This window comes from Zhongshania sp. R06B22 (assembly GCF_040892595.1).
Classification (GTDB): domain Bacteria; phylum Pseudomonadota; class Gammaproteobacteria; order Pseudomonadales; family Spongiibacteraceae; genus Spongiibacter; species Spongiibacter arctica.
Window position 1 is genome coordinate 57,672 of the sequence record NZ_JBFRYB010000001.1, and the last position, 57,671, is coordinate 115,342.

The following is a 57,671-nucleotide window of genomic DNA, read 5'->3' on the forward strand; positions in this document are numbered from 1 at the left end:
GAGAAGCCACCATTTCTAAGCTGGTTATTTGGCGGTGCAGGGCCGGGTCCGGGCGAAGATAAAAATGCCACACCCAGTAATGCGGCAAAAGAAATAGGTAAAAAAGCCGTAAAGTGTGACGCTTGCGTGGACAGACCCGCAGGGCCAGCTTGCGTTCAATACTGCCCCACCGGCGCAGCCCAACGTATGGGCCCCGCAGACTTTATTAATGTATTAAACCTTCGCTGATGCGAGAGCTGACAAACCACCAAAAAGTATTTCCGAAAAGAATACTTTATGAGAAAAATAAATGTACGTGAATATTCTTAACTATGCTCGGCGACGCTATTTTTGGTGGGCAGCGATTTTGCTGTTGGCCAGTAGCGGCCTGTATTTGAGCCAAGCCCAGACGCTGCCACCAAATGGCGGCAGCTGGCAGGGCTATGTGTTGGGCGGCATTGGTATGCTGCTTATTATATGGCTTTCCTGTTTGGGCATACGTAAGCGAAGCTACAATAGTAAAAATGCCAATCTCCAATCTTGGGTTTCAGCACACATCTATTTAGGTATCAGTTTAGTTGGCGTCGCAACATTACACTGCGCATTTCAATTTGGTTTAAATGTACACACTCTGGCCTATGTGCTTATGTGCGCGGTTATAGGTAGCGGATTGATCGGCCTCTACGCCTATCTGCGCTACCCCCGTCTTTTAGTAGAGAACCGTGCCAACCAAGCCTTTGAGCAGCGCCTTGAATCGCTAGCCAAAATAGATAAGGACGCAATAACACTCGCGGAGAGTTGCGACGCTGATATTCAAGCGGTGATTTCCAGTGCAATTGATCGGACCGCCATAGGTGGTAATTTGATAACGCAGTTTTTGGGCCGAGACAAATCTAGCGTTGCCATGCCAGCAACCGGCAACTCGCCCGGTCACTCTAGAATGCAGAATAACCAAGGGCAGCAGACCGCAATCAATTTTTTGGTGGCAAAGATCCCCAATACGCAAAAACCCGGAGAGGCCGAGCGCTTACAAAAGCTGCTTTATATTCTCGGCCGCCGACAAGAAATACTGCGCCGCCTGCGCCGCGAACTCAGCCTGCAACTGCGAACCAAACTTTGGCTAAGTGTACACATCCCCTTAAGTATCGCCTTACTGGTTTCTTTGTTTATCCATATTTTCACTGTCTTTTTTTACTGGTAAAGCCATGCTTATTCTCATACGAAAAACACGGCTTAAAAACGACAAGGTCATTGATCAAAGTGACAGTGAGCTAGAAACAAACCGTATTCGCGTCGGTAGCGGCAACCACTGTGACATCCAATTATTTGGCGACCATATTGCCGCCGACCACTGCGAATTAAGTATTGGCGATGACGGCCGTCTAAGAATAGTCAGCCGAGGCAATGCCGAGATAAGCATCGGCGGCAAGAAGCATAAAAATATCACCCTTGAAGTAGGTGACTGGTTTGAGATTGGTCCACATAGACTGTCCCTAAGCCCCACCCTACCCGGCTTCGATGCAGCTATAGAGGTGCGCATTGACGCGAACAGCCAAGCCTCTATACAGACCCGCTACGAACATGAACTCCGCTTTAAACTACCGAGTAGTCGTCTATGGAGCTATATACTTAGCCTGCTGATATTAGCCATTGCCTTAATTTTTCCGTTATTAAATTACTTGCAACCGGATACCGCGCAAACCTTACAGAACTTTGGCGCGCCTACAGATCAAATCTGGTCCTCTGGCCCGCTATCGAGCCCTCATCATTTATCCGGGCTGGTAGAAAACTGCAATAGTTGTCATACCAAGGGCTTTCAAAAGGTTAATAGCGCCACCTGTCTTAGCTGCCACAGCGACAGCCATAGCCACTTCCCTGCCAAGCACCCTTTCAGCGCTGACACCAATAATTGTCAAACCTGCCACAAAGAGCATAACGAACCCGAAATGCTTATTGTGCAAGATAATAATCACTGTATCGACTGCCACAAAGCGCCCGTGAGCAAGGTGGACTTGAGCGGCAAAACCATTGGCGAAGTGCCCGCGAGCATTCGCTTTACTGCCGAGCAACACCCAGAGTTTCATCCCACCTTATTGCAGGCCGAGTCAGGAATATGGGCATTCAATAAAGCAACGTCATTACAGAATATAAAAGAAGAATCTAATCTTAAATTTCCCCATGACCTGCATTTAAACAGTGAAAAAGTAACTAAGGAAATACCCGGAAGCGAACATGAGTCAGCGCTAGTATGCGGTGACTGTCACACTCCCGCAGCAGACGGCGAACACTTTTTAGCCATTACTATGGAAAGCAGTTGCGCCAGTTGCCACAGCCTGGATTTCGATGACGTCAATCCGCAGCGTGACTTACCCCATGCTGCACCCGAGGTCGTCAGCACCTTTTTACAAGAGTTTTATATTAGCCAAGCGGCCCAACAGCGCTACGCTTTGCCACAAGAATCAACACGCCGGGTTCCTGGGCGTGACACCAGCGCACGCTGCCAGAAGCAAGACCCCTTGGAATGCGGCGGCGCGTGGGCCACGGAAGAAATGGATAGACTATTTACCAAAGGCGGCTGCGTAGATTGCCACGAGGTGTATCGAGATATCAGCGCCAATGGCGACGAGCAATGGCAACTTAAAAAAGTAAAATTAAACACCGACTGGTTCCCCGCTGCGCGCTTTAGTCACGACGCTCATCACATTATGGCCGCCGACAATATGGGCAAAGAAGGCTGCGCTAGCTGTCATGAAGCGTCATCGTCAAAACTAAGCAGCGACATATTAATGCCAGAAATTGGAGTGTGCATGGATTGCCACCAGGCAGGCGCTAAAAACACCATAGAACTACAATGTATTGATTGCCATGCCTTCCACAATTCTGCATTTCCAACTATGTCAGCCCCCGAACTAGAGGCTGACAAATAATGGCGCGCAGAACCGGCACTCTAATCCTGTTCGCGGCCCTCGCCTTAGTGGCGTGCAAAGGCGATCGCCATCAGCAAGTCGCGGCACAGGGGAGCAATGCCAACACTCAATGCGATGGCAGTTGCGCCAGTGCCAGTAGTTTCTTGAGCAGCAGCGATGTGGAAATAATCGTTCGCCAAGCCGTTGCGCAAGCGCGAGCGCTCAACGTTCCCGCGACCATCGCGGTAAGCGATCGCAGCGGTAATATACTCACTGTGTTTCGCATGGCTGAGGTTCTCGCCAATGGCGATCGCAAACTGACGTTAGTCGCCAACTCAGACACCATCATCAGCGGCGGCCTCGAACGTCTAGAGCTACCTATTTCTGCAACTCAAAGTGGTGACGCTCTGGCGGCGATGGCGAAGGCCATCACCGCGGCCTATTTGTCCAGCGAAGGCAACGGCTTTAGTACCCGGGTAGCCAGTCAAATTGTGCAGGAGCATTTTAATCCCGGCGAATTCAATCAAGCCAGCGGGCCGCTATTTGGTGTGCAGTTCAGCCAGCTAGCCTGTTCTGATTTTGTATTAGACGCCAGCAACCCCGCAATACTTGTTGGCCCTAAGCGCTCACCGCTAGGGCTATCGGCCGACCCCGGCGGCATTCCATTGTATAAATTCGGCACGCCAGTCGGCGGCATCGGGGTTATCTCAGACGATTTCATTTACGGTATCGACCGCATTATTAGCGATGTGGATTTTGATAGCGACGAAGTCATCGCACTCGCTGGAAGTTTTGGTTTCGCGGTGCCGGCCGATCGGCAGGCAGACCGTATTACGGTAGATGGCAAAACTCTACGTTTTACCGATGTGGACTTCAATGTCCTTGACCCCAGTGTGCAAAACGCGCCCAGCTTAGTCCTTAATACTGACGGTAATTTTGTCAGTGTAAAAGATTACTACACTGCCGCCGACGGCTACCGTGCTGGCCAAGCTTTTGGGCAGGCGGGCTCAGGTATTCGTTCAGATAATAATCTGCGTTTCCCCAGCCGCGACGCCTTTGTGTTTGTTGATGAAAATAACGCCGAGCGCTTTCCACCTATTGCCGGTTCTCAGCTTAGCGCTGCGGAAGTGCAAGAAATTATCAGCCAAGCCCTGGCCATCGCCAATCGCGCTAGAGCACAAATTCGCCAACCACTTGGCTCCGCCGCTCGCGTTACCATTAGTGTCGTGGACACCGACGGAACAGTATTAGGCATTGCCAGAAGCCGTGACGCGCCAGTTTTTGGCGCCGATGTATCTCTACAAAAAGCGCGCACCGCGACGTTTTTCTCGTCTAGCGATGCCGCCAGTTTTATTACTGCGCTACCCAATACCCAGTATTTAACGCCAGCACTGACAGCCGCGAATACCATTGTGCTAGACGATTATGTGCAAAACATTATTGCCCTGACTGGCGACAGCACAGCCCTTAGTAATGGCATTGCCTTCGCCGACCGCTCAGGTGGCAATTTATCTCGGCCCCACTATCCAGATGGCATCGATGCCAACGGCCCCGGCCCCTTTAGCAAACCCGCCGGCGAGTGGAGCCCATTTTCAACAGGCTTACAGCTAGACTTAAGTTTTAATGGCATCGTTAGCCACCTCCTGTATTTGATGGGCGGCGCCCAAGATGTTGGCAAAAACTGCGTGGGTTTGGCGTTTGCGGGCACCACCAGTTCGGCGGCGCCGCGCCTTGCCAACGGCATTCAAATATTCCCCGGTAGTGTGCCCATCTATCGCGGCAATCAATTAATCGGCGGTATTGGTGTTTCAGGAGACGGCGTCGATCAAGACGATATGATTGCCTTCTTAGGTTTACATCAGGCAGGTGAAATTCTCGGCACAGTAAACAATGCGCCAATAGCAATAAGGGCCGATCAACTAAGCCCTGGCGGCCAGCGCTTGCGCTACATCAACTGTCCGCAAAGTCCTTTTAACAATAGTGATGAACAAAATGTTTGCGCTGGAAAATAAACAAGCGCGAGCATCGCGCGCTTCATACTGGCGGCTGTCATCCTGCCTAGGTGCCTTACTGTGGCTTGGGGCCAGCGCTCCGCTATTGGCGCAAACTGATACCGCGGAAAACCTGAGCGCCGTTGATTGCCCTAGCGATGCCAGCATCACCAAGCGTCGGGTACCAGGCATGCCGATTAAGTGCGTAGCTAAAGAAGCCCGCAAGCCCAGCATTCCTGTTCCCAGCCTTAAGGATTACAGCCCCGCGATAGCCATTCCCGATCGCTGGCGCATCGTTGAATCGCTGGGCTATGAAAACAACTGGTACGATCCCTATAATCGCAATACCTTAAAAGCCGACACGCCAATTCACGATGATTGGTTTTTCAATTTAAGTATCATTGCCGATACTGTTTTTGAATATCGCGACGTCCCCACCCCCGTCGGTCTGCAATCCAGCGCCAATGCCGGCGACTTAGATTTATACGGCGGCAGCAAACAATCGCAATTCATTGAAAATCTCGCCGTTGAATTAGTGTATTACAAAGGCGATACCGTGTTTCGCCCACCGGATTACGAATTTCGATTCACCCCAGTATTTAATTACAACGCCACCAAATTAGAAGAAATTCTCGGCGTGGATGTTAATCCTGCTCAAGGGAAAACTCGCTACCAGGATTTTGCCGGCGTACAAGCTGCGTTTGTCGATGTGCATTTACGCAATGTGTCTGACAATTACGACTTCGACAGTATCCGCTTTGGCATTCAACCCTTTAACGCGGATTTCCGTGGTTTTCTATTTCAAGAAAATCAATTAGGTCTGCGACTTTTCGGCACGCGCAATAATAATATTATTCAATACAATCTTGCGTGGTTTAGGCGTTTAGAAAAAGACACCAATAGCGGTTTAAACAATATTGGAGAAACGCCGCGCAACGATGATATTTTTGTCGCCAATCTTTATTGGCAAGACCTATTCGTCCTTGGCCACACTAGCCAATTTACAGTCTTGTATAACCGCAACCGAGAAAAGGATTTTTTCTTCGATAAAAATGGCGTTATCCAGCGTCCCGCATCGATAGGGGCAGAGCGTCCACGGCAGTACGATGTGGTCTATTTTGGTATGAATAGCGACGGCCACCTTGGTCGCCTCAATATCACTAGCGCCTTTTACTACGCCCTTGGCAAGCAAGAGAATGCCCCACTCAGCGATACCAAGACTGATATTTCAGCCTACTTCGCAGCAGCGGAGCTGTCCTTTGACCAAGACTGGATACGCTGGCGGGCTTCGTTTTTATACGCTAGCGGTGACGATGATCCCTACGACGATATAGAAACCGGCTTCGACGCCATTGTCGAAAACCCCCTGTTTGCCGGTGCCGACACCAGCTATTGGATACGCCAAGCGGTGCCGCTCATTGGCGGCGGCAAAGTGGCGCTGTCGAGTCGCAATGGCGTCTTAAATAATTTGCGCTCTTCTAAAGAGCATGGCCAATCCAATTTCACCAACCCTGGCACCGTGCTACTTGGCATTGGCGCTGATTTTGATGTGCTACCTGAACTGCGTATCAGTCTTAATGCCAATCAACTTTGGTTCGACAATACCAGCAGTGTCGAGGTTGCTCGCCAGCAGGCAGGCATCTCAAAAGAGATCGGCCAAGATTTATCTATCGCGACTATTTATCGTCCCTTTATGAGTCAAAACATTGTGCTGCGACTTTCCTATGCAGTGCTCTTACCCGGCGAAGCTTATCAACAATTATATTCAGACCACTCTCAACAATCGGTGCTTTTTAATGCAATCTTCACCTACTAAAACATCGATCATTACGCTACTGGCTTTATGCTGTTTGGCATTTTGTCAGCAGGCAGTGGCCTCAGGTGGTGAGCATGAAGTTGCACGGGTCTATCACACCGCACCATCCGCACCTGCGTTTCAAACCCTCGTGGATGTAGAGCAAAAAAGCGCCGGTTGCGTGAGCTGTCACCGCCAAAGTGACAGCCATAATATGCATAACAACCCAGCGATTAATTTAGGGTGTGTGGACTGCCATGGCGGCGACGCTAGCATTAGCTTCGCAAAAGACGCCCCTCTCGACCCGGCGCTAATGCTGCCACTACTGGAAAAAGCCCACGTCTTACCGCGCTTTCCAGACAGCTGGCACTGGCCCAACTCCGCCAACCCCGAGCGCACGTATACCTTGCTCAATAAAGAGGCCCCGGAATATATTCGCTTTGTGAATCCCGGCGACTTTCGGGTGGCGGGCGAAGCCTGCGGCGCCTGCCATCAAAAAATCATTGAAGCCTCTACCCGCAGCCTACATGGCACCGGCGCCATGTTCTGGGCAGCGGCAGCATACAATAACGGCATACTGCCCTATAAACGCTCCATTCTCGGTGAAGCCTATACCCGCGACGGCAAAGCCGCATCGATAAAGGCAGCCATAAAACCCACTCCAGAAATGGCGGAGATGGGTATTCTCGACCAAATATTCCCCCTGCCGGCGTGGGAAACTGTCAAGCCTGGTGATGTATTCCGTGTCTTTGAGCGCGGTGGTCGCAATATTGTCAATCTGTTTCCGGAAACCGGTATACCCAACGCACTTGGGCAACTGCAACGCCTAGAAGAACCCGGCAGACCTGATATCAAACAATCTAATCGCGGCCCCGGTACCGGCGGACGAATTTCTGTCCCACTTATCAATATGACCAAGACCCGCCTCAACGATCCGCTATTTTGGTTTATGGGCACCAATGACCAGCCCGGCGATTATCGCAGCTCAGGCTGCACTGGCTGCCATGTGGTCTATGCCAATGACCGCGAGCCATTACACTCAGGACCGTACGCCGCCTTTGGCAATACCGGCAAAAGCCAGAGTATTGATCCGACCATAGATAAGTCGGCCTCGGGCCACCCTATCGAGCATCGCTTCACCCGCGCGATCCCAACCAGTCAGTGTATGGTCTGCCATATGCATCAGCCCAATATGTTCGTTAATTCCTTTTTGGGTTACACCATGTGGGACTATGAATCCGACGCCCCGCATATGTGGCCCAAAGAACAGCAGTATCCCGACGCGGCCACCAAGCGCAAGATATTGGATCGCAACCCCGAGGGCGCCGCACCCAAGGGCAAATGGGCGGACGTCGATTTTCTTAAAGACGTATCCAAGCTCAATCCCGAATTAGACGACACCCAGTTCGCCGACTATCACGGTCACGGCTGGAATTTCCGCGCCGTATTTAAACGCGATCGCGACGGTAATTTGCTCGACGGTGAAAATAATATTGTCAGTGATGAAGACCCCGAAAAATTCGATAAAGCGGTGCACATGCGCTCGATTCATGCCGAAGTCGGCATGCACTGCGTAGATTGTCATTTCAACCAAGACAACCACGGCAATGGCCATATGTATGGTGAGGTTGCGGCAGCGGTAGAAATAAGCTGTGTGGATTGCCACGGCACGGCAAGCAAATATCCAGACTTACTGCCCTCTGGCCCCGCCAGCAATGCCAGCACCACGGATTTAAGCTTACTGCGTAATCCCGATGGTCGCCGCCGCTTTGAATGGGTAGATGGCAAGCTCATGCAGCGCTCCATGCTCAACCCCGATCTTGAGTGGACACTGTCTCTGGTTAAGGATTCGGTGAATTCTCAACATGCTAGCTACAACCCCAAGGCCGCTCGCGCGAAGTTAATGTCTAAAGATCCCAAGACCCAACATTGGGGCAGCGATGTCGACCCAGATACGGCGGCGCATAATTTTGAAGAGGTGGAGTGCTACGCCTGCCATACTTCCTGGACAACCAGCTGCGGCGGCTGCCATCTGCCAATACAGGCAAATGAGAAATCTGAGCGTCACCATTTTGAGGGCGGTGAATCTCGCAACTTTGCCACCTACAATCCCCAGGTTGCTCGTGATCAGATCTTTATGCTGGGTAAACGCGCGCCCTACAAAGGTGGTAAATATGCGCCGGTGCGATCCTCATCAGCCTTAGTACTGTCGTCTACTAATGCCAACCGCGAACGCATATATGTGCAGCAAGCGCCAATATCTGCCAGCGGGTTTAGCTCCCAAGCCTTTAATCCGCACTTTCCTCATACTGTGCGTAAAACCGAAACCAAAACCTGTAGCGACTGTCATTTGTCAGCAGAAAAAGACAATAACGCGATCATCGCCCAAACCTTAACCTTGGGTACTAAATTCATCGATTTCATTGGCCGCAATGTGTGGTTGGGTGAAGAGGATAATATTGAGGCTATTGCAGTAACCGAGTGGGACGAACCCCAAGCGGTCATCGGCAGCTATCTGCATCGCTATGCCTACCCAGACTTTTTTGCTGCTCACCAAGCCCAGAAACAGCAACTACAAACCTCACACGAACACAGCGCTGACCGCAGTCAGTGTCTGCAACTTCGCGGTGAGTATTTATTTGTTGCCGACGGCAAAGCAGGATTCAGAGTCTTAGATGTGGCCTCGGTTGAAAACAAGGGCATCTCGCAACGCTTAATCACCGCACCTTTTAGTGCGCTCGGTCACGATGCAAAAGTCGCCACTAAAAATGCCAGCTGTGTTGCGCTCCCCAGCATTCAGCCCATTGCCCCAGAACGTAATCAGGGCGACTTAATGCGAGTAGACAACAAGGAGCAAGCCTTTCACCCGCTTTATAATTACGCCTATATTACCGACACCGAAGAGGGTCTAATTGTCGTCGACGTCAACACTTTTGCCGACGGCAAACCCCGCAATAACTTTATAAAAGCGGCGCTGCGCTGGCACGCCGGCGGAGCGTTAAAGGGAGCGCGTCATATTACAATTGGCGGTCACTATCTTTACATCATCGCCGATGCGGGCTTGCTGGTAATAGATATAAACTCGCCCTTAGAACCAAAGCTACTGCATACCATTGCACTCAATGACGGCCGCGCCTCCGCGCTGCAATTCCGCTATTTGTTTGTGACCGATGCCGACGGCATCAAACTGGTCGACGTCACCCTACCAGAGAAAGCCCATTTATTACCCGAGTTCACCCTGCCGCTTGCTGATGCCCAAAAAATCAGTCTGGCTAGGGGTTACGCCTACGTAGCAGCAGGACAGCAAGGTCTTGCCATCATAAACATCGAGCGCCCGGAAAAAATGCGTTTACTGCAAAGCTATAATGGCGAAGGTCACTTGCAAGACAGCAGAGATGTGGTCATTGGCACCACTAACGCGTCATTATTTGCCTATGTCGCTGATGCAAAAACCGGACTGAACGTTATCCAACTAAGCTCACCAGACTTACAGCCAAAGTTTTACGGCTTTAACCCCGAACCAAAACCGCTTTGGATTGCCGGCAAGCAAACCGCCAGTCCCGCATTAAGTTTGTCGCGGGGATTGGCCCGAGATCGTGCGGTGGACGAAAGTGGCGGTCAGATCGCGGTATTTGGACGACGCGGTGCGCGGCCAATGAATTTACAAGAAATGCACAAACTGTATTTAGATAAAAATGGCGAACCTTGGTTTGTGGAAGATACACCGAGCAAATCAGGATCCGGAGCGAAGCATGAATAAAACTAAGCAGCTCAGGCTTAATCACAGCGCCCCGTGGCTAGGGCTTTGCTTACTTGCAATGCTTTGCTTTAAGCCAGGCTTGCTAAACGCGGCCGAGGTAAGCCCGAACGCCGGTGCAACTAACAGTACCGAGACTAGCACTGAGGCCATGCACTTGGGTGTAGCCAGTTGTGCAAACAGTGTATGTCACGGCCGAGCAGCGGCGGTTGAACACGGCAATGTATTACAGAATGAATATCGCACCTGGGCGAAGTACGATAGTCACTCACGCGCCTATGCCATTTTGAAAAACGCCGACTCAAAACGCATCGCCGCCAATATGGGCATTAAAGACGCGAGCACGGCGGCGGAATGTTTAGCCTGCCACGCCGACACCACGCCAGCCAACTTGCAGGGCCCTAAGTTCCATATCTCGGATGGTATTGGCTGCGAAGTCTGTCACGGTGGCGCAGAAAACTGGATAGACTCCCATTACGGCGCTAATACCAGCTCAGCTGCAGACAATGCCATCGCTAGGCATCAAGCAAATTTAAAGAATGGCTTATCGCCAACCGAAGACCCTGCCTTTGCAGCCAAGTTATGTCAATCATGCCACCTTGGTAATACCAATCAACTCGCCACTCATGAAATGATGGCCGCTGGCCATCCTCGCCTACGATTTGAATTAGACACATGGCTGGCACTAATGCCACCCCACCATAGCGACGATGCTGACTATCATCGCCGGGGAAAAAGTAGCTTGGCCACCACCCGCTGGCTAGAGGGCCGCATGCAGGCGGCGCAGGATTCACTCACGGTACTAGAACAACACAGCATGCCACAGGGGCTATTTCCGGAATTGGCGGTATTCGACTGCCACTCCTGTCACCGCCCCATGGATACCAGCGTAAAACGCCCCCTTGCGGACAGGCAATTACTACCTGCAGGTGCAATTCGTATTAATGACAATGCGCTGCGTACGATTGCCACCTTGGTTTCGCTACGAAATGAAACCTTAGGACAGGAACTAACACTTGCGATTCGGCAGCTAAACCAATCAACCGTCCTCAGCAAACAAGCACTGCAAGCAAGCAGCCGTAAACTCATGACCTTAGTAGAAAAAGCGAGACAAAGCATTGATGATTCAGCTCTCAACGACAGTGAGCAACAGGCCATCACCATCGCTCTATTGAAGCAGGGTGCAAGTGGCGAGGTTCGAGACTACGCTGATGCAGAACAACTTTTCTTAGGATTACAAGTTCTCAGTTTTGACACAAAGAATCCGAAAAGCGGCGCGAAGCGCTATGATGAAATCTTTACAGTTCTTAGCGATGAAAATAATTACACTCCACGTCGATTCAAAGCAGCAGTTCAAAAAACGCTAAAAGCTGCCACGGAGAACTAATGCATGATTAGCATTTTAGGCAAAAGTAATATCGCTCAACGCGCGACCAACGAGGATCGTTTCGTCGCCGACAGCAATTGGGGAATAGCACTGGTTGCCGATGGTATGGGTGGACCCGCAGCGGGTGAAATTGCCGCCAGTATCGTCGCCAACCAAGTGACAGACCTACTAGACCAGGGAACTCCGCTCGCGGCTGCTGTGTATAGCGCGCATCAAGAAGTATTGCGCGCAGTAGAAGACGGACGTGGAAAAATCGGCATGGGCTCTACTGTCGTAGTAGCACACTTTAGTGGCCACCATTTTGAACTGGCATGGATTGGCGACAGTCGCGCCTATTTGTGGAATGGTGAACTACGTCAAATTAGCCGCGATCATTCGCAAGTTGAAGCCATGATGAGTCGCGGTGAAATAAGCTATAGCGAAGCCACAAGCCACCCCAATAAAAATATCATTACCCGTGCTATAGGCCATGGTAAATTTAACGAGCACGATATTCCTCTTATTAAAGGCGCGCTCTTTCACGGAGAAAAATTATTACTTTGCAGTGACGGTTTATATGATGCCGTAGCTGCCTGCGACATTGCGCGAGTAATGAACTCCGCGATTTCAAGTGAGCAGCAGCTCGACCAGTTGCTGGCAATTGCCCTGGCAAATAACGGCGCAGACAACATCACCGCGGTACTGGTTGATAGTGATGTGATACCTCAAGAAAATGAGATCATACCGACACTACCGCTGGTGGCCATCGCGCGCATCGACGGTTTCACCGAACATTTCACAGCCTAATGAATATAAGCTCCACACTACATTATCGATATTTAAAGGAAGCAGAAAATGGCAAGCTTTAAACTACACGACACTGCCAGCGCCATTGACTATTTAATAACGGCGACAGAAACGTCGATTGGCCGCAGTCCAGAAAGTGACATTCGGCTGCTTAGCTCGAGTGTGTCTCGAAATCATGGCGTCCTAAAAATCAAAGACGACAATTTGAGCTTTGAAGACTTCGGCTCAAGTAACGGTACATACGTTAACACCATCAAAGTAGTGGGCGAGACGGCACTTAAAAACGGTGATGCTCTGCAGGTTGGGGACTTTGAATTAAAGGTTCTCCTAGAGACAGATGACGACGCAACCACCTTTAATAGCGACGATGACGCCACTCAAATTGGGGCCTACAGTCCACCGGAAATTGCACAGACGTCACCAGCAGCTGCGCCGGCTACGACCGCAGCGGAAGCAGACATCCCCGCAATGTGGTCGGAGAACGCCGGACTTGAGCAAGCATCTGGCACGATCTTTTTCTCTGAAGACGCCGCCTCTGAAGCGAGTAAAAACTACCGCGATGGCAATTTAAATATTGCGCCAATAGGCGATACACCTCGTTTGATTGGCTTAAACCTCAGTATTCAAGGCGTCATCTATCAACTGGATACCGGCGTCACCAGTGTCTGGAAAATCGGTCGAGATCAACAACATGTCGATCTCTGGGTCTCTGAGTCAAGCGTCTCCGGGCTGCACGCCCAGTTAATTAACGAGGGACAGCGCTGGAAAGTCGTCAACTGGATGTCTACCAACGGCACCTTTGTTAACGAACTAAAGGGCTTATCCACCTACCTTAAAAATGGCGACATTATTCGTATGGGCATTGCCGAATTTGCCTTCGAGCTCCCGGCAGAGTCGCAAAAATCAGCGCCGAAGAGCACGGTAGAAAGTCCGAAGAAGAAAGGATTTTTTGCGCGCTTGTTTGGTAAATAGAAAAGCCCCCCCCTTACGTCCTCATCACTATGTTAGGGAAGTAAGGGGAAGCTAGCTTGCGACTTCTTCAAATATTGACACTGTTAACTTCAAGCGATATCTTGACGTCGTCCAGATATCGCGAGCCATGCTATGAGCCTAGAAAACCAAAATTATCCCCATCTCCTTGCCCCCCTCGATCTAGGCTTTACTAGCCTTAAAAATCGGGTAGTCATGGGCTCCATGCACACCGGTCTAGAAGATCGCTTTTGGCAGTTCCCCAAACTCGCGGCGTATTTCGCGGAGCGGGCTAAGGGTGGCGTTGGCCTGATGATCACAGGTGGATACAGTCCAAACCGCAGCGGCTGGCTTTATCCCGGCGCCAGTACCTTTAATTCGCGCTTAGATGTTCACAATCACCGCAAGGTCACCAAGGCGGTACACCAAGCTGGTGGGAAAATCTGTCTACAAATACTTCACGCTGGTCGATATTCCTATCATCCACTGTCCAAAACCGCCTCAACTAGCAAAGCGCCAATCAACCCTTTTAAGGCCCGCGCCTTAAGCACCCGTGGCGTAGCCAGCACAGTGAAAGATTTTGCACGCACCGCGCAACTGGCCCAAAAAGCGGGTTACGACGGTGTCGAGATCATGGGTAGTGAAGGGTATTTAATTAATCAATTTTTGGCACCAGCCACCAATAAACGCAAAGATCGCTATGGCGGCAGCCCTGAAAATCGACGCCGCTTTGCTGTTGAAATCGTGAGTGCTGCGCGTAAAAAAGTCGGCCCTAATTTTATTATTATTTTCCGTTTATCAATGCTCGATTTAGTGCCCGACGGCTGCACTCGCGAAGAGATAGTAGACCTAGCCCGCGAGATTGAAGCCGCTGGCGCCACCTTGATTAACACCGGCATTGGCTGGCATGAAGCGCGCGTCCCCACTATTGTCACCTCGGTGCCTCGCGCCGCATTTAGCGAAGCCACAGCCGCCGTAAAGCGGGTGGTCAACATTCCCGTTATCGCCTCAAACCGTATTAATATGCCGGATATCGCCGAGCACATTTTAGCTAGCGGCCAGGCCGATATGGTGTCGATGGCCAGACCCATGCTGGCCGATGCAGAATGGGTAAATAAAGCTGCTAGCAATCGTAGCGACGAAATTAATACCTGCATCGCCTGCAACCAAGCTTGCTTAGATCATACTTTCCAATTAAAACGCGCCAGCTGCCTGGTAAACCCGCGCGCCTGCCACGAGACTGAACTGGTGTTTAAGCCCGCAGCTAAGGCCAAGAGAATTGCGGTCATCGGCGCTGGCCCTGCAGGGCTGTCCTGCGCCACCGCGGCGGCAGACTGCGGCCACGAAGTTTATTTATTCGATCAAGCAGACAAGATCGGCGGCCAATTTAATTTAGCCAAAACCATTCCTGGCAAAGAGGAATTTGGCGAAACCCTGCGCTACTTCGACAAAAAGATTGAACGCTCAGGAGTAAATCTCAGACTGAATCATCGCGTGGAGAAAGCCGAACTTATCAGCGGCGGCTACGACGATATCATCGTTGCTACCGGTGTTAGCCCACGCGCGCTGAGTATTCCCGGTATCGATCACCCCAAAGTGGTTTCCTACATCGACGTATTAAAAGGCAATGTCACCATCGGCAAGCGGGTCGCCCTCATCGGCGCCGGCGGCATCGGCTTTGACGTGGCAGAATATCTCGCCCACGACCACAGCACCGAGCTCCCCCAAAGCCTCGCCAGCTGGTCTGCCGAATGGGGAATAGATCAAAACAGCGCTGAACGCGGCGGCCTGGTAGCGGGCAAGCCCCAGCCCTCACAGCGAGAGATCTTCTTACTTCAGCGCAAAACCACCGCGCTTGGCAAAGACTTGGGCAAGACCTCCGGCTGGGTACACCGCGCCACCCTCAAGAACAAAGGCGTCAATATGCTCGCTGGCTGCAGCTACGACCGCATAGACGAGCAAGGACTACTCATCAGCCAAGACGGAAAGCAGCGCTTATTAGAGGTCGACCACATTGTTATCTGTGCGGGGCAGGAACCACTTAGAGAGCTTTACAATTCTGAGTCCGAGCAAGGCGCTAAACCAGCCCAGCGCTACCATCTCATCGGTGGCGCTAATATCGCCTCAGAGCTAGATGCCAAACGCGCTATACGTGAGGGCGCTGAGTTAGCAGCGAGTCTTTAAAAGGTAATTTATCGGGATGGCGTGCGCTGTAGCGAGAGTAATGACTCACTACAGCGCAGCTTTCTGCCGCGCAATATTGGGTGCTAACTCCGTGAGTTGCCCCACCGCGCTGATAATAGAGTTGCCGATTATCGATATAAATGGGCTGAGGATCTCAGCCCAATCAAAACCGTATTAAAACTATAGAAGACATGCACGAGCCTTGAGTAAGGATTAAGCAAAGCAGGCACTTGCCTGCCTTACTCTCTAAGGGCTTGATCCTTGCGTGACCTAAACCGTAAGTATTTCTGCCCAGACTCGCCCGGCCAATATAAAAGGAATCATAAGCAGTCTATAACTCAGCCGGCAAGGCAATCATTTACTCGTCTGATTCCGTCTCTTCAAATTCAATATAAAGACTGGGCTGTGCGCTAGCGACAGGAACAACCGCCGACTGCTTGCGCGGCGCCTGTTCAATGGCCGGCGTACTGTAGGTCATAGAACTAAGTTTTACGGCTTCGGCCAAGCTGCGAGCTTGCTCCCGCGGCGGCATTGCCGCTAGGTTTTTAATGCCAACCTCTGCGTTAATTAGCTGCAACAGACCGCCTACATAAAGTATGTATTGCTCGGCATCCTCGGCATCTATTTCAATAATTTTCTCCGCTTCCTCGGCAACATAATAAGCGTGCAAGGCAGCAGTGTGAGCTATATCACATACCCGCCGCACACCCTCACGGTCACGATAATTCCTTTCGATAAACTCGCCGGCGTAGTCGACCGCCTCCTCGGCTTTATCATAAGTCACCTCAGCGACATCATCGGCGTTATTGGATTTCGCCTCGTCGAGTTTCTGTATCGCTTTATCTAAGTAGGTGGTTTTTAAAGTTTCGATTTCAACTTTCGCGTAGTACTCGAGCACGCTAGCTTCGTCGTTTTTCGCGCTGGCAAGCCGGCCGCCCTCTATATCACGGATTAGGCTTTCCAGCTTGACGGTCGCCTTGTGATAGAGCTTTGGGTGGAGAGTGTCAGTGTTTAGCTCGGCGAGGACTTTGCGGTGTTCAAGAACCCTGCTCAGGGTCAATTCCACTGTTGCTTTATTGCTATAGGCATCTGCAACTAACTTTTTAGCGGCAAAAGCTGCACTGATCGCGGCAATCTTCTCTTCCGGCTCACGCGCATCCTTACTGAGCTTAAGTGCGCTCTGCAGTTTTTCTCTGGCGTTTTCCATATGCGAGGGCGCGTAAAACTGCAGCTCAGCGGCAATCGCTTCTTCATATGCAGCTGAGGCCTGTCTAATCGCATCTATCGGAGTGATATCTGCGTTGCTGGCTCGTGCCATGGCATTCAATTCGATTTGCTCACTGTTTGCTACATTGGTCGACATGCAGCCTGTGACTAAAACTAAAGTACTCGCTAGTAATAACAGATGAAATTGTATTGGCATTTACTACTCCGTTTTTATTGAAATCCCTTCTAAATAGTATGTCGCTCTAACCGCCACACAGCAGGAGACGCGCCATTATCTAGCAATATAACAAAATATGGCGTACTAGAAGGATAAACCATAGGGGAGCGTCAAAGTAATAAAAGAACGGATATTAAACCTATACAGACCTAAAGATTGGTTAACTAAAACCCCGCAGCTGCTTAAATTGAGAGCTAAGTATAAGAGTAGGCCAAAATGATATTAAAAAATCACGTTCTCGCAGCGTGTAGCGTATTTGTATTTATATTTTGCTTTATAGCCGGCTGGTGGGTCATTGCTGGACTAGTACCTCCGCTCTCACCGTCGGCCACAGCAGAGGAGGTCGCGGCATTTTATCAAGGCAATCAACTCAGAATACAGATTGGCATCGCACTAGCCATGTCCTCAGTAGCTTATATTATTCCCATGGCCAGCGCCCTAGGCTACCAACTAAGACGAATTGAAGACTCCAAGCCTATGCTGGCAAACGCTCAGCTCGCGTGCGCCACCGCCACCGTCGCTATTGTTACCGTAGCCCTTATCATTTGGTCGGTGGCCGCGTACAGGCCCGACAGACCCATTGAAATCACATATTTACTGAATGATTTGGCATGGATTGGTTTTACAATGCCGGTATCCGGCATCGTAGTATGGATGCTCTGCGTGGGCCTTTGTGTATTTTCAGATAAAGCGTCAAAGCCTATATTTCCCAGATGGGCGGGCTACCTAAGTTTGTTTTGCGCAACACTGACACTACCCGGCTTCCCCGTGGTGATATTTCAAAGTGGCCCTCTTGCTTGGAATGGCCTTTTATCCTTTTGGATCGCCCTGACTGCCGCTATTACATGGATGACCGCCATGTCATTTTTGACCATCCGCGCCGCAATTACGGAATCAAATAACAGCGCAAGCTTGGCCACGTAGCGAATTATAAAACTCGAACTCAAGCATAAACAACAAAGGTAGGACAAAATTATGGGATTAGGTGGAATCGGAATTTGGCAGCTACTTGTCGTACTCGCCATCATCGCAATGGTATTTGGAACAAAACGGCTAAAAGGAATTGGCGGCGACCTCGGCGGTGCAATAAAGGGATTCAAAGACAGCCTGCAGGATAACAGCGACAAAGCCGGCTCCCCGACAATACACGACAGTATCAGCGCAGAGATAAGTGAAAGCACAGCAACAGACAAGAAATAGTTGCGCAGCATTGGCACCGTTTGAAAAACGGGATATCTGCCGCCTAAGTCATACCCCGCATCAGGTGGCTGTTTTCGGCGAGCACATTTTTTAGCAAAGCGCTTGGCGGCCCAGCATCGGATGCAGATCAACAAACAGGGCCGCAAAATGGCGGTACAAGGCCGGCTTTGCTCATATTCTATGACAGCCTCGAGCGAGGATTAATCTATACAGACTTGGAGCTGTATAGATCCTATTTACTGATCAACATAGGCCTATACCCGTTTCGAGACCATATCTAGACCACAAGCATTTTCTAATGTATTGCTGATCAGTCTAGAATGAGGCCGCCCTCAGAGACAGATTCCCCCCAGCTAGTTGCTATATCACACTTCAATCGTGAGTAATTCGCTAAGCTCATATTGCAAAATCAGTACACAATACCCTTCAACACCTCGAAATCTATTCGCATTGCTGTCTCGGCTTATTTTATAAAAACAAAGTATTAAGTCTTAATTAGATATGCAAACACCTTCCAGCTGTACATCCAATTTACAATGTGGCTATATCGCTGCCTCAACAGCTAATTATAAGCTCTTTAATTAAATACCTAGCGACAATTAGGTCAATTCGTGGACACCCAAATCAGCTATCGCCGAAAATCACATCAAGATTTACAGATTGCCATCTGTTGCGCACTAATCTGGATTCCACTCCCCCTAGGTAGTAATAGGCCGTGGTCAACGGGGTTAGTCATAGCGATCATTTCAGCAATTGGTTTTGTCTGGGCAATCCGTAGATGGAAGCAAGCTACCAAAAACTCTGCCGCACTCACAAAAGCGAAGCCGGCAATACTAGCCCTCGTTACCGCGCAACTATTAGTGGCCGTGCAGTATTTTGGTGGATTAAGCCTTGCCCCAAGCGAGACGTTTAATCACCTACTGCTAGGATCGGCGTATACGCTTCTTTTTGTCCTCGTTCTCGATTTATTTACTACGCGTAAGTCGATCAATTTATTACTGGGCACAGTTGTTATCAGCGGCACTTTTCAAGCATTTTATGGCTCTACCATGGCGCTATCAGGCTTAGAATGGAGTTTTTTCGCTACAAAAGAATACATGCAGGGACTTGCCACTGGAACGTTTGTGAACCGCAACCATCTTGCCGGTTATCTGGAGATTACCGCAGCGTGTGGTATCGGCCTACTCCTAGCACTTCGCGACCACCGCACACTTTCACTAAAATCTATAATTGATTGGATATCAGGCCCGAAAGCACTCATTCGTATTGCGCTTGCGATCATGGTTATTGGACTGGTCATGACCCGATCTCGTATGGGTAATGTCGCTTTCGTAGCATCTATGATCTTTACCGGCGGGATTTTAGCAATAGGGATTCCCAAACTTCGCCTGAAGTTACTTGTTATTCTAACAAGCCTACTCATAATTGATTTTCTTATCGTGACCCAGTACTTCGGTCTTGACGAATTACAAGCGCGTCTAGCAAATACCCAATTTGACGACAAAATCATCGCGGGCGAAGTGCTAGCCAAACAAAATGTGATTCGCGACGACGTCATCGGCTACGCCAGTGTATTGTTAAAAAAACACGCACTAAGCGGCAGTGGAGCTGGTAGCTTTGAAGTGATTTTCCCCTCAGTTGCGGGGCCAAATATTACCCGCCATTTCACCCATGCACATAACGATTACATGCAATTCGCCATTGAGTATGGAGTGCTTGGCGCAGCAATTTTTATGTGCTTTTTCCTATTTACTTTTTACCACGGAATCCGAGCCCTGCTGCTAACTAACTCTAGCTACCGGAGCGGGATAGGTTTCGCTTGCGTGATGGGCATGACCGCGATTGCGATACATTCATTTGCGGACTTTAACCTGCAGATTCCTGCCAACGCAGCAACATTTACCGTGCTCTCTACACTGGGGCTGCTAGCTAGGTTCCACACTCGCCAAGACTAGTCCAATTAAAGCCTTAGCCAAAATATACTGTCTTCCATTAAATCGCGACACCATAATAATTAAGCTTGCTCGATGGCATACTTGCACTAGCTATGGGTTCAGCAATATCCTCCAGCAGCAAATCCACAATATCACCCTGGGGCTGGTAGTCCGTGACAAATCGCATCAATAGCTCCCGCAGCTTTGCCACATCACCGCTACGCAACAGAACCTCCATTTGCCAAAGGGCATCTTCCACCTCAGCCCAACTTAAATGGCGCTCCCTCGCGCTCATAATCATCGGGTGATCGGTGCTAACAACGCCATCGCCAACCAAAAGTTCTTCAAAAAGTTTTTCACCTGGTCTTAAACCAGTAAAAACCACCTTAATATCCCCAGAACCATCGTCCGCGTTATAAGGCGAAGAGCCCGCAAGCTTAATCATTTGCAACGCCAAATCTAAAATACGTATAGGCGAACCCATATCTAATACAAAGACGTCGCCACTCTGTCCCATAAAACCTGCTTGCAGCACCAAGCTTGCCGCCTCAGGAATAGTCATAAAATAGCGGGTTATGTCTGGATCGGTGATTGTAACGGGCCCACCTTTTTCTATCTGTTCCTTGAATAAAGGAACAACAGAGCCAGATGAACCAAGCACATTACCGAATCGAACAATAGTAAAGTGAGTAGATGAGCTGAATTCACGATCAGCGAGTCCTTGCAAAATCATTTCAGCAAACCGCTTACTGGCCCCCATAACGTTAGTAGGGCGCACAGCTTTATCGGTCGATACTAATACGAAATGTTTAACACCACTATCTAAGCTAGCCTGAGCAGCATTTAAGGTACCAAATATATTATTCCTTAGGCTAGACACCACATTATGCTCCACCATAGGAACGTGTTTATATGCTGCAGCGTGATAGACGGTATCCACGGAATAAGATCTCATGACCTGCTCAAGATGATCCCGACTCTGGACGTTACCCAATATCGGGATAATGCGAACAGAATCATACTTTTCTATTTTACTCGCTATAAGCTCTCGCTCGATGGCGTATAAGTTATATTCAGACAGTTCAAACAAAACAACGACAGCAGGCCCCTGCCTAAAGATTTGACGGCAAAGTTCACTACCAATGGAGCCACCAGCACCCGTTACCATCACAACCTTATTTTCAATATTAGCACCGAGTAGCGCTGCATTTGGTGGAACCACGGTGCGGCCCAGCAAATCAGTGATATCAATATCTCTAATATCGTCAGGCGATACCCGGCCATCGGTTAATTCTGCGAAACTCGGCAATACACGCACCCTAACGGGTAGTAGACTTAATTTTTCTAACAAGAACTTTTTATGTTGAGGTGAAATAGCAGACATCGCGAGTAAAACATCATCAACTTCTCTCTCCTTTATCAAACCCTCAAGGCTATCAAAAGAGTACACCCTAAAGCCGTTTAAACTACGGCCATGCAACGTGGCGTCATCGTCGACAAATGCAATAGCACGCATTTTCGCGTCACTAGCCAGAGAATGTACTAACTGCACCCCGACTGAACCAGCACCGTAAATAATTACATTACGAGCATTTTTTCGCTTAGCGCTATACCCAAAGGGAGACAGCTCCCGCAGAAGAAGGCGCATTGCAAAACGCAAACCCAGCATCAGCGGCATAGCCAAAAGCCATTGAATCAAAATCAAAGAGCGAGGTAAACTAAGCTGTAACACTAAACAAATTGTCACCCATGCCAGAACAGAGAAGCTAACCGCTTTAGCTATCACCCACGCATCGTCAGCACAAAAGTACCGAATCACCGAGCGATAAGCGCCAAATGCGGCTAAGACCATGACGCCCACCAAAGGAACGATAAGACAGACCAATCCATACTTCTGAAGTGGTGCACCTGCATTCCCAAGGCGAACGTAGAGCGCGAGCCAAGCCGAGGCGAATAGTGTCAGTGCATCAAGGGAGACTACCAAAGAAAATTTAACCAGGCCGGGAGCAGACAGCAATACGCGCAATATAAGGGCGGCAGCCCCCCTACTTTTAAGGTTTTCCAATTTCGCGCCTCGACAACTGAATCTTGCCTAATTATTCTTAGAATTTTTTGGAACGACAAAAATCAGACAATCAATTGCCGAGTGCAGGAATCACGCTACGAGCGCAGCTAATATACTACAGGCAAATTTTGAGAACTAGCGCTCATTATGTGAGGGTCCTCCCTATAGCCAGACAGAGCTTAAAATAATGCATAAAAATGAGCCTAATCACTACAAAGAAGCATTACTTGCAGGCTAATTCCGCCACCGTAGCAACCACCTCGCAGGTCTTCTGAATCTCCTCCGACGTCAAGCTAGGATGAACCAAAAACATTACACTGCTCTCCCCCAAATGCTTTGCACTAGGCAAGCGCTCAGAGGGAGATAACCCTGCATCAACAAAGCACCGCTCCAAATAGACCTCAGAGCACGAACCGGAAAAACAGGGAACACCGTGATCGTTAATCTCCGCAATCACTCGATCTCGGTTCCAACTTAACCCCAGCTTCTCAACCTGAATAAATGCGTAGCATTTATACCACCCATGCTCGATGTCAGCCGGGACATTAGGCACCCGAAATAAATCTGTCGCTCGCGCAGCACCCAATATTGCCAGAGCATTTACTTTACGTGCCTCGTGCCAACTGGGCATGCGAACAAGTTGTATTCGACCAACCGCCGCCTGCATCTCTGTCATGCGCCAGTTAGTGCCGAAGGAGTCATGCAGCCAACGGAAACCTGGTGCGTGCTCTCGCTCATAGACAGCCTCCCAGCTTTTTCCGTGATCTTTATAGCTCCACATACGAGACCATAAATCTTTGTCACTGGTGGTGACCATGCCGCCCTCACCACCGGTTGTCATGATTTTATCCTGACAGAACGACCAACATCCAACATGCCCTATGGATCCAACTGAACGACCTTTGTACCTCGCGCCGTGCGCTTGCGCGCAATCCTCAACGACATAAAGCCCATGCCTTTCCGCCAATTCCATGATTGGATCCATATCACAAGGCCAGCCAGCCAGATGAACACAAAGTATTGCCTTGGTTCTTTCTGTGATTAACGGCGCCACCGTGTCTGCAGTGATATTCTGCGACTCTAAATCAACGTCAGCAAAAATAGGTTTAGCGCCTGCATTAACGATAGCCGATGCTGAGGCAAGGAAAGTTCGTGGTGACACAATAACCTCGTCGCCTAGACCGATGCCGAGCCCAACAAAAGCAAGATCCAAAGCAACGGTTCCATTCGCTACAACTACCGCATGCTCCACACCACAATAAGCAGCAAATTCACGCTCAAAATCTCTACCTTCCACTCCTGTCCAATAATTGACTTTATTAGACAAAAGGGTTTTTGAAACGGCCTCGGCCTCTTCTGGAGTAAAACATGGCCAGGATGAAAAACTTGGCAGACTCATTTACAACTAATCCTCGCGCAACATAACTGAATGCGCCTTAACAGGCCGCTAGAAATCGGCAGGGAACTCTGACAGGTCTTTTAATACTTTAGCTGGAGAACCAACATAAACATTATTCTCCTCAGCATCCTTGGTAAGAACTGCCCCCATACCTAGCATTGCGCCTCTCTTCAATGTTATTCCTTGGCGAATTACTGAGCTAGCACCCAGCTCAACACCAGCTTCAACTACAACATTACCGGAAATACCCACCAAATGCGCAGCCGTAACAAACGAGCCGATAACAACATCATGGCCAGTCACTACATTTATATTAAGTATCGTATGTTCACCAACATAAATATCAACTGTAAATACACAATTAGCACAAACAACCGACCCCACCCCAACCCTTACGGAAGACGACATAATGACACTTGGATGAATCAACGTAGCAAACGACGGGGAACCAAGACGGGACATTCGATCGACAACTAACTTACGTGTGCGTGGATTTCCAATCGCAACGACAAATTTCACGTTAGGAAACTCGCCCCATTGATCAATAGATCCCAATATTACTCCTCCTCCGTCATCGTGACTCGTTGCCTTATCATCGAGAAAACCAAGCACGCTATACCCACAATCCTTAGCTAGCACGGCTACCTCTCGACCAAATCCACCAAATCCAATAATTACTATCTCTTTCATACACTATTACCCAGTAAAAAACCCTCTGCCCTACAAAGCTGCAAATCGAAACCGCGCTCAATACCAATCCGAAAACTCGTCCGACCCTATTACTTTGCGGCACGTTATCTTAGCCGTGAGCGTATCAAAATCACACAATCGCGCGTTACATAATTGTAAATACTCTTGTACAACGGCATACCTATTTAGAACTTGCTCATGATTGTTACAAGATAGAACAGCAACGCAGCATCATTCATTTCCACCTAGCACATCAAAAAATTCAGGCGCCATAAACCTAACGAATTGTCCTAGTCATTAGCAGGACTACCGGTAAATTTAGTCATAGTCGCCTCACCCACCGCACTTATACCTTCTCGCACAAAGACTTTTCTCAAGGTTAGAAATAAAATTTTTGCATCCAACGACAGCGATTGATTATCTACGTACCAAACATCCAGCACAAACTTTCCCTCCCAGCTTATGGCATTTCTCCCGTTCACCTGCGCCCAACCAGTAATACCGGGTCTAACCTCGTGCCGACGCGCCTGTTCTACCGAATACAGCGGCAAATATTCCGTAAGTAATGGTCGCGGCCCAACCAAGCTCATATCGCCTTTAAGCACAGACCATAAGCTAAGAAGCTCATCAAGACTAGCAGAACGAAGCGCCACACCAAATGGTGTTAGCCGCTGATCATCTGGCAGCAAATTGCCATCAGTATCTTTAGCGGAAGTCATTGATCGAAACTTAAGCATATTAAATAGCTTACCGTTTAGCCCAGGGCGAACCTGCGTAAAAAGTATTGGCGTACCTAGCTTTAGACGAACGATCAAGGCCAACAAAATCAACAGAGGAGCGAGAGAAACAATGCCGAGTAATGCTATCAATACATCAATACATCGCTTCATAGAATATCGATCTCACGGAGCATCACTTCATTCACTTTATGTACGTCGTACTTTTCTTCCGCTACTTCACGTGAACGCTTACCCATCGTTGCAATAAGTTCAGGATTTTGAATAAACTTCTCCATGGCAGCAGCTAATAATTCTACCGAATATACAGGTACCAAAAACCCATTCTCGCCATCGACTACAGTCTCACGACAACCTGGTGCATCGGTTGTAATTATAGGCCGCCCCATCGCCATAGATTCTAAAACCGTACGTGGAGTACCTTCACGATAACTTGGTAAAACGAACACGTGGCACTCGGCGATAGCTGGCCTCACATCTCTCAACTCTCCCAACCATTCCAAGACATTGGAATTAGCCCATTTCTGAACTTCTGACTCACCAATTCCGTCAGGATTTGGATCTAACCCCCCTACCAATTTGAACTCTACATTAGGGTATTTTTCAAGCAATAAAGAAGCCGCCGCGGCATACTCCCGGATACCTTTATCGCCCAACAGCCTAGCGATTAGTAAAAATTGAAAAATTTCGACATTAGGTAAATCAGACCGGCAATAACTCGACAAATCAACACCCGAGCCATTTAACACCCGTACCGGTTTATCCTGGGCAACTAGGCCGAGATTTTGAAACTCACGAAGATCATCTGGATTTTGAAAGAAGACCAAAGAAGCTTTATCCAGAGCAAAGGCATATAACCAACGCGCTATCCACTGAATCAGCGCTCGCTTTCCCTTGGCTTGGCCAGTAAATGCATAACCCAAACCAGTGATAAGTGCTACCCTTTTCGGCACTCCTGCCAAAGTAGCCGCCAACAACCCCCAAATAACAGGTTTGATTGTATAGCCTAAATACAGCCTGGGCTTAATGCGCCTCATCAACGAAAACAAGACAAACATCGCGTACAGGTCACGGATAGGATTGAGGCCAACCCTCGCAATTGGAACGTCGTGGCAAACTACACCTCGAGCCTCAAGCCACCCGCAGGTTTCTTTATCATCAAGCAAGCAGGGCCCTGCCGCATGAACCTCGAGCTTTAGTGAGCACATTGCCTCGATCAACGAGCCTCTAAAATTGCGTAGCGATATATTATGGCCAGCCGTTATAAGAACCTTTTCTACCATAGTATTACCCTAATTATAGACTTACGCCCCCACATTACTTGCCCTTCAACTTGCCATACAAGCCAAGCCATAAATTAACTTTGTCAACGATTGAAAAATTTTCCACCACTCGTTCACGAGCCCTGCGACCCAACTCAGACGCCTCATTTTCTGGTAGCTTCAGTGCGTCACGCAAAGATAAACTCAACGCATGCGAATCTCCCGTTGGCACCAAAAAACCACAATCACCTAAGACCTCACTTACACCGCCGGCATTTGTAGCCACTACAACCTTCTCGCAAGCCATGGCCTCACCTACCACAAGCGCGAACCCTTCCCAAGCAGAGGACAGCACGAACACATCAGCAGCATTTAGCCAATCGGAAACATTATTTTGGACGCCCAGAAACCGAATATGATTATTCAAAGCGAGCTGCTCCGCTAATTCTATAAGCTCATCGCGCAGCTCTCCGTCACCGGCAATCCAAAGCTGTGCCGCGCTACCATTTGCGCGCAATGCCTTATAAGCATGCAAAAGATTTGGATAGTCTTTGGCTTCGTTAAAGCGCCCAACAGCCAAAATAACACGCGAGGTATCAGCGACGTCCATATTACGGCGGATCATAAGCCGAGCAGTAATATTAGGGGAAAACCTAACAGTATCAATACCATTAGCTACAACGACCATTGCGCCACGCCGGATAGCGCCTTTGGCTTCGTACGCCTCTACCGCAGCCTCGCTAACATTCGTTGTGATATCTGACAATAGGCCCGTAGTGCGACAAGCCAGTATACGCAACTTCCCGCCAACGTTATTAGTGTGGACGGACGAAATTATCCTCGGAATTCTCACAGAAAACCTTACCATAATTGCCATTATATTGGCGTGAATCATATGGCTATGAACAACATCAGGACGAAATTCTTGGATGGTTTTTCGCAGAGTAAAATACGCACGGAGGAACCCGCCGATATTTTTTGTAACATTGAGTCCGATTATTTCAATCTCCGCGCTTTCTGGACGGACCAACCCCTTTCCCGCAAGGTAGCAAATTTTCACCGAATGCCCACTTCTGCATAAACCGTCAGCTATATCAACCACCTGCCGCTCGGCGCCCCCAACCTCCAAACCGGTAATTAATAGCAAAATCTTCATTAATACAAAAAACCCAAAAATAAATCGGAAAATGGAAATACAACAACGAACTCTATCTCTTTAAATCAAAAAAATTACCCGCCGATCTCGCGAGAGGACTGATCATACCTACAAGCAGCTGTTAAATACAAATAGGAAAAAAAGAAAGCAGCCATACCTTGAGCATTATTGTAAATAAACTGTCCTTTGAAATGAAAAACCAAAACTGACGAAGCAAAAATTAAAACCAAAATAGGGAAAAATTTTAAAAGCCTAGAAACAAAAACCATCAAAAAACACATCTTAATTATTAGAAAAAATAGCCCGCCAAACAACAAGTCCTTCATATACCCTGAATCCGTATATGCAAAGCCGCCGTCATTAACAACCCCCTCACCTATAAACATAACACTCAAACCTGGCCAGAAATACATACTATCAATCAAATACTTAGCCGATGGATTATCCTGTATATCAAAAAAACTCAACATCCACATTTGATAGACACCAAGCCCAGGCAACTTCAGCAATAAATACAACACTAAAGCCCCTAAAAAAAGTATTATAAAAGCAAAAAAAGGCCTTATACTTAAAGCGTAGAGGAACACTAGGGCAATCGCAAAAAATGAGGTTCGCGCAGCAATAAACCCTGAAAAAACAACTAGCACCAAACCCAGTATCGTACAAATATTAGCAGCCCGCTCCCTAATCATATGGGAAACAAACAATGTCGCTATAAGGCCATATGCTGTTCCAATACTATAGTACCCAGAACCCGCCAAAAATGAGTCTCTATAAGGATTACCCCCGAGGCTATTGCTATACCCGCTAGAATCACCTCTAAAATAATCTAATACAAAAAAATAACTAGGTAGCGACCCGGAAAGTATATTAATTACCGCATTAAGAACATAAACAAAAAGTAACGAACTAAAGAAAAAAGCTAAATTTTTATTAGAATAGAAAATCACATAAACAAAAAAAACCGAAAGAAAAACAAAAAACGCCCTAGCCCAAGCTAATAAAAATGTTGCGCCTTCACCGCCGTTTAATAGTATTCTTATAACAATAAATGCCAGCGACAGCACATACAGCATAAAAAAACCTTTAACGCCATCAGAAAAGTAAACATAATCTTCCTGCCCACTTACCAAGGCCCTCAACACTGGCAAGAATAGAATAATTGCCACAACAAAAGTGAATCCAACTCCACTAGGGAGAAAGGGGACTTGCGGATCAAATGCGACCAAAAAAAGGAAAAACAAACCAAAATACTTCATTCAATCTCACCAATTATTCCAAGCTTTACATCAACGCACACAACATAACCTAGGCTTCCGCCGCCGCATAAACTACCAAACCATACTACAAGCAGCCTCACAGAGGCGTATCAGCGCGCCGCTTAGTTCTAGCGAGATCTAGGACTTAATTTTAGGGAGCAATAACCATTTCTGCCGCCAAACGCTATACGAGCTAAGAGTCACCCGCCGTAGATTCAAAGTGATCTCACTGAACTAACTCAAAAATAATAATTCTACGATGCTAGATTGCAGCATTAGGCACAATCGCTACAACGACGCTGCTGCGCGGACACAGTAAGACACAAACACAACCACAACCTCATTTAATCCATGCTTCCACCTACAACCTAAATCTTATACCCCTGCATCTTTGCCCTGAGTCGCGCCAAACACACAAGCAACCACGGCTGACTAGACAAGCACTTAAACAGTATCTGAAATGGAGAAACATAAGAAATTCGTATCGACTTATCAATATAATCAACGACACCTTTTTTATCTCCATAAATGGCCGACTGATACGCGTAAGAAAACACAGCCGCCGCATAGCTCCTTTTTATTCTCCGATGATTTAAGTCCGGATTTAACAAGGACTCAGCGAATACCCGATCGGTTGCATTCGGAAGAGCAGGATTCACACAATTGTTTTTTAAACTAATCCCAACCATACTTCTGTACCCACCCAAAACATCGTCTAAGTGATATATATTTCCCTTCATGGATTGCTTCACATGTATTTCAATATCGATCGTCTCTGGCGTAAAATTTTCCCAGTAGGAATCATCAAGATCATTGAGAAACATTTTTGATGAATGGGCAAAAAATGGTAGCTTCGAATATAAATCCACCAAGGAATTAATCTTCTTTTTGTGACGCCTAAAAGATGTGTTAGCTTCTTTACCTTCGCTGTCTACAATCAGCATGTCGTGCGAGCAGATGACGCAATTTGAGTCTTCTTCCAACGCATTAAATTGTTTTTGCAACTTATTCTCTAGCGCAAAATCATCGCCATCTATATGACTTATATATTTACCCGTCGCCAAGCGATAGGTCGACACCATATTCGCTATAGCCCCAACATTGCAGGCCTGAAAATTCAATCTAATTAGCTTAGGGTATTTCCTTTGTAAACTTATTAATATTTCTCGAGTACCATCCGTTGAAAAATCATCACCAACGATAATTTCGTATTTGAAATTGACAACTTGACCCACCAAACTCTCTAAACAGCCTGCGATGTATTTTTCTTGATTATAAGTGACTACGCAAACAGACACCTTCGAAGGGTTTTCGTTCTCACAATTCTTCATTTCGACACCCAAGTCCTTACCCACGATTGAAAAACGTTAATCGATCAGCACATACATAAACTAATGCGATCGCTGCCGATGCTACCGCCACCAACTCAAAGGCAAGGACAACACTATTTGGATGCCATGTAATAAAATGTGCACAGACACCGATAGCCACTATTGCAGGCAACGATGGCTTAACAATGTCCAACCAAACCCAAGCTAGATGTACCCCAGGAATAAAGCGACGATGAACGAGCGGCGTCCAAATCACAAAGTATAATACATTTGAAATCAGCCAGGCCCAGCCAGCACCAATCATTCCATAGTTATTCGTAGCCCAAACGACCGATGGAACGAGAATCAATGCAAGTAGCGCACTACCAATTAAATGCAGTTTCAGGTCGCCATTAGCATATTGCAAATAGTATGGAAATGCGCTTACCGCAAGCACTCCATATCCAGCAGCATAAAGCGCCAACACTGGGGCCACTCTACCCACTAGATTGTCATCTCCTGTCCAAGCCCCAAGCACTTGTGCTGAAAAGAAAACGAGCACTAAAGTAATCGGAATCACCGTAACTGTTACTATCTGAGTTGCCTGCCGGTATAACGCAATTAGCTGACCAAGCTCCCCCTTCGCGTGAAGATTAGCCATGCGAGGCATGATGGCTGTGCTAACAGGTCCACTAACGATCATAATACCGCTAGCTAAAAGTGCAGCAACCGTAAAGTACCCATAGTCTGCCAACGGTAGTATTTTCGACAAAATAAGTTTGTCTATCTGTGTTACCAGGACCCATATAGATGAAGTAAATGCGATTGACAAAGAAAACTTTAGAACTGGTTTCAGGGGCGCCCACTGCCAGCGAATTTGCTGACCACTCGGTATAGCCGGCAGCATTTGATAAGCCATAAATACTAGACCGAGCACCTCAACTACCGCCACGCCGAGCTGGAAAATAAAAAATGTTACAGGCGTAGCGCTGAAAAACATCAAGACAGGCAGGACCAGAACAAACCTCAAAGTAGCAATCAAACTATTAAAACCGCTCAGCCATACCAAGCGCTCAGAACCGGAGATAACACCACGATATAAGCCACACATCCACCGCAACGAAACAATTACAGCAATAAACTCTAAAGCCGTGGCAACTTCATACATCGGCAACTCATTGGCATTAAGCCAGCTCGCTGCAATCCAATTAGCAGACACGTAGAGGAGTAAGCCACCAGCGATTGCCACTACGCAGAATACGCCCTCAAGCGCGCGCGCCAAACGCCGATAGTCGAGCAGATCTAGCGCACCACCCCGGAATCGCGCTGTCTCACGAGCCATAGTAGGCGTCAACCCCATATCCAACAAATTGAACCACGCCTGAAGCATGGCGAAAAATCCTACCAAACCATACGCTTCAGCACCCATATATTTTATAACCAGCGGTACCGTTGCGATACCTATTACGAAGATATAAGCTTGGCCGGCGTAATTAGCCAGAATATTACTTCTGAGGGACATCTACCGCTGCCTCAGCCTTAAAGTCAGCCCAAAACAGCTCTTCCAACTTCAGCAAATTGCGCTTTCGCTCTTTCATCCGCCGAGCGGGATTGCCAGCGTAAATACCAAAGGCCTTACAATCGCACCGAACCAGACTTAGCGCTCCAACTGCCACACCCTCTTCCAAAGTGAGGCCTGGCAGGATCACACTACCACTGCCTACAATTACGTGCTTACCTAAAAAGACGTCCGCATGTAGCACACCCGTGTATTTGTTTGGCACCATGGGGTTCGTCATGGTCACGCCGGAATAGTCATCGCTACTCGAATAGATCGAAACACGCGACGATAAATTACTGAAATCAGATAGGGTTATTTTACCTGCACCTATCAGCGTCGTGCCGACCGCAATGTGAACAAAGCTTCCGATATTAATACCCCCCACTCCAGCCGACAGCACGCAGAAATCGTCGATCCGCACATTGTCACCGATCGTAATTGCCTTGCAGTTATAAAACGAAGCGCGATCTGATATCAGAACATTTTCACCAAGGCCGGCGAAACCCATTTTATTTAATTCATCACCGCTTAGTTGAGGCACTATAACGTTCCTATAATTTTGTCGATCACACGCTGCTGCTCAACATCAGTAAGCGCAGGATAAATAGGCAAACATATGACTTTTTGAGCGGCCACATTTGCCGCCGGTAAGTTTTCTGGGTTCGCAGACGGCATATTTCGGTACATAGAAAAATCTGTGATTAGAGGATAGAAGTACCTCCTGGTAAATACTCCGCACTCCTTGAGATTTTCGTACAAATCGTCTCGACTGAGCGAGTAGTCGTCATCAACCAAAATAGGGAAATATGCGTAATTGGCCTCCTCTTCGACTGCATTTTCTAAACAGCGAATACCCTTAACGTCTTTCAGGAGTTTCCGGTACGTAGCATCAACATCTTTACGACGAGCAATTGCGGCGTCGATATGCTTTAGCTGTAACATCCCGAAAGCAGCATTAATCTCACTCATCTTCCCGTTGATACCGGAAGCCACCACCGTAGTTTCATCAACAAAACCAAAGTTTTTGAGCCGGTCGATAGTTAACTTGGTCTTAGCGTCGGGACAGATGATAGCGCCGCCCTCAAAGGTATTAAACACCTTTGTGGCGTGAAAACTCAGCACTGACAGATCACCATGGCGCAGCACGCTACCGCCTTTATCCTTAACACCAAAAGCATGAGCTGCATCGTAAATAAGTTTCAGGTTGTAGTTATCCGCGATTTTCTGAATGGCCTCTACGTCGCAGGGATGTCCGTAGCAATGCACAGGCATGATCGCCGTGGTCAGAGGTGTAATAGCCGCTTCAATCTTCGCAGGGTCTAGATTAAGCGTATTGGGCTCCACATCCACGAATACGGGGGCAATCCCGTTCCACAACAGGGAGTGAGCTGTAGCCACGAAGGAATATGGCGTGGTGATGACTTCTCCTGTAATGCGCAAGGCTTGCAGTGCTGTTACCAGCGCAAGAGTACCATTGGCAAACAATGATAAATGTTTGACGCCCAGATAGTCGCACAGAGCTTGCTCAAGTTGCTGATGAAAGGGCCCGCCGTTGGTCAGAATTTTACTAGCCCATATTTCTTCTAGGTAAGGGATGAACTCCTCCAATGGAGGGAGGTAGGGCTGAGTAACAAAAACCGACTTGGGCATGAACAACACTCTTTAATTAATAGCTAGCACTTACTAAAAGCGACTCTAAGATGACTTAGGTATTTTTTTCGCCACATACCAAGACATCGATTTTGCGATGCCTGAATGAATATCAAATTTAGGCCTATAGCCCAAAAGGTTCCTAATTTTGCTTATATCAGCTTGTGAATGCCGAACATCCCCAGCCCGAAAATCGCAGTACTTCGGTAATCTTTGATAGCTAACACCATTGTCTAGCAATGACTTTGCTAGACAATCAAACAACATATTGAGAGTGGTTCTACCGCCGAATGCTACGTTATAAACTTGATTTAGCGATTCAGCTGCTCGAGTGGTGGCTGCAAGTATGTTGGCCTGCACCGTATTTTCAACAAAACAAAAGTCACGGCTGGTTTCACCATCACCATTAATAAACACTTCGTCGCCATTAATCATTGCAGCAGCCCACTTTGGCATTACCGCCGCATAGGCACCATCAGGATCTTGCCGCTTGCCGAACACATTAAAGTAACGCAAGCCAATTGTATTAAAACCATAGCTGCGCTGAAATACATCAGCATAAATCTCGTTCACGTATTTGGTTGCGGCGTAGGGGCTGAGCGGATTACCAATAACATCTTCAACTTTTGGAAGGGCTGGGTGGTCTCCGTAAGTGGAGCTGCTAGCCGCATAGACAAAGTTTTTTACTTTTGCATCACGCGCAGCTACCAACATATTTAGGAAGCCGTCGATATTCACACTATTGGTCGCAATAGGATCGCTTAAAGAACGCGGCACTGAGCCTAAAGCCGCTTGATGCAGCACATAATCCACACACTCACATGCTTGCTTGCAGTCTCCTAACTTGCGAATATCGCCTTCAATGAATTTGAAGCGCTCCCATTGCTCTGCGCTTACCAGGCTCTTCACCTCGTCTAGATTATGCTGATGGCCGGTGGCGAAGTTATCTAAGCCCACCACGGTTTGATCTAGCGTCAGAAGCTGCTCGAGTAAATTCGAACCAATAAACCCCGCAACACCCGTGACGAGCCATTTTTTTGGCGTTTTTGGTAGCGACACCAAAAGCTTTTCATAAGCTGTCATATTTAATTTTTTCATATTTAATAATTACAAGCGAATATCAGAGGCGCGTGCAGGCAAGATATATTTTAGGTCGTACAGCACGTGCTTTGGTCGCCCAAACGCACGTATAGCCCGTTCATCCATCGCTTTAAACTGACGATGCGCAACGGCCACAATTATGCCGTCATAGGCCTCTACGGGTGGTTCAGCAATCGGTGTAATACCGTACTCAAACTTAGCTTCGACGACATCTACCCAAGGATCGTGCACATCTACTTGGATATTGTATTCTCGTAACTCGGCAATAATGTCGATAACTTTGGTATTTCGCAGGTCAGGGCAGTTTTCTTTAAAAGCTAAGCCCATTAAAAGCACCTTTGCACCATCCACATGGATGCGTTTTTTCACCATGGCTTTCACCAACTGACTAGCCACGTAGGCGCCCATGCCATCATTCAAACGTCGACCCGCTAGGATTATTTCAGGATGGTAACCAATGCTTTGGGCTTTATGTGTGAGGTAATACGGATCCACACCAATACAGTGCCCACCCACAAGCCCTGGCCGGAAGGGCAAGAAATTCCACTTTGTGCCTGCGGCCTCTAGCACCGCTTCTGTATCAATACCGAGCTTATTGAAAATAAGCGCCAGCTCATTTATCAGACCAATATTTACATCGCGCTGGGTGTTTTCAATTACCTTAGCGGCTTCCGCCACTCGAATACTTGGGGCCTTATGTGTACCTGCAGTTATGATTTCCTTGTAAAGCGAATCCACTACATCGGCGATCTCCGCCGTAGAACCCGAGGTCACCTTCATGATTGTGGTCACTCGGTGTTCTTTATCACCAGGATTAATACGCTCAGGACTGTAACCCGCGAAAAACTCTTGGTTAAACGTAAGACCAGATACGCGCTCCAGCACCGGCACACAGTCCTCCTCTGTCGCCCCCGGGTAAACCGTGGACTCATAAATAACAATATCGCCCTTCTTCAACACTCGTCCAATGGTCTCGCTGGCATTAATGAGCGGGGTAAGATCTGGCTGGCGATGCTCATCAATTGGTGTTGGCACAGTCACAATAAATACATTACAGGTCTTTAAGTCCGCTTCATCGGCACTGAAACTTAAGTACTTAGACTCGGCCAACTCTTCTTTACTAACCTCTAGCGTGGAGTCCACGCCCGCTTGGAGCGCTTGTATACGCGTCTTGTTTATATCAAAACCAATAACACAGCGTTTTTTACCAAACTCCGCCGCCAATGGCAGGCCGACATAACCCAAACCCAATACAGCTAGTTTAATTGTAGCTAAAATCATGTTGCCCCATATCCAAATTTATAATCATTACTTTGCATGCCTCAGATAGCGGACAGCTACCACATCAGATATCACTATAACCATCTTCCCCTTGCGGAAGACGGCTTCCAAGCAGCAAGCCACAATCATCAAATCAAAGCGCTAATTATGAAATCGGGAAAAAGGGCGGGAGGACACGAACACCGCAAGCAAAAAACCAACATCGACTTTTTGAGAAAAGAGATACTAATAAGCGCGCTTAACTCGCTGCATTCTTGCTTACAAATACATCTATATTTACAAGATAGACAGGCTATCGCAGGTAAATCTATCAGCTAGATATACACAAATTTTAGTAAAGAATATCACTCACTTTTCGAACACGATAAATTCCGTGCAACTAGTAGGTAGGATCATTTTTAGCTCGGGCTAGCAGCCCCATTAGTATCCCCACCGCTTCCACCACCATTAGTCTGGTTATTACCCGGCGTCGTTGTAGCTGAGCCACTAGCGGTCTGGTCACCACCTTCACTCGCAGCCTGCGTGCGACCGTCGCTCGCGCCTGAATTGATAGCTACACGCTGTTCAGGAGCAGCTTTAACCGCTGCGCTCACAATTTGGCGCGTCATTTGCGGGACCTCTGCCACTGCGGCTGCCACGATGGCGCGGGCGTACTGCGGCACCGCAGCGACTGCCGCTGCAACAATCTCAGCGGCCTGCAAAGGAAGCACCTTTACCGCTGCAGCAACAATTACCGGTGCCATCGCCGGAAGCGCTTTAACTAACGACTCAGTGATGGCGACAGCATGATCGGGATACTCTGCTACCAATGTGCCCACTAGACTTGCAACAAGCTCAACGTCGACGTACGGTCTTTTTGCAAGTAGCTCAGCGCTAACAGTACCGAGTTGCGCTGGCACTGCCTGTAACAACGCAAAATATTCATCGTCTGCCAAGACGATTCCGGCCTGATTTAATGCCGTCACGGCCGCTTGATCGGCAATAACTACAGATGAAAAACAAACACCAGCGGCACAAAATGCCAAGATAGCAACTTGGTTCCTTATTATTCTTCTCATTACTTTCTCCGAGATCACATCGTGATAACCGCGCGCTCAGTACATACGCAGGGATTAGTCGAATCATTTATGGCGTACAAGTTCCGAGAGCTGCGCAGTCTATAGCACCTAATACACAAATGCATTACACTGTGAAAAATTCTCAGCCAGACTAAAATTTAGATAATCAAAGTTTCAACTCATCTGAATATTGAATCCACAGACCTTGTATTTCTTAAGATGCAAGCCTGCATAGCGCTTAAGGCCCCTGTTTAAGTTGAAGGCGCATCAAACACAAAAATAATGGGTAAAAAATGAAGAACAGCGTTATATGCTGCGCAGCACTGCTCGCATCTATTTGTTCAGAAGCAAGTGCGGAAATTAAATTGGAGGATGGTGATAATTTTCTTTCCTTACTTACCCTCGGCGCTCGCCATGATGACAATATCTCCCAAGATCCGAAATCTCAGCCTAGGGACTCGTCGGCGATAGCCATTGTTCAGCCCGCGTTTTTGTTTAAAGTAGGCGGCTCAAAGGTCACACTCGACGGCGCTTACACATTAACAAATACGTCTTATGAGTATGACTCTAAGGACAACCATACAGATCACCAACTTTTACTAGGCAGTCAGTTTGCGCTTGATGCCAGTAACAAAGCATCACTGTCCTTCGATTATATTAAGAAGCAAGACATCAGAACCAGTATCAACCGAGCGGCCAGCGATGAGGAGGTCGGTGATAGATCACGCTTTACGAATTTATCCGGCCAGTATCGGCTCGGCGCCGATTCTGCCCGCGCTCAGCTTGAGCTAAATCTTGGCTCCAGCAATCTTAGCTATTCAAACAACCTTAATACGTCTTCCCAAAATAGACTCAAAGAGCGCGACATGATTAGCCAAGGCGGCACTTTTTATGTCCGAATTGCTCCCAAGACTAGAATCTTACTCGAAGCCATACGCACCGACTTTGAGTACGAAGAATCAGAAAGTCTGCTGAACAACAACGCCACAAAATACTATGCCGGCGTGATCTGGGAAGCAACGGCCAAAACAAGCAGCTACATCCGCATTGGCCAAGAAGACAAGAACTTCGATAGTGACGGCGCACAAGACACCTCAGAGCCGGCGTGGGATATAAATATTACCTGGCAGCCAAGAAGCTACTCACGAATTAACCTTACAACCGGCAAAGGAGCTGCCGAAGGTAGCGTGAGATCCGATGTCATTCAGACGACAAACACCACTCTCAGCTGGACCCATGACTGGTCTTACCAATTTGAATCCCGACTAAGCTACACTTCGATCAGCGAGGACTATGAGGGCAAAACTTTCAATGGACGAGAAGACGACACTAATACTGCGTCCGCAGCCCTTACCTATACAATAAACCGGAATGTGCAGTTTAGCGGCAAATACAGCCGGAAAGAGCGTGTATCAAATTCTCCCGTCGAAGAGTTCGATAGCAATATAGTAGAAATAAACTTGACCCTTGCCATTTAAGGCCTACCCGGGGTGGGTTGCTGCAACCATTAGCTAGCCGCCCTACGCTCCCAACCTTGGATCTGAAACAGAAACGATGCAAAGACTTTTATCCTATATGCTGGTTTGTTTATCGTTAGCTGCCGCAGCACCAATTTTAGCCCAAGGAAGCGCACATACAGCAGACAAGAGCCTAGATTCAATTTACCGGCTTGGTGCGGGAGATTTGCTCAGCGTGCAGGTATTTGGCGAGCCAGACCTAAGTTTCGCAGAAATCCGATTAACCGATGCAGGAACCTTCTCATACCCCTTTTTAGATGAAGTTAGAGCCAAGGGCTTAACAAGCGCGGAAGTTGAAGCAACAATTAAAGCCCGCTTACTCGGTGATTACCTAATTGACCCTAAAGTAACCGTGCGGATTCTTGAATATCGGTCGTTTTTTGTAAATGGTGAAGTAAAACGGCCCGGGGGCTATCCCTTCACCCCCGGATTAACATTACGCAAAGCTATCGCAATATCCGGGGGCTTTACGGAACGCGCGTCTCGCAGCAAGTTTTATATCATTCGAGACAATGACAGCAAAAGAACGCCTGTTCGAAGTTCACTAGATTCCAATATCTACCCCGGTGATATTGTCACCGTTGACGAGAGCTTTTTTTAAGCGACCTATGAATAATCAATCAAATAATCAACGCCCCATCGTCGCCAATCAACTTGATCTTGCGCATATCTGGGAGATACTCAATCGAGCAAAGTGGAGTATTCTTTTTTTAACGATAGCCGTAACCATGCTGGCCGCACTCGCTGTTTTATCCGTACAGCCGGTTTTTAGAGCAACTACAACACTGCTGATTGAACCCACTAAAAACAAAATCGCATCCGCAGAAGAGCTGTTTGGTCTAGACACCTCAAGAGGGGAATATTTGTCTACGCAATTTGCCCTTTTAGAAAGCCGTGAACTATTAAAGACGGTTGTCACCAAGACTGGCTTGACTGAACAGCCAGATTTTATAATGGAATCGAAAAACACCTTCAATCTCGGCTCTCTTATTAGATCACTGAAGTTAACTGAATATTTACCATTCACAATGCCTAGCGACATCGCCCCCGCCGCCCCGCCAACACTAGATGAACAAATGGATTTCACCCTCAAAGTACTACAGCGGCAGGTGACAATATCGCCAATCGCAAAAACACAGTTGGTCAGAATTCATGTTGACATGGCCAACGCGAACATAGCCGCGCGGGTGGCCGATAGCATCGCAAATAATTACATTAGCGGTCAGCTTGATGCTCGCCTAAGCATGCGTGAAACGGCAACGTCGTGGATGTCAGAACGGCTTATTGATCTCAAAGACAAACTTAAAAATTCTGAACGCCGCTTGCAATTGTACCGAGAAAAAGAAAATCTCGTGGATATTGAAGGCATAACGACCTTGTCTGCTGATACGCTAAGCAGCATCAGCAGCCGCCTCACAGACGCCAGAAAGGAACTTGCTAGCTCTCAAAGTCAATTCCAGCAGGTTCGCCAGATTCACCGGGATGACTTAGAAAGACTTAGCTCTGTCCCAGCAGTACTTAGTAATCTAGGGGTTCAACAATTTAAAGCCGAGCAAGCCAAAGCTATTTCTAAGGTTCAAGAGCTTTCTCGCCGCTACGGCCCCAAACACCCTACGATGATTAGTGCGCAATCAGAACTAGCATCTGCCAATCAAAGTTTACGTAATCAAGTTTCCCAAGTTGTCTCCGGTATAGAGAAAAACTACCTGTTGGCAAGATCGAACGAGGAATCCTTAAGCAGCTCTTATAATAATAACCGGAACGAAATTAAAGCCATTGCAAAGAAGGAATTCACACTACGAGAGCTACAACTCGACGTTGATACAAATCGCTCACTTTACAACACCTTTCTCGGCCGCCTTAAAGAAACCTCGGCTACAACGGACATGGAAACAGCCAATGCGAGGGTTGTTGACCCAGCTGCCGTGCCAAGCAAGCCAATCAAGCCAAAAAAGGCACTTATTGTAATGCTCTCTGCATTACTAGCATTAATGGCTGGCGCCGGTATAACACTGCTAGCTGATGCACTGGGCAATACATTTAGCAGTGTTCAACAAATCGAAGATTACCTGAACCTGCCGGTTTTTGGTGTGGTGCCATTTATAAAACGCAAAAAAAGGAAGGCACTAGCAAAGTCTTTCATTAACACACCAAAAGGTGTATTTGCTGAGGCAATCCGCGGGCTCCGCACAAGTACATTGCTGGCAAGCAATAATGACAGCCAGCAGCTTATTTATATAACCTCATCTGTGCCGGGCGAGGGTAAAAGTATTATTGCCAGTAATTTAGCGCTTGCACTTGGACAGTTAAAAGAAACACTTTTGATAGACGCAGATATGCGGCAACCGGTGCTCGGCAAATCCTACGATTTACCACTTGGCTGTCCGGGATTGGCTAATATACTCGCAGGCACTGCGACTATAGAGGAATGCCTGCATGAAAAGGATGGTATATACATTATCAGTGCTGGTGCAGCGCCACCGAATCCGCTCGACCTACTGTCATCGCCGCAGTTTGCAGAATTTATCGCTCAAATGCGCAGCCGCTTTGATTATGTTGTAATTGACACCCCGCCAATACAGGCCGTTAGCGACGCTCTGGTCTTAGCTAAGAACGCCGACATATTATTACAAGTGGTGCGCAGTGAATCTACGGCGAAAAAGGTAGTGGAATCAAGTATTGGTCAAATGCTGCAAAACAGACTGCGGGTTTCAGGTATCGTGTTCAGTCAGGTTAATGACAAAAAAAGTAAGTATTATCGATACGGGAAGTACCATAACTAAGTAAGCCAGCCATTGTGAATCACCATTTGGTGTATAAATGATTGATATCCACTGCCACATCCTTCCAGGGATCGACGACGGCGCGCAAACACTGCAGGACTCGGTAGCCTTGGCAAAAGCTGCCGTTGATAACGGAATTACCCACGCAGTGTGCACGCCACACATCCATTTCGGTCGCTACGACAACACCCGCGAAATCATATCCCAAGCTTGCACTACTTTGCGAAATACCCTTAGCGACCACAACATCAATTTGGCGATCAGCGCAGCAGCCGAGGTCAGGTTTGATGTCGAAATATTAAGTGCTATTGAGCGCGATGAGCTACCATTTTTAGGTGAATGGTATGGTGACAAGATACTGCTTCTTGAGTTTCCACACGGGGAATTTCCGATCGGCGCCGCAAAGCTAACACGATGGCTGCTAGACAATGAAATTCGGCCGATGATCGCCCACCCAGAGAGAAACAAAGGCTTGCTCGAACGCCCTGAGAAACTATCCCCGCTACTAGAGCAAGGCTGCTTATTACAGATAACCGCCGCGTCTGTTATCGGAGATTTTGGTCCAAAGGCCGAAAAAATGGCGCTATCGCTTATCGCCGAAGGAGTGGCAACCGTCGTTGCAACTGATGCCCACCATATCAAAAGGCGACCGCCGCTTCTTCAGCAAGCCTACGACATAGTTAGCAAACACCAAGGTAATGCGATAGCACAAAAGCTCATGGTAGATACTCCTTGGGCAATCGCTAGATCACACTTCCCCGGCTCAGACTAAACGATGTTAGGAACACGTAAACGACGCTCTCTTCTCTGGCTTAGCCTGGCGTTTTTTTGCGTATTATCTTTCATAGCAGGCATATTGATATCAGGCTCTTCACTCTACTCGCTGCAGGCGAACCGCTTTATCAGCGACTGGAGCCTTCGCCAAAATGAGCCGCAACCGCGTGCCTGGTTGATCGCTCACGGTGCAATTGAGCGCGCCATTAATTGGTATCCCGTAGACAACCCTAACCTATTTATTACACGTGGTCGCATCCATGACTGGCGCTATTACAAAAAGCCAATAGGAGACCCAATTGCCGCAGAGTCACGACTGCTTGCTTTAGCGGACTATCGCCATGCAGCGGAACTTCAGCCAAGCTGGCCATATACATGGATTGATATTGCACTGGTGAAAACTCGGCTCGGTATCGTTGATCAAGAGGCATTAGATGCCTTACAAAATGCATTCAACACCGGCCAATGGCGACCTGATGTATTACTAAACATCACGGAAACGGGAGCCTTAGCTTGGAATATGCTTCCTGCTCGAGGGAAAAGGCTAGTAATGGTATCAATTGACCGAGGACTCGCGAGTAGTACAAAAACGGCAGGACTGGTCGCCAATTCCCTCGAACAGCTAGAGCGGGAGAACGCTATATGCAATCGCCTAGTCAATGAGTACATCAATATTAAAAAATGGTGTAGCCGCACAGAAGCTCAAAAACCAGCGCTATTAAGATAAGTTGACATAGAACCAGCGACCATCTTCCAATCCAGCCTTGTCCCATTTATATCCAACTTTTTGAAGATCTGTATTCGACATCACTCTAGTAAAACGGACATCGAGAATCCAGCCCTGCATATACAAAACGCAGTGGTATTGCTCAGTTTCGGTCCAGCAAGTTAGCAACAAACTGCCGTATATTCTTTTGGCTTGAAGCAGTTCTTGGCACAGCAACGCGTGATCTTCACAATCACCACGCCAACCGTCGGCCGCGCTCGCGGGGTTCCAGTAGTCGCTCTCGCCATAGGTCGACGAGTCAGAATCATACTGAAATTTATCGTTTACGCGCTGAAGGACCTCATCCAAGACCGGCTTCACATCGTCCGGCGAGCCCTGAATCTGTGTTAAAAGCCCACCTTTCGCGCGAAATGGCGTAGGCTGACTTGTACAGCCCCAAAAAAACAGTGCAGGCACTAGCAAAGAGTAACGTGAAATTTGTCGACGCGTGATCAGCATATTCGTTCAGTAGACCATCGTATAAAGGTAGGGTGTGGGCCACCCCTAGGAAACGGCAATACCACGCCGGAGTAGGCTTGATGTATTAGATTCAGATATGAAAGGATTAAATTTTTTGGCGAATCCAACTTACTAAATCTCCGTAAGAATTCCAGATCCAAGCAGGTTTAAGCGCCATCGGTACGCAGTGGCACTATTCGCTTGGCTAGAACTGCTGCACTGTATCCAGAAGGAGCTGGCGCCTCATCTCCAATTAGGTATACGTTGCTACTCCCAGTATTCGCACAGCCAATGCACGCAGCCATTACTAGCGGCATTAGTACTAGCAAGCATAATATCCTTAGGCGCTTCTCGAAAATCGTCCTTGTACCAGACACTTCTCGACCCCCATTTAACACGTCAAGATGCAATGAGGCCTTAGCATATGAAACCTAGTAAAGGCTTATAATTGGGGATATCCCCCGATCGATACATACAAATACCTATCGGCAGAAACCACACCCAATTTCACCAAACCTGCGATGGCAGTTGCCTTATACGAGGTAAAGTCCGCCGGCCTTCTTTTAGCGAACAGATTACTAGGCGAAAGCGCAACGTTCGATTCCGCCGTTTCTAGCGCGCTGCACGTTGGGCGAGTTGATCTCAGACACGGTCAATACTGACGCCGGGAAGCACCCTGGTAGATACCACAATCATTGCCACGCCGACTCATCGACGGTATAAACTTGTGCTTACTCATAAATGTGAAATATTCTGAGCTAGCATACGGACTGCCCTGATCGCTGAGCACCAAAACTTTATTCTTGGGGTACGCTGCCATAGAGTCATTAATAACCTGCTGGACTTCCCCGAGTAATGTAGAGAACTCAGCGCTAGCCTGCCTACTAGAAAAGCGGACTGTCGTTGCAGACCGAAGAACGTCCTTATATACAGTCAAGCTTGCTTTAGATCCTCGGTATATACGATTGTCCCGTCCCATCTTATAATCAGGTTTGACGTGACGGTCTGCCATCAAAAAATCTATTTGTATATTTCCATATTAATAATGCAAATGAATCGTCGGCTGCAAGCGCAGTCTGTCGCTAATATCTGGAGTGTGTTGGTGTATAAAATTCCGCTTTTCCTTATGCTATTGAGTTTGGCAGCCTCCAATTTGACAGCAGAAACAAGGCACGACATTGTTCGTGCAATAGCCAACCCAGCACATACCGAATTTTTTAGTGAAGCGGATCCTTTTCTTATCTCTATCGGAGGAAAAGTGTATCTAGATGATAGTGACGATTTACTAGGCGAGGTGCAGAAAACGGTGAATATGACCGTGGAGGCTCTTTCGTCTCAGGGACTGTTTTTGCTGATTCCAGGTCAACAGCAACCCCTCATTGATCAGCTAAAAAAGGTGGATGGCAAAAGTGTACTAACAATCGCTAACGTCAATACTGCTATAAGTATTCCAAGTGATAAACATGCACTACAGCTTAATATTAATGCCTCAGGAAGAGGGGCTGGAACATTCGTGTTCGACCCTGAAGACGAACAAACTCTTCAACTCGCTGCAGCTGGCTTATTGCTAGGTGCTTCTGATCTTAAGTCTAGGGTGGTTGCATCGCTACTAATAGTAAGCGATGTGGGCCTTTCGTATTCACGACCGTTCTTTTCAAGTACTTCTATAAAATGGGGTACGGCAATAAAGTTACAGAGTATTACTCTTATAGAACGAACCCGACGGATCACTGAATACGAAGAAAGTGAACTCCTTAGTTGGCAGCGAGACGTAAAAACGCAGTATCACGCAAATGCGGATTTAGGGCTGACTTGGCAAAGGGACGCTTTGGAATTATCGGCCGCAGTAATAAACGTTAACCCTGGTGAATTTCGCGGCCCACTGAACGGGAGATATAATATGCGGCCGGCAGTGAAGATAGGCGGAGTATATAATCCTGGCCGAATAGGTTTTGATTTCAATTGGGATGTAACACCCGATGAGGGATTTGGCGTATCCGAAGATTTACAAACCGCGTCGCTTGCCACACGTTATCTCCTTCAAGATAACTTGGTATTCGGTCTTGGCTACCATCACGTTCAGAAAGGTAATTTCGTTGACTCGGTAGAAGCCAAACTTAGATACCAATTCAGCTCTATATATTTTGAAGCCTCTGGACGTTTTGCAACCGGTTCTATCGGTGGCGGCTTGCAAGCGCAAATGATGTTTTGATTAGCTAAATTGCTGTACGCAGCACATTTAAAATCTAAATAACGCTTGGCAACCCTTTAAGCTAGCGTCGCTCTTATGCGACAGAATAAACGGATCTAGACCTTCATCAGACAATGCGGCTCTAACTAGATGGTTTTCCTAGGAGATGGTTAATCCAATCCCTGCCGTTGGGGGCCGTACTCCCCCCGCCGGGGCTGCGTCGCTGCGCTCCTTGTTTAAATTGCGCCGTGGGCACAATTTATCGAACCTACAAAGGCTCTCACCGATCAAGTGAACCAAAACCAAAAAGGCCCGCTAATGTCGGATGCTAGAGCTTAGCGGCAAACTGGAAGTAAGGATTAATCAATTCAGCCTTGGGGCTGTATTGCCCCCTTCGGGGCTGCGTCGCTGCGCTCCTTGTTTAAATTGCGCCGTGGACACAATTTATCGAACCTAGAAAGGCTCTCACCGATCAAGTGAACCAAAACCAAAAAGGCCCGCTAATTAGCGGGCCTTTTTGGTTTTGGTGCGCCCGAGAGGATTCGAACCTCTGACCTCTGCCTCCGGAGGGCAGCGCTCTATCCAGCTGAGCTACGGGCGCGAAATGGGTATTTCACGAAGCGCGACACTATAACAGAGGGTCTAGCACAGCTCAATCTGCCCACGCGTTTTACCTGGCGATACTTTATGAATATCAGTTTGAGACCAAATTTAAGCCCATTAAGGCTATCAAGCCGTCACCAAGGTGTTTCTAAGGAATGGAGATGAGCATTGCACCTCAGCACAATGCTCAATCTTCAATCTTCAGTAGCGAGCAATACCACCAGGGTAATTAGACTTCAACCGCGGTGTGCAGCACAGCGCGCTCATGAGAAAGCTCCTTGAATCCGTGTATGCCGTGATATCGCCCGATACCGCTGCCATTAACCCCGCCAAAAGGTAAATTGTGCTCAAGGTAATGCATAACACAATGATTGACTGTAACCCCACCGGAAGACGTATTTGCGAGAACATCTTCAACGAAATTATCGTCCTCACTAAACACATACAATGCCAAGGGTTTTTCCTGCTTTTGCAAGGACTTATAGACCTCCGAAATATCCTTATAGGTGAAAATGGACAAGATGGGACCGAAAACCTCTTCGCTCATAATCCGCGCATCATGCGGAACATTGGTAAGGATCGTAGGATGAATAGACTGGGTAGACTCATCAACTTGGCCGCCAAACTCTAAGCTCGCACCTTTCGCAATGGCATCATCTAAGTAGCCTCTCACCCGATCCAAATTCCGCTTATCTACAATTTTCCCATGGACGTCGGTGTTAAGCTCACCATCGACATAGCAGGTAGCGCTATAGGTCGCTTTAGCAACAGCGATGAATTCATCTTTACAGTCTTCATGGACGTAAACATTTTCAGGGCATAGGCAAACTTGACCTGTATTCATATTTCTCAAAAAAGCGATCTTTGCCGCTGCATCTTCAATATTTGCAGATTTGTCCACTATCACTGGGTTCTTGCCACCAAGCTCGAGCGTAACCGAGGCCAGATGCTTAGCCGCAGCAGCCATCACTATTTTGCCCACCGCTGGACTACCAGTAAAAAATACATGATCTATTGGTAGCTCTAATAAGCGATTAGCTAGATCAACACCGCCTTCAAATACTGCTATCTCTTCTTTATCAAAAACGTCTTTTACAATCTTTGAGATGACTAGACTAGTATTTGGTGACAGCTCATTTGGTTTAACGATTGCACAATTGCCGGCAGCAATTATTGGCACTAATGGCTGAAACACTAGGGTGAAAGGGAAATTCCACGCGCCGAACAATAAGACGATGCCTCGAGCTTCATAAACCAATTTCGCTCTAGCAGATTTGAATGCCTCGGACGTCTCAACTATCACCGGCTTCATCCACTCGGTGACGGACGCGATTGCGTCATCAATATCACCATAAACCGCATCCAACTCAAGGGTCGCGGCCTCTTCGTTTTTACGCAGATCAAGAAACAGTGCGCTCTTAATCTCGTCCTCGTATGAGAGCACTGCCGCCCTCAATCGCTTAAGTTTTTCAATACGCTGCGCAGCTGAACTGCGGCGAACGTGCCATTGATTTTCAGTTTGCAGATCAAACACTTCAGAAACTTCATCTACCGCAATCTTATTTTCAGCATTCATAAATAATTCCTCATTTTATAATTATCTTAATGTAAATATCGTATCGATATAGTCTATTTATGCTCACCTCATTTAACAATGTGAGCGCACAATCGCCATCTCAAGGAGGATAGACGACCGCATAAGGCGAAATAAAAACAACTTCATCCACTTCCATTATTTCTTCTTATTCGCTTTATTACTTAAGGCTAAAATCATTAAATTCGTGCCGTTCACCTCCCCCTAACCCAACCTATTGGATCTTGCCGTAATGTGATGTGTAGAAAATTAATGGCATCGTCTGTGTTCTCATACTTAGAATTAGTTGAATACGTCTTTCATCTCAATCGACTCATCAGCGAGTTTCAGCGGATCAGCCGTCTGGCCTGAACTAAGCGCGCGCTTGCTCATCATGAATTCCTTCGGGCGGTTAATCGCATCGACCGCGATAAAACGACCTTCACTGAAATAGAATGCGGCGAAGCTGCGTCCCTCTTCACTGTTGCCGCGGATAATGACTTGGTCAAAACCCTGCGAGAGTCCCGCGATTTGAAGCTTTAGATCGTATTGGTCTGACCAAAACCACGGTAGGGCTGAATAAGCTTGAGGTTTACCGCAGAGACTTTTCGCCGCGATCTTTGCTTGATCAGTGGCATTTTGTACGGATTCTAAGCGCAGCTTACGCTTGTAGATGGGATTGTAGTGATTGCTGCAATCGCCCGCAGCCACAATGTCGGGGTCATTGGTGGTGGCAAATTCGTCGACCACAATACCGTTGTCTATGTTGAGTCCCGCTGCTTCGGCTAGCTCGATGTTTGGGATAACGCCCACGCCAATGATGACCAGATCGGCGGGGATGGTGCTGCCATCGGCAAGGCGCACGCCCTCAACATGTTGATCACCAACAATGGCCTCGACACCGGCTTGGGTGCGAATATCGACGCCTTCTTCCCGGTGTATGCGGCTATAAAAAGCTGATACTTCTGGTGCGGTGACGCGTTGGAGCACACGCTCCATCGCTTCAATAACGGTGACATTCATACCGATTTTGCGCAGCGACGCCGCGGTCTCAAGACCAATATAGCCGCCACCAATAATGACCGCCGACTTGCCCGGACCAGTAAATTTATGGGTTTGCTTTACGTCGTTAAGATCGCGCATATAGAAGACACCAGCAAGCTCGCTGCCGGTAAATGGGATCTTGCGGACCCGGGCACCGGTGGTGAGAGCGAGCTTGGTGTAGCTAATTTCAGCGCCGTCTTTGAGGGTAATTTTTTTTGCGTCGCGATCAATGTGGGTAACCGCCGAGCCCAATAGCAGGTCAATATTGTTTTTGTCATAGAACTCAGCCGAGCGAATGAGCAGCTCATCTTCTGATTTTTCGCCGACAAAAAACGCCTTTGATAAGGGCGGGCGATGGTAAGGCAGATAGGGCTCGTCGCCGACAATGGATATTCGGCCCTCCCAACCCTCTTGGCGAAGACTGCCGGCCAATTGGGCCGCAGCGTGGCTGGCGCCGATGATAATACAATGTTCACTCATAGCTATATTCCAAGAATCCTATGTTCAGCTTCAAATTATAAAGCGGCTGTCATACGCCCGGTGGCTTATGTATTACCCATTACCCATTACCATTACCCATAAGCTTGATCTAATGACACCCGCTAACATAAACGAAATCACTGTTACAAAGTGCTCATCCAATCGGCCACCGCCCTGCCTATTTCGACCGGGGAATCTTCCTGGATGAAATGCGTACCCTTGACTGTGACCTCGGTCTGATTCGGCCAGCTGCGACAAAACTCGCGCTGCCGGCCGACTAAAATTGATCCGGGATCAGCGTTGATAAATAATTTGGGGAACGGGGCTTTGAGCATAAACTTGGCGTACTCGGCAACCAAGTCGACCATATGAGCAGGTGAACCGTCGATGGGGATCTGCTGTGGCCAACTTAACATTGGCTGGCGATCCTCGGGCGTTGTGAAGGGTGCGCGGTAATGGTCCATTTCCACGTCGGTCAGTTCACGCATTACAGAACTTGGGAGCACTGCCTCAATGAACATATTGCGATTTAGTATTAGATCCTCACCCTTTTCTGAGCGGAAGCCTTGAAAAATGCCTCGAGCCGATTCAGGCCAGTCATCCCACGAGACCGGCATGACGATTCCTTCCATATAGGCGATAGCCCTTACCGCCGCAGGATGCATTTTTGCCCAATGGAAGCCAAGGCCACTGCCCCAATCATGGATCACTAGGGTGACATTTGAAGTAATTCCCAGTTCAGCGAGTAATCCGTCGAGGTAGCGATAGGCCACGTCGAAGCTGTAGCGCTCAGGGCCGTCACTGACCGCGAGTTTTTCCGAATCACCCTGGCCAATCAAGTCTGGCGCAATCACGCGTCCGCTACCAACTAACTCAGGAATCACATTACGCCATAAATATGATGACGTCGGGTTGCCATGAAGCAACACAATCGGCTCGCCAAGACCTTCATCGATATAGGCGATCTTCTTACCATCTACACGCGTGAATTTCTTTTGAAAGGGCATATCCGCTGAAATCATCGTAGCCTCCTTGAGCTTTGCTAAACTCGCGACACAGAAAACACATTGATGTCGAAAGCTAATAAATATAATCGAAAAAATACGCTATCTAGCCTCTTATTAACAAAGAGACTGGATCATAATAACTAAGCCATCACCAACATCAAATAGTGACTCCCGCAGATAAAATCATATAGCTTAAACCCGCGAGGAAATCAGTCCTTATAAAAATGATAGCTTTATATCAAACCTTAACTATCCGCCTCGTAATCCGCGATATATTCATTACGCAAAGATACTTTATTGATTTTCCCTGTCGCTGTTAGCGGGATTTCTTGAACGAACTTAATGTCTTCAGGAATCCACCACTTTGCGACCTCGGTACTCAGAAACTCTTTAAGCTCCACGTCACCCAAATCAGCCTCGGGCTTTAACTTAACCAACAGCAGAGGACGCTCCTCCCATTTGGGATGCGAGACCCCAATCACTGCGGCGAGCGCAACCTTTGGATGATTCATAGCAGCGTTTTCGAGATCCACCGACGAAATCCACTCACCACCCGACTTGATAATATCCTTGGCGCGATCGGTAATTTGCATAAACCCATGCGGGTCAATCGTCGCGATATCCCCGGTATCAAACCATCCCAAGGAATCGAGGATGACTGAATCACTTTTGAAGTAGGAACTGACCACCCACGGGCCTCGCACCATCAAACGGCCTGGCGTCTTACCGTCAAAAGGTAACTCCTGACCTTCTTTATTCTTTATGCACATTTGCAAGCCAAACATAGGTCGGCCCTGCTTAAGGGCAATCTTCAATTGGGCGTCGGCATCCAACTTTAGCGTTGCCGGCATAGGCCGATTAAGGCTTCCCAAGGGGCTAATCTCAGTCATCCCCCAGGCTTGCAATACATCCACACCGAAATCGCGTTTAAACCGGACTAGCATCGACCTAGGCAGAGCCGAGCCACCAATGACCACTTCCTCCAAGGCAGGGACCTGCAAATTATTAGATGTCATATAGTCCAGCAACATGCTCCACACTGTCGGCACTGCAGCGGAGAAGGTCACATGCTCGGTGTTAACCAGATCATATATATTGGCACCGTCTAAGTGGGGGCCAGGAAGAACTAATTTCGCACCGGTCATGGGTGCCGAGTAAACCAGCCCCCATGAATTGGCATGAAACATCGGGACCACCATTAATACGCTCGACATGGCCGAGAGTTTAAAGGCGTCTGCCGAGCAGCAAGCATAGGCCATCAGGAGATTTGATCTATGGGAATATAACACCCCCTTTGGATCACCGGTGGTACCCGAGGTGTAGCAAAGGGATGACGGAGAATCCTCGTCTAACTCAAGCCAGTCATAATTCTCAGACTGCCCCTCAATAAACGATTCATAATCAATAGCATTTTTCAGCGTGGTCTCAGGACATTGCGCTTTATCCGTGAGGAATACGAACAACTCTACCGTCGGCAACTCATCTTGAATTTCCTCAAGTAGCACAACGAAAGCAGGGTCCACAAAAACGATGCGATCACCCGCGTGATTGAGTATAAAACGTATTTGGGCGGGGAACAGACGAGGGTTAACCGTATGGCAGATGGCGCCTTGGCCTGCGATTCCATACCAGGACTCAAAATGACGATGGCCATTCCACGCCATAGTGGCAATCCTATCACCCACCTGTATTCCATACGCATGGAGCGCATTGGCTAACTGTTTTGACCGCCGCAATGCCTCGCGATAGGTGTAGCGATGTATCTCGCCCGACGCCAGCCTCGAAACGATTTCTTGATCACCGTGAAACCGTGCAGCGTGTTCGAGAATAGACGCCAGGTTCATCGGTGAGGCCTGCATACCACTCATAGTCGTTTTTTCTTTAATCAAAGAATTCCCCCATTATTGGACTTACACTTCAAGGTCCAATTTGATTATTATATTTAGTAGAACTAACAACTCGTCATCGCTATTAATCGACTTGTTAATTCACGGTATAAAATTTTGTGTTTAAAATAACTACTAATAAATATTAGTTTTTGTCATTTCACGCTCGTCCCAACCGAGACAGTGCTGCATGGGTAAGATATCGCTGATATATTGAGGCATCATTTACTGAACTCTTGTGGCCACCGCGAAGCTCTTTCACGTGCTCAACTCTAGTCATGCGCCCACTCTGAAACTCATAAGCATGGAAGTAGGTCCACGACCAGTAGGGGTGCGCGCCATCGCTAACTTGTTTACCGCCCCCTTCGAAGAGTCCGTAGCAACCGTCAAAGGAGCGGAATGGCAACCCCGCTCTATCATAGGTAACCATGGCAAGCGGCATCTGATTTCGGGCATCAAACCAAACCCGCTTCTTACTAATCGGCGCTCGAGGGAATCCAGTGGGTTCAGCCTCACAGACAATGGCTTCAGGTACCATTTCTACAACACTATCGAAGAAGCTATCTCCTTTAGGCCCACCATGGACGCCGTGCTCCCAGTTGTCGTTATCAGGATTCCAACCACTAGACACACCCGCCAACATAGGCTGTCGACCGACGATCTTATAATTACCCCAAGTATGTAAGGGGTCGCCCGCAGCCCAGGCATCCGAAAGATAGAGTGCGGAACCGGGAACCAGCGGCTCAAATCTTTGGTTAGTGGGGAACTGACGAACTCTTCTAAAATACGGTACATAACCATATAAATCTGGCAGCTTATTCTGATCGTAGTACCAGACATTGAGGTATGAGGCACCCTTCTGGCTTTCCGGCGCCGTATATACCACCGTATTAAAACGCAGTTTGTCCATTTGATCAGGCACATAGGGCTTGGGATCGATGACTAGTCGTCCTACGGGTGAAAGCTCTGCCCACACTAGGTCATATTGGTAGTCGATCTCCCCTTCTGGGTTTAGATCGTACTCCTTCATCGCAAATAGGTTAGCGTCATGCCGCCCCCAAGATAGGGTTAAGCCCGCGAACAGTTGCAGGGCCGATGTGCTTTGCGGAAATGGATGACCGCCGATCCACGGTTTACCGTCCTGGGTTACTACATTTCCAGTGCTATCAAATTTTGCCTGGCCTTGATTTGACAGTGTCGCCTCCTGATATTCCCAGGGGCCCATCTTCATCCAGTCTGTGGTTGTGGCAACTACCTTTAACTTTCTGCCCATTTCCGCAACATGCTTATATTTAGCCGGGTCCAGCAAATCCTTCACCAGTTCAACATTATCGGCCGTTATATAGTCACCGACTTTGATCTTACCTTTTGTGTACATTTCAATTGAGAGCAGTTCATCTGGATACGCTTTTGTCACATCGCCAGCAGACGCTATCGTCGGCCACAGAGACGCCAGCACTCCGCTCCCCGACAACGCAGACCCATAACGTAGAAACTGCCGACGATCCATACGAGAAGACCATTTCAACAAGTGCATTTGTAATCCTCAAAAAAAAGGGCCGGAAAGAACTTAATCCGGCCCAAAAGTACAGATGCTAATACCTATTAAAGAAAGCTAATTCAGCAATCAAAATTGGTAGGTCACTCTCAATGAAAGTTCATCGGCAAAATCAAGCGTGGAAATTATATTGTTGTTTGGGTTGTCTCCCCAAAGATCACCATCAATGTGGTTGTAAAATGCTTCAACAGTAAGGCCCTTTCCAGGATTCCAACGGACACCTGGCTGAAACAAAATACCACCATCTAGATCTAGGAGGGTCGCCAGTTCAATCTCAAATATCTTGTTATCCGTGGGCTGAAGAAAGCCGAAGACAATATAGTTCGCATTGCCCGATTTCTCTTTCTTAACCGTTGTAGTATCACCATCAGACAACTCACCCAAACCAACGCGTCCATAGCCACTCAAATGACGACCGACCAAATCGCTGCGATTCTTAGTCAAGGCTTGGAATACTATGTAGGTACCAGGAAGATCCTTAAAGAATCGATGCCATTTATCCACAACCAAAGCAAGCGTGTACTCGTCATCCTCAATCACTTCCCGTGATAAGGTCGGATTTGTAAACGTGCGATTCGGCGTGTACTGCATCTCTACGTTAAAAATCAATTGATTAAGGAAGTTGTTGTCACTTTCATTAACGTAACTGACACCCAAAGCGAAGTCTTCCTCGCGATGATAGCGACGCTCGATTGTTCCCCGCATGCTACCGCCGGCAGCCATGAAGAAGGTATTCAACTGAGCAGCCGTACCAGCGACTGTTTGGTCAGGTGAGGCATAAAGATCTACTGAGCCGTCAAATTCTTCGATAGCCGCATTCAGACCGCCAATTGCGTCAAGCCTAGATTCTGCCGCGTATTTAAACCATTCCTCGGCAGAGTAAACACCGCCCGGACTGGCTGCAAAAGGCGAGTTAGCAAGTGCCTCACCGGAATCGGAATAGCGCCGGCAAAGAGCAGGGTCATATACCAAGCAGCCCGAGAGTTTGGCGTTGTAGGCCGTATTGATCAAGGCGCCAATACCACCAGACAAGGGTTTATTAACACCTGATTTAGCCCAATTAAAAGTCCCTTCGGTAGCATACTTAGAGACAAAAGAGGCCTGCCACCCCCACTGGCCATAGTCGCCTTTCAAACGAAATCCACCAGATAATTTGTCGTCGTAGCCACCCGACTCATAAGTGTCATTAACAGTAAACTGAGTGGGGATTATATTGTAAGGAGTATTCGGGTTACCGAAGACCGAGGGCTGAAACCGACCAATATACCCGTCTGCCAAAATATCATTGGTCAACTGGTAGGTGGCACGCAAGGACAACATAGGTACGCGCTTATCAGAAAACTCTTCCAAACCGCGATCCAGTAGAGAATGTCGACGTAAATCCAATCCGTTCGGGGTATCAAAGACGCGGAAGAATATCGCTTGGCCCCAAGCTATTTGCTGGTTACCAGCACGTAGTGACAGATTACCGGATGCATACTCTAACAAGAACGTAGGAAAGTAAATTTGGTAGTTTTTGCCAGTCCATTCCAACGGGTTAGGGTTTCCGCCTTGATCAGCAAGATAATCAAAGTAACTTGGCGTGCCTTCATACAACGCTGGGTTGGCATTGGGGCCGCTTTGAAGGCCACCCTGGAACTGGGAAACGTCGTTTGCGTCAAACGAGTCGTATATTTCCGGGTCGAACATTGCTCGCACTCTGGCAATAAATCGCATTTCATAGTTAAACCGAACGTTTAGCTCTATCTCCGTTCTCAGCACCGTATAGTTAAAGTCATTATCGGTGGTTTTAATAAAGTCGCCACGGCGTATTGAATCTGAAAAGGGAAGGGGCACCGTACCCCAAGCACCTAATGCGCCCGGACCGAGTAAGCCCGTTACCAAACCGCTAGTCGGGTTTAATGCCGGCGGGAGATATGCTTGGCGAGATATACTTTGGTCGTTAAAATAGTTGCTTCCTTGATTGTTTGGATTCCCATCGCTACTGGTACTAACCGCAGCTTCTGCACGAACAAAGCCATTATAAGATATATTAAAATCTTCAAACCAGTCATCATCAGACGCTAAGACCTTAGCACTAGAGATAGCGCTGCACACAGCAAGGCATACAAACAATGGACGTTTTATTATATTACTTTTTTTCATCAATATTACCCCAATATCTAAGCTAGTTTTATCCTGCGATAAATTCTTACTTTTTATTTTAACTAGATTACTTTCACTCTATTTTAATGATGTTTCCTTTATTCCCCGCCACTAGCACTCCAGCTCCGGCGCTAGGAATAGCGACCGAACCATACCATCCAGTCTGAATATCCAGACCGACAACCGACCTCCAGCTTTCCCCATCATTAGTGCTCATAATGATATCGCGCATTCCCGGCGCGACTATCAGCCCGTTAGACTTAGTTTTCACAGATAATAGATTTTGGTGTGTAACGCGGCGAAGCTCTTCCCAGCTACTGCCATAATCTCGACTTCTTAGCATGAAGCCCTCTTGACCCACGGCGTAAGCCACACCATCTGATCGCATATCGATAGCAGACAAGGTCGGAGATACACCGTCTTCTGAGCTACCTCCCGCGTTTGAGACAGTCCAGGTAGACCCTTGATCATCCGAATTCATGATCAGGGCTAGCTCACCAACCACCCACGCACGACCTGACTCGCTGACCTTTACACCATAAATACTCGGATCAAAGAGTCCACCCAGCCGATTGTCCGGATCGTCAAAAATACCAGCCCAACTTGGGGCGACCGACTGCCAACTATTACCGCCATCAACAGAACGTAATAGCGTGCCAAATGAACCTGCTACGATTGCGTATCCACTATTGTTGATATCGACAGCGAATAATCGCTCCTTTGTGCCGCTTTCAACTTGGCGCCAGTCACCTTCACTATTGCGAACTAAAATGACACCATACTGACCTACAGCAACCACGCTAGTATCACTAAAGCTCACGCTAAGCAAAGCTAGGGAGTTATCACTGCGCTCACGCTGCCAAGTTACGCCATCATCGGCTGTGTGATAGATATCTCCGGCCGCACCGACCGCAAAGCCCTCTTGTCCCCGTATATCTATATCAAACAATGCTTCGTGGGCTGTCCCGCTCACAACCGGGCTCGCGTTAATTGACGCTGAGTGAGCGGAAAAACTTGAACAAATTAGCATCGCAAAAAATAAAATTATTTTTGAATTTTTCATTATCAAGAGATTACCTATAAAAATATTGCCGCAGGAATCCCTGCGGCGATAAAATTAGACCTGCCCTAAACGCTGCAAGGCCTGCTGGGTAAAGAATCGGCTATATGCCTTCTCTTGATCGGCGGCGAACTCTGATTTATGACCGCCACCATTTTCTTTGTTGTGATTGATGCGACTCATTCGTCCAGTCTGCGCGTCATAGGAATGAATATTGGTCCATGACCATGCTGGGGTCTTACCATCTGGTCCAAACTCGACCTTGTCACCAAGCTTGTACTGCCCAAAGTTGGTTTCAAAATTGACCCATGGTTTATCCTGACGGTCGAAGCGAATATTGCCGCAATACATATTGTTACGCACATCGACATAGGCCAGCCTTCTGCCCACTGGAGCGCGGGGATAGCCTGTTGGCTTAGATTCCAATATTGCAACCTCGGGCGCTAACTCATAGTCGGTATCCCAGAAAGTATCGCCCTTTGGACCACCGTGAGTGTCTGCGCGCCAATTGTCTTTGTCACCATTCCACTTAGCATTGAAACCACCTAACATTGGCTTTCGCTCAATTATTTTGTAGTCGCCCCACGTCAACATTGGATCACCAGCTGCCCATGGATCTGTCAGGAACCAGGTCACGCCCGGAATAAGCGGCTCGAATCGTTGGTTAGTTGGGAACTGCCGTACACGTCTAAACTGTGGTAAATATCCATAAAGGTCAGGGAATTTACGCTGATCGTAATACCAGGTAGACAAGAATGAACTACCGGCAACATCCTGGGTTGACGTAAAGAAGACCGTCTGCAGTCGGATTAAATCGTCCATGCCCATAAATGCTTTACCATCCATGCGCGCCTGCATCTGGAGCTCGGCCCAAATAAACTCATAATCGTAGGCTTTTGAACCATCGGGGTTTAACACCGTATCGTTAACCGCGTATTGATTGTAATCTGCGCGGCCCCAGCTC

At 47.9% G+C, this 57,671-nt stretch carries 43 protein-coding genes and 1 tRNA gene (2 of these 44 cut by a window edge); 19 read left to right on the top strand and 25 right to left on the bottom strand.

What is annotated here, in order from left to right; genetic code table 11:
- The 10 genes from AB4875_RS00260 to AB4875_RS00305 form a co-directional block, all read left to right on the top strand.
- Nucleotides 1-228: the 3' portion of a cyclic nucleotide-binding domain-containing protein gene (locus AB4875_RS00260; RefSeq protein WP_368374021.1), read on the top strand. Its footprint begins 2,385 nt before the window's first position; the window shows 228 of its 2,613 coding nt (coding positions 2,386-2,613); its start codon lies beyond the left edge, outside the window; its stop codon occupies nucleotides 226-228.
- Nucleotides 229-289: 61 nt separating this feature from the next.
- Nucleotides 290-1,180: a hypothetical protein gene (locus tag AB4875_RS00265; RefSeq protein ID WP_368374022.1), complete on the top strand. Its 891-nt coding sequence runs from the start codon at nucleotides 290-292 to the stop codon at nucleotides 1,178-1,180.
- Between the two features lie 4 nt (nucleotides 1,181-1,184).
- Nucleotides 1,185-2,906: an FHA domain-containing protein gene (locus tag AB4875_RS00270; protein ID WP_368374023.1), complete on the top strand. Its 1,722-nt coding sequence runs from the start codon at nucleotides 1,185-1,187 to the stop codon at nucleotides 2,904-2,906.
- On the top strand, nucleotides 2,906-4,897 hold the full coding sequence (locus AB4875_RS00275; RefSeq protein ID WP_368374024.1) for a heme-binding protein: 1,992 nt from the start codon (nucleotides 2,906-2,908) through the stop codon (nucleotides 4,895-4,897). The genes AB4875_RS00270 and AB4875_RS00275 overlap by 1 nt, the downstream gene beginning before the upstream one ends.
- Nucleotides 4,869-6,692, top strand: a complete 1,824-nt coding sequence (locus tag AB4875_RS00280) for a hypothetical protein (protein ID WP_368374025.1) — start codon at nucleotides 4,869-4,871, stop codon at nucleotides 6,690-6,692. Before AB4875_RS00275 ends, AB4875_RS00280 begins: the two co-directional genes overlap by 29 nt.
- The gene (locus tag AB4875_RS00285; protein WP_368374026.1) at nucleotides 6,673-10,431 is read left to right on the top strand and encodes a hypothetical protein; all 3,759 of its coding nucleotides are present in this window, start codon (nucleotides 6,673-6,675) and stop codon (nucleotides 10,429-10,431) included. Before AB4875_RS00280 ends, AB4875_RS00285 begins: the two co-directional genes overlap by 20 nt.
- Nucleotides 10,424-11,815, top strand: coding sequence for a multiheme c-type cytochrome (locus tag AB4875_RS00290; protein ID WP_368374027.1), 1,392 nt, complete (start codon nucleotides 10,424-10,426; stop codon nucleotides 11,813-11,815). The genes AB4875_RS00285 and AB4875_RS00290 overlap by 8 nt, the downstream gene beginning before the upstream one ends.
- A 3-nt stretch (nucleotides 11,816-11,818) precedes the next feature.
- Nucleotides 11,819-12,601: a PP2C family protein-serine/threonine phosphatase gene (locus AB4875_RS00295; RefSeq protein WP_368374028.1), complete on the top strand. Its 783-nt coding sequence runs from the start codon at nucleotides 11,819-11,821 to the stop codon at nucleotides 12,599-12,601.
- A gap of 48 nt (nucleotides 12,602-12,649) precedes the next feature.
- On the top strand, nucleotides 12,650-13,573 hold the full coding sequence (locus AB4875_RS00300; protein ID WP_368374029.1) for an FHA domain-containing protein: 924 nt from the start codon (nucleotides 12,650-12,652) through the stop codon (nucleotides 13,571-13,573).
- Nucleotides 13,574-13,705: 132 nt separating this feature from the next.
- On the top strand, nucleotides 13,706-15,754 hold the full coding sequence (locus AB4875_RS00305) for an oxidoreductase (protein WP_368374030.1): 2,049 nt from the start codon (nucleotides 13,706-13,708) through the stop codon (nucleotides 15,752-15,754).
- Between the two features lie 358 nt (nucleotides 15,755-16,112).
- On the opposite strand, the gene AB4875_RS00310 is transcribed toward AB4875_RS00305, so the two are convergent.
- Complete coding sequence (locus AB4875_RS00310) at nucleotides 16,113-17,177, bottom strand: hypothetical protein (RefSeq protein WP_368374031.1); 1,065 nt, start codon at nucleotides 17,175-17,177, stop codon at nucleotides 16,113-16,115.
- Nucleotides 17,178-17,414: 237 nt separating this feature from the next.
- Between AB4875_RS00310 and AB4875_RS00315 the strand changes: the two genes are divergently transcribed.
- From AB4875_RS00315 to AB4875_RS00325, 3 genes are all read left to right on the top strand, one after another.
- Complete coding sequence (locus AB4875_RS00315) at nucleotides 17,415-18,122, top strand: hypothetical protein (protein ID WP_368374032.1); 708 nt, start codon at nucleotides 17,415-17,417, stop codon at nucleotides 18,120-18,122.
- Between the two features lie 51 nt (nucleotides 18,123-18,173).
- Nucleotides 18,174-18,398 carry a Sec-independent protein translocase subunit TatA gene (locus AB4875_RS00320; protein WP_368374033.1) on the top strand — a complete coding sequence of 75 codons (225 nt, stop codon included), beginning with the start codon at nucleotides 18,174-18,176 and terminating at the stop codon, nucleotides 18,396-18,398.
- A 611-nt stretch (nucleotides 18,399-19,009) separates the two neighbouring features.
- Nucleotides 19,010-20,353 (top strand): O-antigen ligase family protein, encoded by a 1,344-nt coding sequence (locus tag AB4875_RS00325; protein ID WP_368374034.1) that lies wholly within the window; start codon nucleotides 19,010-19,012, stop codon nucleotides 20,351-20,353.
- A 37-nt stretch (nucleotides 20,354-20,390) separates the two neighbouring features.
- Here AB4875_RS00325 and AB4875_RS00330 read toward each other — a convergent pair whose 3' ends face one another.
- The 14 genes from AB4875_RS00330 to AB4875_RS00395 all read right to left on the bottom strand — a co-directional run bounded on the left by AB4875_RS00330 (nucleotide 20,391) and on the right by AB4875_RS00395 (nucleotide 36,861).
- A complete protein-coding gene (locus AB4875_RS00330) occupies nucleotides 20,391-22,397 on the bottom strand; it encodes a polysaccharide biosynthesis protein (RefSeq protein ID WP_368374035.1) in 2,007 nt (668 codons plus the stop codon).
- Nucleotides 22,398-22,620: 223 nt separating this feature from the next.
- A complete protein-coding gene (locus tag AB4875_RS00335; RefSeq protein ID WP_368374036.1) occupies nucleotides 22,621-23,796 on the bottom strand; it encodes a DegT/DnrJ/EryC1/StrS family aminotransferase in 1,176 nt (391 codons plus the stop codon).
- A 48-nt stretch (nucleotides 23,797-23,844) separates the two neighbouring features.
- A complete protein-coding gene (locus AB4875_RS00340) occupies nucleotides 23,845-24,486 on the bottom strand; it encodes a NeuD/PglB/VioB family sugar acetyltransferase (protein ID WP_368374037.1) in 642 nt (213 codons plus the stop codon).
- Between the two features lie 290 nt (nucleotides 24,487-24,776).
- Nucleotides 24,777-25,376 carry a sugar transferase gene (locus AB4875_RS00345; protein ID WP_368374038.1) on the bottom strand — a complete coding sequence of 200 codons (600 nt, stop codon included), beginning with the start codon at nucleotides 25,374-25,376 and terminating at the stop codon, nucleotides 24,777-24,779.
- A complete protein-coding gene (locus tag AB4875_RS00350; protein ID WP_368374039.1) occupies nucleotides 25,373-26,506 on the bottom strand; it encodes a glycosyltransferase family 4 protein in 1,134 nt (377 codons plus the stop codon). Before AB4875_RS00350 ends, AB4875_RS00345 begins: the two co-directional genes overlap by 4 nt.
- Before the next feature lie 34 nt (nucleotides 26,507-26,540).
- Nucleotides 26,541-27,641, bottom strand: coding sequence for a glycosyltransferase (locus tag AB4875_RS00355; protein ID WP_368374040.1), 1,101 nt, complete (start codon nucleotides 27,639-27,641; stop codon nucleotides 26,541-26,543).
- Nucleotides 27,642-27,715: 74 nt separating this feature from the next.
- Nucleotides 27,716-28,900 carry a hypothetical protein gene (locus tag AB4875_RS00360; protein WP_368374041.1) on the bottom strand — a complete coding sequence of 395 codons (1,185 nt, stop codon included), beginning with the start codon at nucleotides 28,898-28,900 and terminating at the stop codon, nucleotides 27,716-27,718.
- Nucleotides 28,901-29,268: 368 nt separating this feature from the next.
- Nucleotides 29,269-30,231 (bottom strand): glycosyltransferase family 2 protein, encoded by a 963-nt coding sequence (locus AB4875_RS00365; protein ID WP_368374042.1) that lies wholly within the window; start codon nucleotides 30,229-30,231, stop codon nucleotides 29,269-29,271.
- A gap of 16 nt (nucleotides 30,232-30,247) precedes the next feature.
- Nucleotides 30,248-31,639: an oligosaccharide flippase family protein gene (locus tag AB4875_RS00370; protein ID WP_368374043.1), complete on the bottom strand. Its 1,392-nt coding sequence runs from the start codon at nucleotides 31,637-31,639 to the stop codon at nucleotides 30,248-30,250.
- 76 nt (nucleotides 31,640-31,715) lie between these two features.
- Nucleotides 31,716-32,312 (bottom strand): acyltransferase, encoded by a 597-nt coding sequence (locus AB4875_RS00375; protein ID WP_368374044.1) that lies wholly within the window; start codon nucleotides 32,310-32,312, stop codon nucleotides 31,716-31,718.
- Entirely contained in the window at nucleotides 32,312-33,421 is a 1,110-nt protein-coding gene (locus tag AB4875_RS00380; RefSeq protein WP_368374045.1) for a DegT/DnrJ/EryC1/StrS family aminotransferase, read from the bottom strand. Before AB4875_RS00380 ends, AB4875_RS00375 begins: the two co-directional genes overlap by 1 nt.
- Before the next feature lie 45 nt (nucleotides 33,422-33,466).
- Nucleotides 33,467-34,504 carry an NAD-dependent epimerase/dehydratase family protein gene (locus AB4875_RS00385; RefSeq protein ID WP_368374046.1) on the bottom strand — a complete coding sequence of 346 codons (1,038 nt, stop codon included), beginning with the start codon at nucleotides 34,502-34,504 and terminating at the stop codon, nucleotides 33,467-33,469.
- A gap of 24 nt (nucleotides 34,505-34,528) precedes the next feature.
- Nucleotides 34,529-35,803 (bottom strand): Vi polysaccharide biosynthesis UDP-N-acetylglucosamine C-6 dehydrogenase TviB, encoded by a 1,275-nt coding sequence (gene tviB, locus AB4875_RS00390; protein WP_368374047.1) that lies wholly within the window; start codon nucleotides 35,801-35,803, stop codon nucleotides 34,529-34,531.
- A gap of 398 nt (nucleotides 35,804-36,201) precedes the next feature.
- Entirely contained in the window at nucleotides 36,202-36,861 is a 660-nt protein-coding gene (locus AB4875_RS00395) for a hypothetical protein (RefSeq protein WP_368374048.1), read from the bottom strand.
- Between the two features lie 293 nt (nucleotides 36,862-37,154).
- On the opposite strand from AB4875_RS00395, the gene AB4875_RS00400 reads away from it, so the two are divergent.
- The 5 genes from AB4875_RS00400 (at nucleotide 37,155) to AB4875_RS00420 (ending at nucleotide 42,662) form a co-directional block, all read left to right on the top strand.
- Nucleotides 37,155-38,339: an outer membrane beta-barrel protein gene (locus tag AB4875_RS00400; RefSeq protein WP_368374049.1), complete on the top strand. Its 1,185-nt coding sequence runs from the start codon at nucleotides 37,155-37,157 to the stop codon at nucleotides 38,337-38,339.
- A gap of 76 nt (nucleotides 38,340-38,415) precedes the next feature.
- Nucleotides 38,416-38,979, top strand: coding sequence for a polysaccharide biosynthesis/export family protein (locus AB4875_RS00405; protein WP_368374050.1), 564 nt, complete (start codon nucleotides 38,416-38,418; stop codon nucleotides 38,977-38,979).
- Nucleotides 38,980-38,986: 7 nt separating this feature from the next.
- Nucleotides 38,987-41,161 (top strand): GumC family protein, encoded by a 2,175-nt coding sequence (locus tag AB4875_RS00410; protein ID WP_368374051.1) that lies wholly within the window; start codon nucleotides 38,987-38,989, stop codon nucleotides 41,159-41,161.
- Between the two features lie 37 nt (nucleotides 41,162-41,198).
- The gene (locus tag AB4875_RS00415; protein WP_368374052.1) at nucleotides 41,199-41,933 is read left to right on the top strand and encodes a tyrosine-protein phosphatase; all 735 of its coding nucleotides are present in this window, start codon (nucleotides 41,199-41,201) and stop codon (nucleotides 41,931-41,933) included.
- An 84-nt stretch (nucleotides 41,934-42,017) separates the two neighbouring features.
- Nucleotides 42,018-42,662 carry a hypothetical protein gene (locus AB4875_RS00420; protein WP_368374053.1) on the top strand — a complete coding sequence of 215 codons (645 nt, stop codon included), beginning with the start codon at nucleotides 42,018-42,020 and terminating at the stop codon, nucleotides 42,660-42,662.
- Here the strand turns inward: AB4875_RS00420 and AB4875_RS00425 are convergent.
- A complete protein-coding gene (locus tag AB4875_RS00425; RefSeq protein WP_368374054.1) occupies nucleotides 42,654-43,160 on the bottom strand; it encodes a transglutaminase-like cysteine peptidase in 507 nt (168 codons plus the stop codon). The genes AB4875_RS00420 and AB4875_RS00425 overlap by 9 nt on opposite strands.
- Nucleotides 43,161-44,262: 1,102 nt before the next feature.
- Here AB4875_RS00425 and traF point away from each other — a divergent pair.
- A complete protein-coding gene (gene traF / locus AB4875_RS00430) occupies nucleotides 44,263-45,372 on the top strand; it encodes a conjugal transfer protein TraF (RefSeq protein WP_368374055.1) in 1,110 nt (369 codons plus the stop codon).
- 503 nt (nucleotides 45,373-45,875) lie between these two features.
- Here the strand turns inward: traF and AB4875_RS00435 are convergent.
- The 9 genes from AB4875_RS00435 to AB4875_RS00475 form a co-directional block, all read right to left on the bottom strand.
- Nucleotides 45,876-45,952: transfer RNA gene (locus AB4875_RS00435), tRNA-Arg, on the bottom strand.
- A 231-nt stretch (nucleotides 45,953-46,183) separates the two neighbouring features.
- Entirely contained in the window at nucleotides 46,184-47,530 is a 1,347-nt protein-coding gene (locus AB4875_RS00440; protein ID WP_368374056.1) for an aldehyde dehydrogenase family protein, read from the bottom strand.
- 300 nt (nucleotides 47,531-47,830) lie between these two features.
- Nucleotides 47,831-49,051 carry an NAD(P)/FAD-dependent oxidoreductase gene (locus AB4875_RS00445; protein ID WP_368374057.1) on the bottom strand — a complete coding sequence of 407 codons (1,221 nt, stop codon included), beginning with the start codon at nucleotides 49,049-49,051 and terminating at the stop codon, nucleotides 47,831-47,833.
- Nucleotides 49,052-49,194: 143 nt separating this feature from the next.
- The gene (locus tag AB4875_RS00450) at nucleotides 49,195-50,073 is read right to left on the bottom strand and encodes a haloalkane dehalogenase (RefSeq protein WP_368374058.1); all 879 of its coding nucleotides are present in this window, start codon (nucleotides 50,071-50,073) and stop codon (nucleotides 49,195-49,197) included.
- Nucleotides 50,074-50,303: 230 nt separating this feature from the next.
- Nucleotides 50,304-51,947, bottom strand: coding sequence for a long-chain fatty acid--CoA ligase (locus tag AB4875_RS00455; RefSeq protein ID WP_368374059.1), 1,644 nt, complete (start codon nucleotides 51,945-51,947; stop codon nucleotides 50,304-50,306).
- Between the two features lie 157 nt (nucleotides 51,948-52,104).
- On the bottom strand, nucleotides 52,105-53,481 hold the full coding sequence (locus AB4875_RS00460) for a DUF1329 domain-containing protein (RefSeq protein ID WP_368374060.1): 1,377 nt from the start codon (nucleotides 53,479-53,481) through the stop codon (nucleotides 52,105-52,107).
- 90 nt (nucleotides 53,482-53,571) lie between these two features.
- A complete protein-coding gene (locus AB4875_RS00465) occupies nucleotides 53,572-55,647 on the bottom strand; it encodes a DUF1302 family protein (protein WP_368374061.1) in 2,076 nt (691 codons plus the stop codon).
- A gap of 73 nt (nucleotides 55,648-55,720) precedes the next feature.
- Nucleotides 55,721-56,620: a WD40/YVTN/BNR-like repeat-containing protein gene (locus tag AB4875_RS00470; protein ID WP_368374062.1), complete on the bottom strand. Its 900-nt coding sequence runs from the start codon at nucleotides 56,618-56,620 to the stop codon at nucleotides 55,721-55,723.
- Between the two features lie 144 nt (nucleotides 56,621-56,764).
- Nucleotides 56,765-57,671, bottom strand: partial view of a DUF1329 domain-containing protein gene (locus AB4875_RS00475; protein WP_368374063.1) — the 3' portion only. It continues 482 nt past the right edge of the window; the window shows 907 of its 1,389 coding nt (coding positions 483-1,389); the start codon falls outside the window, past its right edge; the stop codon is at nucleotides 56,765-56,767.

Coding starts and splice junctions, on each gene's coding strand:
- AB4875_RS00305 (WP_368374030.1), top strand. CDS start 13,706: ATGAGCCTAGAAAACCAAAATTATCCCCATCTCCTTGCCCCCCTCGAT.
- AB4875_RS00315 (WP_368374032.1), top strand. CDS start 17,415: ATGATATTAAAAAATCACGTTCTCGCAGCGTGTAGCGTATTTGTATTT.
- AB4875_RS00270 (WP_368374023.1), top strand. CDS start 1,185: ATGCTTATTCTCATACGAAAAACACGGCTTAAAAACGACAAGGTCATT.
- AB4875_RS00345 (WP_368374038.1), bottom strand. CDS start 25,376: ATGAAGCGATGTATTGATGTATTGATAGCATTACTCGGCATTGTTTCT.
- AB4875_RS00285 (WP_368374026.1), top strand. CDS start 6,673: ATGCAATCTTCACCTACTAAAACATCGATCATTACGCTACTGGCTTTA.
- AB4875_RS00295 (WP_368374028.1), top strand. CDS start 11,819: ATGATTAGCATTTTAGGCAAAAGTAATATCGCTCAACGCGCGACCAAC.
- AB4875_RS00320 (WP_368374033.1), top strand. CDS start 18,174: ATGGGATTAGGTGGAATCGGAATTTGGCAGCTACTTGTCGTACTCGCC.
- AB4875_RS00355 (WP_368374040.1), bottom strand. CDS start 27,641: ATGAAGATTTTGCTATTAATTACCGGTTTGGAGGTTGGGGGCGCCGAG.
- AB4875_RS00385 (WP_368374046.1), bottom strand. CDS start 34,504: ATGACAGCTTATGAAAAGCTTTTGGTGTCGCTACCAAAAACGCCAAAA.
- AB4875_RS00340 (WP_368374037.1), bottom strand. CDS start 24,486: ATGAAAGAGATAGTAATTATTGGATTTGGTGGATTTGGTCGAGAGGTA.
- AB4875_RS00425 (WP_368374054.1), bottom strand. CDS start 43,160: ATGCTGATCACGCGTCGACAAATTTCACGTTACTCTTTGCTAGTGCCT.
- AB4875_RS00310 (WP_368374031.1), bottom strand. CDS start 17,177: ATGCCAATACAATTTCATCTGTTATTACTAGCGAGTACTTTAGTTTTA.
- AB4875_RS00365 (WP_368374042.1), bottom strand. CDS start 30,231: ATGAAGAATTGTGAGAACGAAAACCCTTCGAAGGTGTCTGTTTGCGTA.
- AB4875_RS00460 (WP_368374060.1), bottom strand. CDS start 53,481: ATGCACTTGTTGAAATGGTCTTCTCGTATGGATCGTCGGCAGTTTCTA.
- AB4875_RS00280 (WP_368374025.1), top strand. CDS start 4,869: ATGAACAAAATGTTTGCGCTGGAAAATAAACAAGCGCGAGCATCGCGC.
- AB4875_RS00265 (WP_368374022.1), top strand. CDS start 290: ATGTACGTGAATATTCTTAACTATGCTCGGCGACGCTATTTTTGGTGG.
- AB4875_RS00400 (WP_368374049.1), top strand. CDS start 37,155: ATGAAGAACAGCGTTATATGCTGCGCAGCACTGCTCGCATCTATTTGT.
- AB4875_RS00290 (WP_368374027.1), top strand. CDS start 10,424: ATGAATAAAACTAAGCAGCTCAGGCTTAATCACAGCGCCCCGTGGCTA.
- AB4875_RS00360 (WP_368374041.1), bottom strand. CDS start 28,900: ATGAAGTATTTTGGTTTGTTTTTCCTTTTTTTGGTCGCATTTGATCCG.
- AB4875_RS00275 (WP_368374024.1), top strand. CDS start 2,906: ATGGCGCGCAGAACCGGCACTCTAATCCTGTTCGCGGCCCTCGCCTTA.
- AB4875_RS00380 (WP_368374045.1), bottom strand. CDS start 33,421: ATGCCCAAGTCGGTTTTTGTTACTCAGCCCTACCTCCCTCCATTGGAG.
- AB4875_RS00395 (WP_368374048.1), bottom strand. CDS start 36,861: ATGAGAAGAATAATAAGGAACCAAGTTGCTATCTTGGCATTTTGTGCC.
- AB4875_RS00465 (WP_368374061.1), bottom strand. CDS start 55,647: ATGAAAAAAAGTAATATAATAAAACGTCCATTGTTTGTATGCCTTGCT.
- AB4875_RS00445 (WP_368374057.1), bottom strand. CDS start 49,051: ATGAGTGAACATTGTATTATCATCGGCGCCAGCCACGCTGCGGCCCAA.
- AB4875_RS00350 (WP_368374039.1), bottom strand. CDS start 26,506: ATGGTAGAAAAGGTTCTTATAACGGCTGGCCATAATATATCGCTACGC.
- AB4875_RS00440 (WP_368374056.1), bottom strand. CDS start 47,530: ATGAATGCTGAAAATAAGATTGCGGTAGATGAAGTTTCTGAAGTGTTT.
- AB4875_RS00450 (WP_368374058.1), bottom strand. CDS start 50,073: ATGATTTCAGCGGATATGCCCTTTCAAAAGAAATTCACGCGTGTAGAT.
- AB4875_RS00300 (WP_368374029.1), top strand. CDS start 12,650: ATGGCAAGCTTTAAACTACACGACACTGCCAGCGCCATTGACTATTTA.
- AB4875_RS00335 (WP_368374036.1), bottom strand. CDS start 23,796: ATGAGTCTGCCAAGTTTTTCATCCTGGCCATGTTTTACTCCAGAAGAG.
- AB4875_RS00415 (WP_368374052.1), top strand. CDS start 41,199: ATGATTGATATCCACTGCCACATCCTTCCAGGGATCGACGACGGCGCG.
- AB4875_RS00410 (WP_368374051.1), top strand. CDS start 38,987: ATGAATAATCAATCAAATAATCAACGCCCCATCGTCGCCAATCAACTT.
- tviB (WP_368374047.1), bottom strand. CDS start 35,803: ATGATTTTAGCTACAATTAAACTAGCTGTATTGGGTTTGGGTTATGTC.
- AB4875_RS00405 (WP_368374050.1), top strand. CDS start 38,416: ATGCAAAGACTTTTATCCTATATGCTGGTTTGTTTATCGTTAGCTGCC.
- AB4875_RS00370 (WP_368374043.1), bottom strand. CDS start 31,639: ATGGGTGCTGAAGCGTATGGTTTGGTAGGATTTTTCGCCATGCTTCAG.